This is a genomic window from Aliirhizobium smilacinae (assembly GCF_006335145.1).
Classification (GTDB): Bacteria; Pseudomonadota; Alphaproteobacteria; order Rhizobiales; family Rhizobiaceae; genus Neorhizobium; species Neorhizobium smilacinae.
In genome coordinates, this window is the sequence record NZ_VDMN01000001.1 from 680,754 (window position 1) to 738,424 (window position 57,671).

General features: G+C 54.0%; 50 protein-coding genes and 1 pseudogene (2 of these 51 cut by a window edge). 22 read left to right on the top strand and 29 right to left on the bottom strand.

Annotated features, from left to right (window positions below; genetic code table 11):
• The 10 genes from fcl to FHP24_RS03400 form a co-directional block, all read right to left on the bottom strand.
• Positions 1-25 carry the 5' end (the start) of a GDP-L-fucose synthase gene (fcl, locus tag FHP24_RS03355; protein WP_281287388.1) on the bottom strand. Its footprint begins 929 nt before the window's first position, so the window shows 25 of its 954 coding nt (coding positions 1-25); the start codon lies at positions 23-25; its stop codon lies off the left edge, out of view.
• Between the two features lie 2 nt (positions 26-27).
• On the bottom strand, positions 28-1,170 hold the full coding sequence (gmd, locus tag FHP24_RS03360) for a GDP-mannose 4,6-dehydratase (protein ID WP_139672835.1): 1,143 nt from the start codon (positions 1,168-1,170) through the stop codon (positions 28-30).
• 288 nt (positions 1,171-1,458) lie between these two features.
• Positions 1,459-3,792 (bottom strand): Wzz/FepE/Etk N-terminal domain-containing protein, encoded by a 2,334-nt coding sequence (locus FHP24_RS03365; RefSeq protein ID WP_139672838.1) that lies wholly within the window; start codon positions 3,790-3,792, stop codon positions 1,459-1,461.
• A 130-nt stretch (positions 3,793-3,922) separates the two neighbouring features.
• Positions 3,923-5,923: a hypothetical protein gene (locus FHP24_RS03370; protein ID WP_139672841.1), complete on the bottom strand. Its 2,001-nt coding sequence runs from the start codon at positions 5,921-5,923 to the stop codon at positions 3,923-3,925.
• Between the two features lie 240 nt (positions 5,924-6,163).
• A complete protein-coding gene (locus FHP24_RS03375; protein ID WP_139672843.1) occupies positions 6,164-7,060 on the bottom strand; it encodes a hypothetical protein in 897 nt (298 codons plus the stop codon).
• Positions 7,061-7,639: 579 nt separating this feature from the next.
• Positions 7,640-8,245 (bottom strand): transglutaminase-like cysteine peptidase, encoded by a 606-nt coding sequence (locus FHP24_RS03380; RefSeq protein WP_246091584.1) that lies wholly within the window; start codon positions 8,243-8,245, stop codon positions 7,640-7,642.
• A gap of 217 nt (positions 8,246-8,462) precedes the next feature.
• Positions 8,463-9,659 (bottom strand): polysaccharide biosynthesis/export family protein, encoded by a 1,197-nt coding sequence (locus FHP24_RS03385; RefSeq protein WP_139672846.1) that lies wholly within the window; start codon positions 9,657-9,659, stop codon positions 8,463-8,465.
• A gap of 265 nt (positions 9,660-9,924) precedes the next feature.
• A complete protein-coding gene (locus tag FHP24_RS03390) occupies positions 9,925-10,863 on the bottom strand; it encodes a HEPN domain-containing protein (RefSeq protein ID WP_139672849.1) in 939 nt (312 codons plus the stop codon).
• Positions 10,864-10,961: 98 nt separating this feature from the next.
• Positions 10,962-13,046: a hypothetical protein gene (locus tag FHP24_RS03395; protein WP_139672852.1), complete on the bottom strand. Its 2,085-nt coding sequence runs from the start codon at positions 13,044-13,046 to the stop codon at positions 10,962-10,964.
• The gene (locus tag FHP24_RS03400) at positions 13,039-13,416 is read right to left on the bottom strand and encodes a hypothetical protein (RefSeq protein WP_139672855.1); all 378 of its coding nucleotides are present in this window, start codon (positions 13,414-13,416) and stop codon (positions 13,039-13,041) included. The genes FHP24_RS03395 and FHP24_RS03400 overlap by 8 nt, the downstream gene beginning before the upstream one ends.
• Positions 13,417-13,993: 577 nt before the next feature.
• Here FHP24_RS03400 and FHP24_RS03405 point away from each other — a divergent pair.
• The 4 genes from FHP24_RS03405 (at position 13,994) to FHP24_RS03420 (ending at position 19,147) form a co-directional block, all read left to right on the top strand.
• Positions 13,994-14,689 (top strand): sugar transferase, encoded by a 696-nt coding sequence (locus FHP24_RS03405; RefSeq protein ID WP_139672858.1) that lies wholly within the window; start codon positions 13,994-13,996, stop codon positions 14,687-14,689.
• A 200-nt stretch (positions 14,690-14,889) separates the two neighbouring features.
• The gene (locus FHP24_RS03410; RefSeq protein WP_139672861.1) at positions 14,890-16,308 is read left to right on the top strand and encodes a phosphomannomutase; all 1,419 of its coding nucleotides are present in this window, start codon (positions 14,890-14,892) and stop codon (positions 16,306-16,308) included.
• 32 nt (positions 16,309-16,340) lie between these two features.
• Entirely contained in the window at positions 16,341-17,768 is a 1,428-nt protein-coding gene (locus tag FHP24_RS03415; RefSeq protein WP_139672865.1) for a mannose-1-phosphate guanylyltransferase/mannose-6-phosphate isomerase, read from the top strand.
• A gap of 68 nt (positions 17,769-17,836) precedes the next feature.
• On the top strand, positions 17,837-19,147 hold the full coding sequence (locus FHP24_RS03420) for a UDP-glucose dehydrogenase family protein (protein WP_139672868.1): 1,311 nt from the start codon (positions 17,837-17,839) through the stop codon (positions 19,145-19,147).
• 85 nt (positions 19,148-19,232) lie between these two features.
• Here FHP24_RS03420 and FHP24_RS03425 read toward each other — a convergent pair whose 3' ends face one another.
• On the bottom strand, positions 19,233-19,655 hold the full coding sequence (locus FHP24_RS03425; protein ID WP_139672871.1) for a hypothetical protein: 423 nt from the start codon (positions 19,653-19,655) through the stop codon (positions 19,233-19,235).
• Between the two features lie 697 nt (positions 19,656-20,352).
• On the opposite strand from FHP24_RS03425, the gene FHP24_RS29380 reads away from it, so the two are divergent.
• The 3 genes from FHP24_RS29380 (at position 20,353) to FHP24_RS03440 (ending at position 23,063) form a co-directional block, all read left to right on the top strand.
• Positions 20,353-20,724, top strand: coding sequence for a KTSC domain-containing protein (locus FHP24_RS29380; RefSeq protein ID WP_246091585.1), 372 nt, complete (start codon positions 20,353-20,355; stop codon positions 20,722-20,724).
• An 841-nt stretch (positions 20,725-21,565) separates the two neighbouring features.
• Positions 21,566-21,928 carry a hypothetical protein gene (locus FHP24_RS03435; protein WP_139672874.1) on the top strand — a complete coding sequence of 121 codons (363 nt, stop codon included), beginning with the start codon at positions 21,566-21,568 and terminating at the stop codon, positions 21,926-21,928.
• A 376-nt stretch (positions 21,929-22,304) separates the two neighbouring features.
• Positions 22,305-23,063 (top strand): metallophosphoesterase family protein, encoded by a 759-nt coding sequence (locus tag FHP24_RS03440; protein WP_342782282.1) that lies wholly within the window; start codon positions 22,305-22,307, stop codon positions 23,061-23,063.
• 483 nt (positions 23,064-23,546) lie between these two features.
• On the opposite strand, the gene FHP24_RS03445 is transcribed toward FHP24_RS03440, so the two are convergent.
• The 12 genes from FHP24_RS03445 to aepX form a co-directional block, all read right to left on the bottom strand.
• Positions 23,547-24,644 carry an Ldh family oxidoreductase gene (locus FHP24_RS03445; protein ID WP_139672881.1) on the bottom strand — a complete coding sequence of 366 codons (1,098 nt, stop codon included), beginning with the start codon at positions 24,642-24,644 and terminating at the stop codon, positions 23,547-23,549.
• Positions 24,641-25,522, bottom strand: coding sequence for a DeoR/GlpR family DNA-binding transcription regulator (locus FHP24_RS03450; RefSeq protein ID WP_139672884.1), 882 nt, complete (start codon positions 25,520-25,522; stop codon positions 24,641-24,643). The genes FHP24_RS03445 and FHP24_RS03450 overlap by 4 nt, the downstream gene beginning before the upstream one ends.
• Before the next feature lie 80 nt (positions 25,523-25,602).
• On the bottom strand, positions 25,603-27,081 hold the full coding sequence (locus FHP24_RS03455) for an alkaline phosphatase family protein (RefSeq protein WP_139672887.1): 1,479 nt from the start codon (positions 27,079-27,081) through the stop codon (positions 25,603-25,605).
• A 53-nt stretch (positions 27,082-27,134) separates the two neighbouring features.
• The gene (locus tag FHP24_RS03460; RefSeq protein WP_246091586.1) at positions 27,135-27,992 is read right to left on the bottom strand and encodes an ABC transporter permease; all 858 of its coding nucleotides are present in this window, start codon (positions 27,990-27,992) and stop codon (positions 27,135-27,137) included.
• Positions 27,992-28,918 (bottom strand): ABC transporter permease, encoded by a 927-nt coding sequence (locus FHP24_RS03465; RefSeq protein WP_139672890.1) that lies wholly within the window; start codon positions 28,916-28,918, stop codon positions 27,992-27,994. The genes FHP24_RS03460 and FHP24_RS03465 overlap by 1 nt, the downstream gene beginning before the upstream one ends.
• Positions 28,919-28,953: 35 nt before the next feature.
• Positions 28,954-30,756: a dipeptide ABC transporter ATP-binding protein gene (locus FHP24_RS03470; RefSeq protein ID WP_180355872.1), complete on the bottom strand. Its 1,803-nt coding sequence runs from the start codon at positions 30,754-30,756 to the stop codon at positions 28,954-28,956.
• Between the two features lie 116 nt (positions 30,757-30,872).
• Positions 30,873-32,471, bottom strand: coding sequence for an ABC transporter substrate-binding protein (locus FHP24_RS03475; protein ID WP_139672896.1), 1,599 nt, complete (start codon positions 32,469-32,471; stop codon positions 30,873-30,875).
• Positions 32,472-32,786: 315 nt separating this feature from the next.
• On the bottom strand, positions 32,787-33,392 hold the full coding sequence (locus tag FHP24_RS03480; RefSeq protein WP_139672899.1) for a GNAT family N-acetyltransferase: 606 nt from the start codon (positions 33,390-33,392) through the stop codon (positions 32,787-32,789).
• Between the two features lie 846 nt (positions 33,393-34,238).
• A complete protein-coding gene (locus FHP24_RS03485; protein WP_139672902.1) occupies positions 34,239-34,847 on the bottom strand; it encodes a CDP-alcohol phosphatidyltransferase family protein in 609 nt (202 codons plus the stop codon).
• Positions 34,848-34,870: 23 nt separating this feature from the next.
• On the bottom strand, positions 34,871-35,650 hold the full coding sequence (locus tag FHP24_RS03490) for a phosphocholine cytidylyltransferase family protein (protein ID WP_139672905.1): 780 nt from the start codon (positions 35,648-35,650) through the stop codon (positions 34,871-34,873).
• Between the two features lie 17 nt (positions 35,651-35,667).
• Positions 35,668-36,885 (bottom strand): aminotransferase class I/II-fold pyridoxal phosphate-dependent enzyme, encoded by a 1,218-nt coding sequence (locus tag FHP24_RS03495; RefSeq protein ID WP_139672908.1) that lies wholly within the window; start codon positions 36,883-36,885, stop codon positions 35,668-35,670.
• 51 nt (positions 36,886-36,936) lie between these two features.
• Positions 36,937-37,860, bottom strand: a complete 924-nt coding sequence (gene aepX, locus FHP24_RS03500; RefSeq protein ID WP_139672911.1) for a phosphoenolpyruvate mutase — start codon at positions 37,858-37,860, stop codon at positions 36,937-36,939.
• A gap of 265 nt (positions 37,861-38,125) precedes the next feature.
• Between aepX and FHP24_RS28625 the strand changes: the two genes are divergently transcribed.
• From FHP24_RS28625 to FHP24_RS03510, 3 genes and pseudogenes are all read left to right on the top strand, one after another.
• A complete protein-coding gene (locus tag FHP24_RS28625) occupies positions 38,126-38,302 on the top strand; it encodes a hypothetical protein (protein ID WP_180355873.1) in 177 nt (58 codons plus the stop codon).
• A gap of 140 nt (positions 38,303-38,442) precedes the next feature.
• On the top strand, positions 38,443-39,225 hold the full coding sequence (locus tag FHP24_RS03505; protein ID WP_139672914.1) for a metallophosphoesterase family protein: 783 nt from the start codon (positions 38,443-38,445) through the stop codon (positions 39,223-39,225).
• A gap of 152 nt (positions 39,226-39,377) precedes the next feature.
• Positions 39,378-39,659 (top strand): annotated as a pseudogene (locus FHP24_RS03510) (transposase domain-containing protein); the annotation flags it as partial.
• Here the strand turns inward: FHP24_RS03510 and FHP24_RS03515 are convergent.
• Positions 39,626-40,111 carry an SF0329 family protein gene (locus FHP24_RS03515; protein WP_139672917.1) on the bottom strand — a complete coding sequence of 162 codons (486 nt, stop codon included), beginning with the start codon at positions 40,109-40,111 and terminating at the stop codon, positions 39,626-39,628. The pseudogene FHP24_RS03510 and the gene FHP24_RS03515 sit on opposite strands and share 34 nt — an antisense overlap.
• 242 nt (positions 40,112-40,353) lie before the next feature.
• Between FHP24_RS03515 and FHP24_RS03520 the strand changes: the two genes are divergently transcribed.
• The 7 genes from FHP24_RS03520 (at position 40,354) to FHP24_RS03550 (ending at position 46,255) form a co-directional block, all read left to right on the top strand.
• Positions 40,354-40,827 carry a helix-turn-helix domain-containing protein gene (locus tag FHP24_RS03520; RefSeq protein ID WP_246091587.1) on the top strand — a complete coding sequence of 158 codons (474 nt, stop codon included), beginning with the start codon at positions 40,354-40,356 and terminating at the stop codon, positions 40,825-40,827.
• 99 nt (positions 40,828-40,926) lie between these two features.
• A complete protein-coding gene (locus FHP24_RS03525; protein WP_139672923.1) occupies positions 40,927-42,759 on the top strand; it encodes a hypothetical protein in 1,833 nt (610 codons plus the stop codon).
• Between the two features lie 29 nt (positions 42,760-42,788).
• Positions 42,789-43,007: a hypothetical protein gene (locus tag FHP24_RS03530; protein ID WP_139672926.1), complete on the top strand. Its 219-nt coding sequence runs from the start codon at positions 42,789-42,791 to the stop codon at positions 43,005-43,007.
• Between the two features lie 17 nt (positions 43,008-43,024).
• Complete coding sequence (locus tag FHP24_RS03535; RefSeq protein WP_139672929.1) at positions 43,025-44,221, top strand: YcaO-like family protein; 1,197 nt, start codon at positions 43,025-43,027, stop codon at positions 44,219-44,221.
• A complete protein-coding gene (locus FHP24_RS03540) occupies positions 44,218-44,925 on the top strand; it encodes a TfuA-like protein (protein ID WP_139672932.1) in 708 nt (235 codons plus the stop codon). The genes FHP24_RS03535 and FHP24_RS03540 overlap by 4 nt, the downstream gene beginning before the upstream one ends.
• 100 nt (positions 44,926-45,025) lie before the next feature.
• A complete protein-coding gene (locus FHP24_RS03545; RefSeq protein ID WP_139672935.1) occupies positions 45,026-45,268 on the top strand; it encodes a hypothetical protein in 243 nt (80 codons plus the stop codon).
• A 243-nt stretch (positions 45,269-45,511) separates the two neighbouring features.
• On the top strand, positions 45,512-46,255 hold the full coding sequence (locus FHP24_RS03550) for a GntR family transcriptional regulator (RefSeq protein WP_139672938.1): 744 nt from the start codon (positions 45,512-45,514) through the stop codon (positions 46,253-46,255).
• Between the two features lie 65 nt (positions 46,256-46,320).
• On the opposite strand, the gene katG is transcribed toward FHP24_RS03550, so the two are convergent.
• Both katG and alr read right to left on the bottom strand, forming a co-directional pair.
• The gene (gene katG, locus FHP24_RS03555) at positions 46,321-48,510 is read right to left on the bottom strand and encodes a catalase/peroxidase HPI (RefSeq protein ID WP_139672941.1); all 2,190 of its coding nucleotides are present in this window, start codon (positions 48,508-48,510) and stop codon (positions 46,321-46,323) included.
• A 915-nt stretch (positions 48,511-49,425) separates the two neighbouring features.
• A complete protein-coding gene (gene alr, locus FHP24_RS03560; RefSeq protein WP_180355874.1) occupies positions 49,426-50,520 on the bottom strand; it encodes an alanine racemase in 1,095 nt (364 codons plus the stop codon).
• A 537-nt stretch (positions 50,521-51,057) separates the two neighbouring features.
• Between alr and FHP24_RS03565 the strand changes: the two genes are divergently transcribed.
• Complete coding sequence (locus FHP24_RS03565; protein ID WP_180355875.1) at positions 51,058-51,927, top strand: IclR family transcriptional regulator; 870 nt, start codon at positions 51,058-51,060, stop codon at positions 51,925-51,927.
• Between the two features lie 2 nt (positions 51,928-51,929).
• Here the strand turns inward: FHP24_RS03565 and FHP24_RS03570 are convergent, their stop codons facing one another.
• Positions 51,930-52,808, bottom strand: coding sequence for a TIGR01459 family HAD-type hydrolase (locus FHP24_RS03570; RefSeq protein WP_180355876.1), 879 nt, complete (start codon positions 52,806-52,808; stop codon positions 51,930-51,932).
• A gap of 148 nt (positions 52,809-52,956) precedes the next feature.
• On the opposite strand from FHP24_RS03570, the gene FHP24_RS03575 reads away from it, so the two are divergent.
• The 3 genes from FHP24_RS03575 to FHP24_RS03585 all read left to right on the top strand — a co-directional run bounded on the left by FHP24_RS03575 (position 52,957) and on the right by FHP24_RS03585 (position 54,946).
• Positions 52,957-54,120, top strand: a complete 1,164-nt coding sequence (locus FHP24_RS03575) for a hypothetical protein (RefSeq protein WP_139672953.1) — start codon at positions 52,957-52,959, stop codon at positions 54,118-54,120.
• A 170-nt stretch (positions 54,121-54,290) separates the two neighbouring features.
• A complete protein-coding gene (locus FHP24_RS03580; protein WP_139672956.1) occupies positions 54,291-54,569 on the top strand; it encodes a hypothetical protein in 279 nt (92 codons plus the stop codon).
• Positions 54,570-54,715: 146 nt separating this feature from the next.
• Positions 54,716-54,946, top strand: coding sequence for a hypothetical protein (locus FHP24_RS03585; RefSeq protein ID WP_139672959.1), 231 nt, complete (start codon positions 54,716-54,718; stop codon positions 54,944-54,946).
• A gap of 115 nt (positions 54,947-55,061) precedes the next feature.
• On the opposite strand, the gene FHP24_RS03590 is transcribed toward FHP24_RS03585, so the two are convergent.
• Together FHP24_RS03590 and FHP24_RS03595 are read right to left on the bottom strand one after the other, a co-directional pair.
• On the bottom strand, positions 55,062-55,883 hold the full coding sequence (locus FHP24_RS03590; protein WP_139672962.1) for an IclR family transcriptional regulator: 822 nt from the start codon (positions 55,881-55,883) through the stop codon (positions 55,062-55,064).
• A 31-nt stretch (positions 55,884-55,914) separates the two neighbouring features.
• Positions 55,915-57,288 carry an MmgE/PrpD family protein gene (locus tag FHP24_RS03595; protein WP_139672965.1) on the bottom strand — a complete coding sequence of 458 codons (1,374 nt, stop codon included), beginning with the start codon at positions 57,286-57,288 and terminating at the stop codon, positions 55,915-55,917.
• Between the two features lie 121 nt (positions 57,289-57,409).
• Here FHP24_RS03595 and FHP24_RS03600 point away from each other — a divergent pair, with 121 nt between their 5' ends.
• Positions 57,410-57,671 carry the 5' portion of a (2Fe-2S)-binding protein gene (locus FHP24_RS03600; RefSeq protein WP_246091588.1) on the top strand. Its footprint extends 80 nt past the window's final position, so the window shows 262 of its 342 coding nt (coding positions 1-262); the start codon lies at positions 57,410-57,412; its stop codon lies beyond the right edge, outside the window.

The following is a 57,671-nucleotide window of genomic DNA, read 5'->3' on the forward strand; positions in this document are numbered from 1 at the left end:
TTTTGCCCTTCAGCTCGTACGCCACTCTTAGCCCTCCACACTCACCGGAAGGTCAAGACCATGCTCCTTCAAGAGTGCGTGCCTTCGCGCTGACTTGTGGTCTTCGACGACCATTTCCGCACACATTTCGCGCGCCGTGATTTCTGGCACCCACCCCAGCTTTTCCTTGGCCTTGTCGGAAGAGCCGAGCAATGTTTCGACTTCCGCGGGGCGGAAATATCGGGGATCAATTTTCATGATGACGTCGCCGACCTTAATGGCCGGCGCCATGTCACCGTTGTTTGCGACAACCGTGGCGATCTCATTGATACCCTCGCCCGAAAACTCCAAGGTCAGGCCCAACTCACTGGCTGTCCAGTGAATGAACTCGCGCACAGAGTATTGAAGTCCAGTCGAGATAACGAAATCGTCCGGCTCTTCCTGTTGGAGCATCATCCATTGCATGCGTACGTAGTCTTTCGCGTGCCCCCAGTCGCGCAGTGAATCGATATTGCCCATGAAAAGGCAGCTCTCCAGCCCCATTGCAATGTTGGAGAGGCCACGGGTGATTTTCCGAGTGACGAAGGTCTCACCACGACGGGGAGATTCATGATTGAACAATATGCCGTTGCACGCGTACATGCCGTAGGCTTCGCGGTAGTTTACCGTGATCCAATAGGCGTAAAGCTTGGCGACAGCGTAGGGTGACCGCGGGTAAAAAGGTGTCGTCTCGCGCTGTGGGGTTTCCTGAACGAGGCCGTAGAGTTCGGACGTGGACGCCTGATAAAATCTAGATTTTTTTTCAAGCCCCAAGAACCGGATGGCTTCCAGCAGTCGCAGAGTTCCAATCGCATCAACGTCGGCTGTGTATTCGGGTGCTTCGAAGCTAACCGCCACATGCGACTGAGCCCCAAGATTGTAAACTTCGTCAGGCTCTATATCCCTGATGAGGCGGGTGAGGTTCGACGTATCCGAAAGATCACCATAGTGCAGTTTGAACCGCGCATCTGTCATGTGAGGATCTTCATAAATATGATCGACACGCGACGTATTGAAAAGCGAGGCACGACGCTTGATCCCGTGCACCTCATAGCCCTTCTCGAGCAGGAATTCAGCAAGATATGAACCGTCTTGCCCGGTCACACCGGTTATGAGAGCAACTTTTCCGTTGAGGGCCGGCAGATCGGGCATCTTAATCTCCTGTAACTAGTAGAAAACAATACGGCATTACGACAGACAAACAAATTAGCGCATCGAAAGCGGATATTCGTTCCCGCATAGCCTACCCACTACACTTAAACAACATATCGCAATTCTTTTAGTTAACTCACATGCCTGCAACCATAAGAATATTGGTCCGAACCAATATGCAATTATACTCTATTTCCTCGCAACTACGCATGAGACGCCACAGCCTCACTGCTTCATATCACGGAAGATTATTTAATCAGACAACCCTGTTGCGAGACGTAAAACTCGCTATTTGCTTGGGAAGTACTTCTCTGCGTATTTGCCGTAATGAGCACTTCCCAGAGCCGAACCGTATCGTTCAAGGCGCTTCATATCGACCTTATTGAGGGCAAGGCCCAACGTCTTTTCCGAGAAGCGAGGGTTGTTGTCGAAAAACTCTTGGAGACTCTTACGAGGGGTCCGCCCCCAATGGGCAACAAATACATAACCATCCACCACACCGCTGGCGGCGAATGCGTCGGTAAGCGCGGCAACCGGAGGAAAATCGATGATCACGACATCGAAACGTTGCCGCAGTTTGGCAATGAATTGATGGGTTCGAGGATTGCTGAACAGATCGTTGCCCTGTTGCGCTCGCGTAGCACCAGGCAGAAAAGCGAGCCCACTTCCTTCTTCCAGTACCAATACCTCGTTCAGTTCAGCACGATCGTTAATAACGTCGATGAGGCCGCGCTTGGGGGAACCCACCAAACTTCTGGTAAGGCTTGGATTGCGCAAATCCCCATCTATGAGAATTGTTCTTGTGCCCTGAAAAGCCAGAGAAGACGCCAAGTTTTTGGCGATCGTGGACTTTCCTTCATCAGGAAACATCGACGCCAAGCCGACGACCATACCCTTATTACCAACCAGACCCAGATCAATCTTGATTTTCAGCGCACGAATCGCTTCCGAGAATTGCGATAGCGGCCGATCGACGACTTCGCGCAGCACGCCAGCATCGCTATTGATAGTAGCAGACAATTCCGGCTTGCCGAACTTTATATCCTTGCCTCGGCGTATCGAAGCCACGTTGAGTTCCCGAGATCTAGGCTGATCCAAGATGGGGATATTGGCAAGAAACTCCAGACCCAATTCATCTCTGACCTGCGCAGGTGTTCGCACGCCCCTATCACGCCATTCGCGCAATCCACCAATCCCCGCGCCAAACGCTGCTCCAATGAATATAAAGCCTATAAGGAACGCAGTCTTTTGTGGACCGCTGGGCACTATCGGCAAAGAGGGATCACTGATAATTCTGGAATCGGTGACAGGAAAGGACTGCTGTTGCTGCATTTCCTGCGATTTCTGAAGAAATGTAGAATAAAGGAGCTTTAGCGATTCAGACTCCTGCTCGAGCCCTCGCAATTTGACCATGGCGCTGTCGTTGGAGACCGATCGTGCGCGCAAGTCCGTAATGGTTTGCTGAATGCTATTGACGCGGCTTTGAGCAATAGAGACGTCGCTTTGATAACCAGGAAGTTGGTTTTTCAATTCCTCGAATATCAAACGCTCGTATTCGGCCATGTCTTTAGTGGCTTTTATAGCTACGCTGTGGTTGTCGCCGTATCGGGCCTTCATGTCGCTATATAATTTCGCGGCATCCAGATACTTGCCACGAAGCTGAGCGATATTGGGGTTTCCGGCAGACTCGGTGATGCTTGCGGTCGTGTCTTGCTTGTCGACGATTTCTTTCAGACGCTGGTATCGAGCACTAGCATTATCGAGAGATAACCGGGCAGTCGCAAGTTGCGTTGTGGCATCGGTCAGCGACTGCTCGTCGATCAGCCGGCCGGAAGCGGCAACGAGGTTGTTGTCGGCTCGATATTTCTGGACGGCCTGATCGGCGGCAAGCGACCGGGATCTCAGCTCGCGGATACGATCCTCCATCCACCCGGTTGCTCGACGTGTCGAGTCAAATTTCGAGTCAAGCTGATCCTCAAGATATGCGTTCACGTATTGGCCAGTTATTGCCTGCGCCAGAATTGGATCTCTGTCAGAGTATTCAAGAGCAAACACGTAAGCTCGCCCGACGCGGCTGACCTTGAGGCTGCCCTGGAGCTTATTGCTGGCGACGAGTAGCCTTAGAGCTTCGGGAGCCTGTTCAATACTGGTAGGAGCCGGGGCGCCGCTGATTACCCGAACGACCGAACTGATGCCGCCTCTAAAGCTCTGTGCAATTCCGCCCAGTAAAGACGGAGGTGGCGAAAGAAACGCAAAATTGTTTTGCAGTCCGAGACGTTGGGCGACGGAAGCTGCAAGCTTGTCGGACTGCATAATCTGAAGTTGGCTGTCGACCGCGCCCGTTTCGAACGCGAGCGTGCCTTCAAGGGCAGTCGTTGCAGCCATTCCGACGTTCTTTGCGTCGATCAATATGCTGGCCGATGACGAATAGATCGGCGTAGCCTGCATGACATAGCCTAGACCTAATATGGCACCGATTCCGGCAGCGCCGATGAGAACCCACATCTGACGCCGGAGAGCGCCAATAATATCGAAATCCGGGAGAGAGCGACGAAAACCGCCGGTACCCGACTCTGCCTCACCATTCGCCGTTTCGAAATGAGATTGGCTTAAAATGTTCATCGAGTACCCCGTGGTGAATAGAGTCGACGTGAGAAGCAGTCTAGTGCTGTCACGCCTCCTTAAAGCCTAGCATAATTCATGCCACTAAGGCGGTTAAATCCCGGCAAATAAACGAAGCGATCTTGTATTATCACCGACGATTGTTTGCGCTTACCTCAATATTGAGGAGTGACGGCAGTTTTGCAGGCTCGCGGATGCCAGCTGCTACGTCCTGCAGTGACACCGCTGATGATGGTGATGCGCCGAAGGTTAGCACTTGAGGGCTATTTAAAAATGAGATCCCGGCAAAAACAAACCTGTTCCTGATGTCTGCAGGAGCAATGCCAGCGAACATATTGGGCAGACTGCTCGAAAGAAGCTTTTTGATCTCATCAACACTTTTCCCATTCGCCGAGGCAAGTTTGCCAACGAAGCGATCGAACAGAGAATCGTTTTGGAACGTCATCCGCAGATTCCTTATTCCGGCTTTCTCCAATTCTTGCGGGAGAACCAGAGTAGGAGAACCTAGGCCTGCGCGAGTGATCCCGGCAAATGCCCCAGAGACAGACAAGGTTCCCATATCAGTACCGACAAGGCTCAGATCGTCGATCAAGACTGAAGACGAAGAGTCATCCCAAACGCCGGCAAAGTTGAGTGATAAATCAATCTCGCTATAACCGAGATCGGTCAGGGTTTGCCGGATCGAAGGGTTGGCTACTTGGTCCGCCAAGAATTTCAGATGATCAAGCTTCAGCTTCACATTTGTCGGCGTTGCGCCGATAAAATAGGCCATCGACAGATCAAGGTTGTCCAAACTCGCCGACATTTGTTGAAGTTTGATTGAAAGCCGATCCGCTTTGATAGCGCCGATGGCCGGCACAATCACCGTATTGGCAGTTTCGCCTGTTCTTGAGGTTTTTTCTCCACCGACTTGAACAGGCACAAGATTGATGTTGCCGACATCTAGGTTGGAAAGCTTCACCTCCCCGGTCGTATCTGCCACTGTCAGCCCGTTGGCGACAACTCGCGATATGCTGTTTCCGGTGAACCTTTCGATCGCAGCTTTGTCCAGACTCAGGGTGAACGTTCCACTTTGATTCTTGCCCTGGACTGTCAATCCGTCAGCCGCCATTGCTTCGATTGCGAAGGAATCACGAACGGCTTGAGCCACTTTTTCAGCATCTTGCGGATTTGCGACAAGAAAGCCCGGATCAAAAGCAGATCGGTCAAAAATATCGGTTAGATTCTGATTAAATTGCTTAACCTTAAGAGGGCCGACTTTGCCTGTTGCGAGACCGAAAACGATCGCGCCATTGTCTACTTTGAGCCCATGTACCGTCAAGCTCTCGATCATATTTGTCCAAGCACGGGCAGACCCGCTATCGAGATAGGCACTTGTCTCAAACAAACGGAAATAGGGATCGAAATCGATATTTGTGAATTCGATGTCTTCGGCCGAGACGCTGCCGACGGATTGTGATGAGGCATCAACCGGCGCAATTTCGGTTTTCAACGCCGACATCTTCACTGACCGCGCCTTGGCGCCAGAGAGATCTTCAAGGCTAAACTTGTTTACGAGCGCTTTGCCGCCGATGTCGACGGTATTGGCGGAAACGCTTCCGATCTTTGCGCTGGCCAGCAATCGCATCAATCGGATCTGCGTCGTGAACGGCTTGGTCGGGTCTGGAACAAAGGATGCAAGGCTCGGGATTTGCCCGTTGGCCGCCTCAAACCGCGCGACTTTCAACCCCGACTGCGGTGCAGCCGGCGAGATCATTGTGAGGCCATCCGCGGTCAATGACTGAAACGCCAAACCTTGGCTGTTGGATTGGAACGACTTTATCGTGAGGCTTTCGATGCCAAATTGAAAACTTCCGGACGCGTTGCCCGTGTTATCGGCTTGCTGCCAGGACACTGCCAACCCTTCGACAGACAGTGTGTCGGTCGCGGCATCATAGCGTGTCTTTAGCGGAGCAAGCTTGGCGCCACTTTTTTCAAACGATGAAAGCCAATTGCGGAAACCGGCCTCTGCCACACTTTGCAGGGGAGCGGAGGTGGTCTTTTGCTGCGCATCGGCCGGTGACGAAAAGACCGGTGCGAATACAAAAGCTGACATTACGCTCGCAATTGCAAGCTTACGGTTGAATGACATGCAAAGAACCCCGGTTAGCACGACTACTGCTGCACTATTTTTGCTAACTTATTGTGTATCGCAGCAGCTTTTCTCTGCGGCTACACATATCAGATTCAAATATGCCAAATCTTGGATACGATCATGCTACTGCGTGGCTAGGTTCATGCGTCGATCTTCGACAGAACGAACATGTCAAATATAAATTCCACATCGCTGCGACCAATCTCAGACCACGTCTGAGATTGGATCAATCGGCTGCTACTTTAAAGAGAAGCCACGATTGCGGCGGCGCAACCAGTAGAAGGCCCCGCCCATCAGAAGCGCACCGACACCAGCGCCGGCTTCAGGTCCTGGGACAGGATTGATGACTGTGTTGGTGATGTTAAACGTGCGTGCGCCATCACCTGCAAAGGAATAACCTCCTCCACCTGAACCGGAACCCGAAGGACCGGACTGACCGACTGAGGAATCGCCACTGCTTGGGCCACCAAGCGGTCCGGCCGCGCCGCCTGCGATGTTGCCGCCACCAGCTGCTGCACCAGCCGCTGCCGCAGGCGCTGCAGTTTGAACGAAGTTGTCCGTGAAAGCTTTTGCGAGTTCTGCCGGCGCGCTTGGCGATGTAGCCTGGGTTTGAATTCCGGAAGCAGCACCCGTATTACCCTCCGAGCGGCGGGTATTGGCAGCAAGAGCCAGACCTTCGCCCATTATCTGCGAGAAGGTCGGGGCCTCTGCCGTTCGCGCAATAGACACGATCGCGGCTGCGTTGGCGGGGTTTGAAAGCGCATAGGCAGACGCCTGCTGCGCGGCTGTTACCGGGTTTTGTGCTGACTGAGCCAATCCGCGAACGGCTTCAGTTGCAATTGTCGATAGCGTGTTCGCATCTGTGGCGAATGCTGCAACGGCAGCAAACTCCGTTGGGGTCGTCTGAACAATCTGAGCGACCAGACCGGAGACGCTTGTCGGATCCGCCTCGCCTGCCCGCGCCAAATAGCTTGCAACGCTTTCGCTGTCATTTCTGGACAGTGGAGAGCTCGGTGCCGTTTGTACCTGCGTTGCATTCGGCTCAGCGGTCTGAGCGTTAACTGCTGCGGACGCAAGAAGGACGCCAGCAACGGCAATCCCCGCGACACTCAGTACTCTTACATTGCAATACATCTGGGCAAACTCCCCTCGTTCCGTCGGCGTTTCATTACATGCCTATAGAATGTATTCAAGTGCCGGTAGTTGCATCTGTTAGCATAACCCTTTGTACACAAGCACATTGGAATATTATATTGACGGAAAGCCAGCACAAATTTGTCAATTTCCCAAGCTTTAACAAAGCATTAACAATTTTAAGCAGTGCGCGCAATGCGGCTTGACGTGTTAACCTTATCTCAATGGTGCCGGACAACGAGGTCGGAAAACCGATCACGAATTCGATGATCTTCGGTGAAAAAGGCGATTAGCAATCGATTCTAACGTGGAAAGCCGCTGAGAGCTCAAGTCGACGGCACTTTTGTCTAGCATGGAAGGCCGGAACATTCGGTCATCGAATTCCGCGTACATGAGCTCTCGTGGAACGGCAGCGTTGCGCGTCCATTCACCTGAAACAAGACAAGTCAACGAGTTGGACGGAATTCTTCGACATTACGCAAAGGCCGCCATTCACGCATTTAAGCTATGCGCCTGCCTTAAGCTCAATAAGTGCATACCGCACGATCTAGTGCAGTCGAAGTCGATCTCGAGTGGGGGTTAAAATGTCAACCATTTTCGCGGATCATCCTGAGATTGAATTTTGATCCATTGCAAGCGCGCCGCATACCAAGGCTTCATCACGTTGGTACGGTTATCAAGGACAAAATCACCCTCGACCGTGCTAACTACAAGGACCGCATGCCCAACTCCCTCTTCGGTGCGCGCCGTGGCAACGCGTAGAGCACTTGAGGGCCATCCGACGTCAAGCAGGCGTTGGCGTTTGGTCAGCGCATAGTCATCGCAATCGCCAGCACTTACCCCAGCCCGCCACAGGTCCTTATCCGACGGATCATCCGTATATCGGATGTCCCGGTTAACCTGTGCGTTTATGCTCTGAAGTAATAAACGCCTCTCCTTCGTCATCGAGATTGGCGCCTGCCCTCCCCGAACATCACATTGATCCGATTGATTGGCGCAAAACTTGGCAAACGCAAACGGAGGTATGGTTTCGCGAACAGTCGTCAGGTGACTTGCAGCACGTTTTGGCTGGATAGAGCGATTGATTTCGGCTCGCGGTAGCGCGAGCGCATCAACCGATCCGAAGAAGAGAGCTGTCGCCATCATGACCCCGGCAATCGACGTCCGTTGGATGTTTTTATTCATGCCGCGCCCCTTCATGGAGATCCTTGATGTTGAGGATCGTAACAGCGGCTGTTTTCGGGGGCTTTAAATAGATAATTCAGATTTTACTGAAGAACCATTTTGATACTGGCACTGATTCAATTTGGGGTAACAGCCAGATCAATACACAATTTCAAACGACGAAGGCCCCATTCGGGGCCTTCGATACCGTATCTGCGACTGAAAGGGGACTTCTGCTCTAGAACGAGCGAATGGCATCCTTCGTCGATAGCGCGTTACCCGTAAGATTGGCCGTACCTGCCGGCGTGGTATTGAGCAAATCGAAGAACTTGCTGAGTTCGGCCGCGTCGGAGTTCGTGACGTAGAGCACGTCCTTGTCCTGCATCGGGAACTTTGTCGCGGCAAAGAACATCGATGGATCGCGAAGGTTTGCACGGAAAATGACAGGGACATCGTTCGTCGGGAACTTTGACGTATCGACACCGAGATTGCGGAGGAAGTCTTTTGTGACGACACGATAGAGGAATATCTGACCGGGATCTGCGCGGGAATCGAGCAGTCCACCGGATTTTGCCAGCGCTTCTGAAAGCGTGAGGTTCGACTCCTCGAAATCAAAACGGCCATTAAGACCTGACGCACCAAACGCGGTGTAGGTACGGCGTTCACGGTCGATCAGAAGAGTATCGCCCGGGATCACATAAATATTCTCGGACGGTTTATCGACGAGCATATTGTATCTTACGCGCGCGGATCGGCCGCGACGCTGCAGGGTAATATAGCTTTCCTCACCCGATGCGCTCAGGCCACCCGCCTTGGAAATAACATCAAGGATACGATCGCCGGCCTCGGTGATCTGAATCTTGGAGGGCGTGTTAACATCACCAAGAACAGCGACCTGGGCGGATACGCCAGATACGATCGAGATAACAACCTGCGGCTCGATGGCACGGTTGGCGAGCCTGTCTTCGATATCAACTCTGACTTGCTCGGTTGTTTTACCGGCGGCCGGCACCTTGCCTGCATATGGAACCGAGATGAACCCTTGACGATCGATGGTCTGTGCCGGGAGGGTAATATAGTTTCCTGGGCGGCTACCAGCATCGCCAGGGATGAACAAACCACCGGCCTGCGATTCGAAAATTGCGACCTGAACGACGTCACCGGCACCAAGTGGCAGTGTCGGGATCGGTCCGCGGCCGCCGCCGAAGCCTTCAGATAGCCCTTCGGCGCCAACATTTGGAACGTACTTTAGGACCGTGGAACTAATGTCCACTAGCGCGTAGTCGACGCCGGACTTCGCCTTATCCTTTGCAGGAGCGACTTTAACGCTCGCTTCGGAATCAATGCTTCTCGCTGATGGACCAGATGCAGACATTGCGGTGCAACCCGTCAAGGCTGTCGCCGCCAGCAGGATGGATAAATTCAACGAACGCATACTACCCCTCAAAAGCCCCCGCCCCTCTTTCGGGGACAATCTCTTCTAACCGCAATATCGAAATGAAACCTGCAATTTTTTCCTAACCCGCATGTTTATGAGACAATGTTGCAGTTGAAACACATAAACAACGTCTGCCGTCGCATGCAACACCGAATAAATAAACGGGCAAAACCAATGCTTTTGACGCAACATTAACCATAACAGAGCGTTTTCAACTCAAGACAGCATTCGAACTGTCAAAGCGCCTATTTGGACTACTAGCTTACTTAAGCAATTCTGCATTCGGCGGCCGCAGATGCTCCTCACAGACGTCTCTTACCAAAGCCTCTAAAAGTCTTACCCTCTCAAAGAGCCAGCGCAATTCATCGACGGTGATACTGTAACTCGGCGAATATCGAGCTTCCACGTAGGCGCGGTCCAGTTGCTCGAACGAGCGCCTCGCCAGTTTTGTATCTCGGGGCCAAGCTTCGATAAGCCGCGGTTCGACTCTCTCCGCCGCAGAGCGCAGCACTCGAAGCCTATGCGACTTCGGGCTGTACAAAGTGCAAACAAGCAATGTGCAATGGTAGAAACGTTCGGCTGCTTGATGTAGGCTAAAAGCCGCCAGATTGTGGTTCGAGCGCTCAGTATAAAACTCTGCACCTCGTTCGAATTCTAATGCATTCGGAAACCATTGATCGAAATAAGCACGCGCTTCAATGCGCACATCACTGGCCGTCAGTGGCTTGGGACCGACCAGCGGGTGTCCACTTTCCTCGAATAGGGTAATCCCATCACGGAGAAGATCCACGAAAAATGGCTTACCGCGCGCAAGCTGGTCATTGGTATCGTGCAATGTATGAACGATAACGTTGACAGGCGTCTGGATCGCTTTGGTGATCATCAGCTCACGGAGGAAGTGTTCTGAAACGCTCTGCCACAAATCGTTTTCTTCGCTGACAGAATGAATATTAACGACAACCAAGATGTCGTAGTCAGAACGATACCCGCTCTTTCGGTCCTCAACCCAGTCGCCTCGGGCATAGGAACCAAATAGGATTACCTTGAGGATGCGACCCGCGCGCTTTTTTTCAGACGTCTTAAACTGCTGCGCAGCATCAAACTCATCGAAGATTATCTTCACGGCACGCGCGAGTTCACGGCGCTTTTTCGGCGGTAAGTGGTCGAGAACCTCATCAAAGTGCTCAGCGGTCGATGCCACAGTGAGTTTTCCTGTTTTCAATAGCTTCAGAAGAGAGGCCCGGGATAAGCCGTCGTCGCATTGCAATCCGCCTCTCTTCACGAGTCACGCAACGCGATCTACCTATCATAAAACCTGTCGTCTTCACGGCGCCCGCTTCTGCGGTCTTCTTCTAATTTTCTGTCTTGCTGTTGCGAAATCCGTTCATCAACCCTTTCACGCCCTTGCTTTGCTAAAAGCGAGTGCTCCATCTTCTCGATTGTTGGATCTGGGGCTGGGTGCCGCGGTCGTTGTGACAAATCGATATGCTCGTATTGCTGGCTCGCCCGCCCATGGCCCGGTATCGTCTCACCTTCGGGTCTCACCTCAGATCCCGCCCTATCGTCCAAATCCGGCTGTGCAGTTCGCGTATCGGAGGCAGCTTGCTGAGGCTCGGTGCGACGAGCTTGCACCACGCCAACAATGTTGCGCATTGCCGAGGCCAATCCGGCCTTAAGTCGCGGAAGTTTATAATCTTTTTCTGACATTTCGCCTCCACCCCCTTCGATCGATTGGCTTGCTCCAGCGGGATTTTCGTCTCGTCGGCCTTCGTTACTACGAACTACGTGACGTTCCTCAGAACCTGACGCCGTCGTTGACATGTCGCCCCTGTCGCGGCTTTGACCAACTTGCAATGTTTGGACTACCAGGGTCCCCACTGTCGACGTTGCGGCCAATGACGCGTGTTGCGCTTGATTGGTTGCGATCTCGCGGGCGACCGCGTCAAATCGGCTTAACATATGTTCAGCGAAGGCCTGTCCTTTCGCCGTCGAAGCTTGGCTCGCGATATCCGCCCAGATCCGTCTCGTTGACTGGGCCTGGCTTCTCGCCCATGCGGAACTACTCATGTACGGCTTTTGCGAGCGCTTTTCGTCATAACGCCGCTGGGCTGCGGCACTTGTTCCGACATGGTTGGTCCTACCGACAAAGGAAACGGGACGTACGTCCTTATAACCATAGGCTGGTGCCTGTAGCGTCTCTTGGCGATGTGTTACTTCAATTGCCATCCCTTGATCCCGCGCGCATTTCGAAAATGAAGCCCGCCATTGATCGAGATCGGTCACCCAAACTCTGAGGCGATCCCCATAGTTAGAGCGCGTTGCGATCAGCGCGTGCGCATGGAGATGCGGGCGCTTTCCGCCATCGGCCTCGGATTTCGGGTCATGAATGGGATCATGGATGGCAAAGAGATATCGGTGGCCACCGAACTCATTGAAAAGAAACTGCCGCACGGCTGCCTCAAATGGACCTTTTGAGGCTTCGCTCGGCGCCGAAATCAAAAGGTGCATGTGGTCGCGTGGGCCGCGGCTTTCGAGTTTTGAGCGCCAGTCCCGCTGAGCAAGCTGATTGGCCTGTTTCGCGCTTCCGAGCATTATTCCCTGCTCATTGTAGACCTGACCGGGATACGTCTCGACGAGCCTGCGCAACTCGCTTCCGGCAAATCTCACGCCGTGGCCATGGCGGCCATATTGAAAAAGCACTTGGCGGGACATCCCGTCCAACGTCTCGCGTAGACGCATCTCCATTTTCGTTTCGGCCTGTTTGTCGATCTCAAGGCGACCTTTTGCCGGCAGATTAAGAACAAGAACGCCTTCTACACGCGTCTGCGCGTCACTCTGACGAATACCGACGGCGAATGAGCGACCCTCAAATGCGCGATCAAGGGCGATGATGCTTGCCTCGATTGCCACGGGATCGGATTTCTGGGCGATAAAACTGGCCTGGAAGAGCACGAGGTCGCGGCTTTTTTCACCGCCCGAAAAAAGCGGCGTCCATTCTTTTGCCGTGTCAGCCGCAACCTGGCGACCGAAAAGGTCCATCCCGATCTCGTTTTCCAGGCGGATCCGCCCGTTACGTGATATGTAGGATGCAACGCGCGATGTCGCATCGCCACCGCCAAAGGCAAGTAATTTGGTGACAGCCGGCTGTGCGCCGCCGGCGAGACGTTCGAAGCGCTGGCGCATCTCGATGTTCACCTCGGCCTTGCCACCGGTGCCGCCTCGTCCATAGACAGAACGCTTTGCCACAGGCTCCGAAAATGGCCCCCTTCGTGACTTCTTCCACCAGTCATCGTCGGCACCGGACGCCGCGCCTTTCAATCTCGATAAGACACTGGCGCGAGCAAGCAACCAATCGTCGATATTTGCTTTGGACGAATCAGCCATGCTCTCTGCTCCGCCGATAATTTCGCGGCGGATCCGTACGCTGCAGGAGCTCCATACAGAGGCCGGCAATAGTACGTTCCATCGCTAAAATGCTGTTTTTTATGTCGTTGAGATCCGATCGATCACCACGGTTAAGCGCGATCAGCATCGAGGTCAGGTTGAGGCCCTCACATTTGAGCTCGGCTCTCAAATGCTTGATGATCAGGCGATCGTCTTCGGTGAAAAATGGACGGATTTCGGCGCATTCACATACTGCGGACCTGACAAACCCCGAAATCGTCATGTTGTGACGCTTGGAGGCAACGATAATGGCGGCCATTTCGTCTTCTGTGGTGAAGGCCGACACATGCTTTTCACGGCGTAGCTCCATCCGGGCCGTACTCCAACAAGCCATTAAACAGCTTCTCGTTCATCTAAGACAAAAGCATTTGGTGATTACCTATCACATTGGAGACCATGAACCAAGGCTTCAGGATGGACAAGTCGATGATATATTTAAGCTATTTCTTGCAGATATCTGCGATCGACCGACATTTCGATCAAGTAGTTTGACCAGGTGATAAAGTGCGCCGGCGACAGCTAGCCTCGCCGATATGAAATTCACCGACGGATCGCACTGCCTTGACCGTTTCCGTTCAGTGATGTTGAGGACGCGAACCCGCTTTTCAACCCGGGTTTCATCACTTGCGCGGATCGAGTGTGCACTGCAACCAAAAATAGCAATACTTGAAAATACTCTAACATTAAATCCAACGAACACTCAGAAAACTAAGCCCAGGCAGATAATGCAGCTTTGCCCAGCACACTTACTGAGTGCAAACTAAATTTAGACATGTGATCACAATACAATATTTAACCAATTATTAAATTCGCCGCTGACAAAGATATGATTGTGCGTTATTAGGAAGCCCATAGTCTATCTCAATAATAGGCCAAAAATGGTTTCCATGACTATCTCACGGGCGGAAGATAGCGATCCCCCACCAAAGGTTGATTCGATCGACCAGCGTGATGTTTACGGTTTTAACTCTGCGCAACCTTGGCAACTAGCTGCCAAGAGAGCATTCGATATTGTCTCGGCAAGCCTTGCTCTGCTTGCTTTGGCACCACTTCTTTTGCTGGTTGCGATCTTGATTAAGATCGAAAGCAGAGGCCCGGTGCTGTTTTATCAAAAGCGTTGGGGTAAGGACTGCCGCCAGATAAAGATCTTCAAGTTCCGCTCAATGTATGTGGAGCTTGGTGACGTAAGCGGCGTGGCGCAGACCGTCGTCAACGATCCTCGGGTAACGCGGATCGGTCGCTTGATCCGTCGCCTCAACGTCGACGAGTTGCCGCAACTGCTTAACGTTTTGAGAGGCGACATGTCGCTGGTTGGACCTCGCTGCCACGCGATTGGCATGCTTGCGGCCGGCATGCCATATGAAGAATTGGTCCCTGAATATCACCGGCGCCATGTCATGCGGCCTGGCATGACCGGCCTTGCTCAAATGCGCGGCCTTCGTGGACCTACAGATCGTGCTGCCAAGGCAAAAGCCCGCGTGGCTTGCGATCTGCATTATGTTGCAAATTTTTCGCTGATGCTCGACCTCAAGATTATTTTGGGAACTATTTATTTCGAGCTTCGCGGTGGCAGGGGTTTTTAGAGGGTAAATACGCGGCTGGTTTCCGCCCCTCTTCCTTTGTCTACGATAAGATGCGCGTGCCGCAGTCTGCGAGCCGCCTGAGCACATAATACGCGTCTTCAGACGATGCTCGCCTCAAGATTAACGTTAGATCGAGAAATGACTTTTGTTGTAAGGCCGATCGTTTACACAAGACGACACGGTCATTTGGAAGGTATCCCATGAAGTTCGGCACGAGTGGTCTTAGAGGCCTCGTTACAGATCTCGAAGGTCGCGCATCCGCACTTTATTCACACGCTTTCGCCAAACATCTGATTTCATCCGGGCTTGCAAAAAAGGGCGACAAGGTTCTTGTCGGTCGCGACTTGCGTCCTTCTAGCCCGTCAATCGCGGCAACCTGCATCGGCGCCCTGCGTGATGCTGGACTTGACCCCGTCGACTGTGGCGATGTCTCAACGCCTGTGCTTGCACTTTACGGGCTTCACATTGGCGCGCCGTCCCTGATGATCACCGGATCTCATATTCCGGCAGATAGAAACGGCATCAAATTTTACCGCGCCGACGGCGAGATTGATAAGGGCGACGAAGTCAATATCTCAGCAATCGCCGACGAATTGAATAAGGGCGAGGTCTTCGACACGCCAGGCGAAGCTGCGTCTTCGAAAGACGCCGCGCTTGATCTTTTCAATAAACGCATAAAATCGGTCCTTGCGACCAATGCTTTGTCGGCGCTTAGAATTGGTGTCTATCAGCATTCGACTGTTGCGCGTTCAATCTTGGTCGATATTCTCCGTCACTACAGTGCTGACGTCGTCGAGCTTGGTTTTTCAGACATCTTCATTCCGGTGGATACGGAGGCGGTTTCCGCGGAGACAATCGGATTATTGAAGGGCTGGGCTGGCGAATACAGGCTCGATGCAATTGTCTCGGCTGACGGAGACGGGGATCGACCGCTCGTTGCCGATGAGGCCGGCACCCCCTTGCGTGGCGACCTGCTCGGTCTTGTGACCGCTCGTGCGCTTTCGGCGAGTGTGGTCGTCACACCCGTCACATCCAATTCGGGTATTGAAGCAAATGGTCCGTTCGATGTCGTTCGGACCAAGGTCGGCTCTCCTTTCGTGATTGCCGGCATGCAGCAAGCTTTGGATCAGGGACGCTCGGCAGTTATGGGTTTTGAGGCAAATGGTGGGCTGTTGACAGCGTCAGCTTTCGAACTGTCGGGTGGCACACTTTCACCACTGCCGACCCGTGACAGCTTCCTGCCAATCCTCACCGTGCTGGCACTTGCGGCGGAGCAGAAAAAACCATTGTCGTCGATCGCTGCCGATTTCAGACTTCCGATCGCAGCTGCAGATCGTCTGGAGAATTTCCCCATCGAAACCAGCAGCGCTTTGATGGAATATTTGCGTCAGTCAGAGGCCAATCTGACTGGCTTCCTTTCCACAGTCGGCACGGTACGCTCAGTCACAGATGTTGACGGTTTGAGAGCGACGCTGACCGATGGATCGGTTGTTCATTTGCGGCCCTCGGGCAATGCTCCGGAGATGCGGTGTTATGTCGAGGCTGACACACAAGACGCGGCAGAACAGCTACTCCGCGCTAGCCTTCAACTCGTGCGGCAATTTGCCGATCAAAGATAATAGTCTGCGCATCGCGTATTATGGAGAGCGTAATGAGTGAAAAGATCATTCCTGTGATTATGGCAGGTGGCAAGGGTACGCGCCTGTGGCCCCTTTCCAGGGCAAGCGCTCCCAAGCAGTTCATTCAGTTTGTCGGTGACCGAACCCTGTTTCAGGCTACCCTTGAGCGCGTCAGCGATAGCACGGCCTACGAAGCGCCGATTGTCATCACCAACGAAGACTTTCGTTTCCTCGTGGCGGAACAGGCCCGCGAATTTGGCATCGAACTGTCGGGTGTGCTGCTTGAACCCTCGGCCCGCAACACTGCACCCGCCGTTGCCGCGGCAGCCGCCTACGCGCTTAAGAAATTCGGCGACGGCGCGACCATCCAGGTTCTTGCCTCCGATCACGAGATCATTGCTGACGAGCACTATACCAAGGCTATTCAGGTTGCTTATAAAACGGCACGAGCCGGTAAGCTGGTAACTTTTGGTATCGCTCCAACGGAACCCGCAACGGGTTACGGCTATATCGAAGTGGGTGCATCGCTGCCCGCTGGCGCCAACAGCGTGAAGCGCTTTGTCGAAAAGCCTGATGCCGCGAACGCAAAGAAAATGCTGGACGCGGGCGGTTTTGTCTGGAATTCGGGAATTTTCATGTTTGGTGCGCAGCAGGTTCTGGAAGAGATCCGCGAACTTGCACCAGCCGTTGCAACCGCTGCGGTCGAAGCCATTGAAAAAGCCAAGGGCGATCTAGACTTCATTCGCCTCGACGCCGAGGCCTTTGACAAGGCGCCAAATATTTCCATCGACTACGCGGTGATGGAAAAAACAAAAAATGCGGCGGTTGTGCCTGCTTCATTCACGTGGTCCGACATGGGCAGCTGGGACGCCGTTTGGAAGCTTGGATCGCAGGACGCATCCGGCAACGTCGTTCTGGGGGAAACAACCCTTATCGATACACGAAATTCTCTCGTTTTTTCTCGCCATAGTCATCTTGCGGTGCAAGGGCTTGAAGGTGTTGCCGTTATTGCGAGCGAAGACGCGGTTTACGTCGGCCGCCTTGAGGATAGCCAAAATGTTGGCGCCCTCGTCAAACATCTGGCGTCTGCCAAATCGACGGCTGCCCTCACCCAGACCCATCCGACATCCTATCGTCCTTGGGGCGGTTACACGTCGATCTTGAATGGTGACCGTTTTCAGGTGAAGCGCCTCTTCGTAACCCCGGGCAAAAAGCTTTCACTGCAAAAGCACCATCACCGCTCGGAGCACTGGATTTGCGTGAAGGGAACCGCTGAGGTGACTGTGGGCGACGAGATCAAAATCGTACGCGAGAACGAGTCCGTCTATATCCCGCAGGGCGAGGTTCACCGCCTTGCCAATCCGGGCAAGATCATGCTCGAGATGATCGAGGTACAAACGGGCTCTTATCTCGGTGAGGACGACATCATTCGTATTGTGGACGAGTTCGGCCGGGGCTAAAGCACCCAGCGAGGCGCCATTATCTGGGTCTGGATATGGCGCTATGATTTGAGAAGGAAATTCTTTCAATGCGTATTGTGATGGTCGGATCGGGTTACGTTGGCCTGGTTTCTGGAGCCTGCTTTGCAGACTTTGGGCACACTGTTGTCTGTGTGGACAAGGCTGCCGAAAAGATTGAAGCGCTCAATAAGGGTGTCATCCCGATTTTCGAGCCCGGCCTAGACCAGTTGGTCGAGAGCAATGTCAAAGCAAATCGCTTGTCGTTTACGACCGAGCTTGCTGGACCTGTAGCAGACGCAGATGTTGTCTTCATCGCGGTCGGAACCCCTTCCCGTCGCGGTGACGGACATGCCGACCTTGGTTATGTTTACGCAGCCGCCCGCGAAATTGCAGATGCGATCAAGGGCTTCACCGTCATCGTGACGAAATCGACGGTTCCGGTCGGTACGGGTGATGAGGTTGAGCGGATCATTCGCGAAGCCAATCCGGATGCTGATTTTGCAGTTGTCTCCAACCCGGAGTTTCTGCGTGAGGGTGCGGCGATCGAGGACTTCAAGCGACCTGACCGCATTGTCGTCGGCTTGGTCGATGACCGGGCCCGCAGCGTGATGACGGAAGTCTACCGGCCGCTTTACCTCAACCAGTCGCCTATCCTGTTTACGGGCCGGCGAACGTCGGAGCTGATTAAGTACGCCGCCAATGGCTTCCTTGCCATGAAGATCACTTTCATCAACGAAATCGCTGACTTGTGCGAACGGGTTGGCGCAGATGTTCAGGACGTTTCACGCGGCATTGGCCTTGATGGTCGTATTGGATCGAAATTCCTTCATGCCGGCCCCGGTTATGGCGGGTCCTGCTTTCCCAAGGACACGTTGGCGCTTGCAAAGACCGCGCAGGACAATGAAAGCCCTATGCGCCTAATCGAGACGACGATTGCCGTCAACGACAGCCGCAAGCGTGCCATGGGGCGCAAAGTGATTGCCGCGGTTGGTGGCGATGTGCGCGGTAAAAAGATCGCAGTGTTTGGGCTGACATTTAAGCCGAATACCGACGACATGCGTGACAGCCCGGCTATTTCGGTCATCCAGACGTTGAAGGACGCAGGCGCAATCGTCGCGGGCTACGATCCGGAGGGTATGGAAAACGCCAAGCAGCTTCTCGATATCGAGTTCACAAGCGGGCCTTATGAGGCTGCCGACGGCGCCGATGCGGCCGTGCTTGTCACAGAATGGAACGAATTTCGTGCACTTGACCTAGAGCGACTGAAGTCGGTCATGCGCACGCCGATCCTTGTTGACCTGCGCAATGTCTATCGCAAATCAGAACTTGAGGTGCATGGATTTAGCTATACGAGTATCGGAAAATCGTCCGACATATGAGCGGTGCGAGACGCGTTTTGTACTCGCCTCCACTGTCACTAGCAAAAAGGGGCCTCTTGCGAGGCCCCTTTTCAATTGAACTGCTTTAAGCGGCCATGGACTGCTCATTGCGACGGCGCTTTGCCCAGTAGGCAACACCGAGCATGGCGAGGGCGCCAAGCCCTGCACCAGCCTCAGGTCCAGGGACGGCGACGGCGGTTGGAAGATTAAATGTGGCAATCTTCGAGCTGTTGAACCAAGTGAACGACTGGCTGAAGCCCACGCCATTGTCCACAATCTGGTAGATCTGGCCAGAAAGCGAATTCTTGGTACCACCGAGATCAAAATCCCAGGAGTCTCCGTAGGTCGCATCGAACACGGTCGACCAGGCACTGTACCAGGAATTATAGAGGCTCGTGGCTGCTGCCGACGTGGCAGCAGTTGTATCGGCATTCGTAAATGCCGGAGCGGCAAGAGCAGGCGTGGAAAACGCCAACGCTGCCACTACGGCGAGATGCTTAAGTTTCATGATCGTCTCCTTCCGGAATTATGCTTACGGCATCGTAAAATATCTATTAGAAGTCAAACTCTGTCTAGAGGTCGAGCCGAAATGAAACACGGAAAGGATCAGAATTTCCATGCTGGGCGGCAGAAATTCTGATGCAACGGTCACATAAATTAGTACAACCAACCTAGATTACTTTTTTATTAAAGTAAATATGACAGGAAGGCAGAATATTAACTAGCAGAATTAGCGTTCCGGCGAGCGGGGAACGCTAATCGTTGCATATTTGATACAACTGCAAAACTTCAACCGACCTCTACGCTACTCAATCCTATTTGCTCCCGCCCCCGCAATAAAACGACTCAAATTGACACGGTGTCTGGCGATGCGCGCACCCGGCACATCGCATCCGGTCGGGCAACTCACGCCAAGGCACTCCTGAACGCAAGTCACAAGAGATACCGTCAACGCGGGCCCTACCACTCGGTTTGTCTGGCGAACGTTACCAGATTATCTATCATCCAAAGTCATTCACTCTTACGTTCACCACAACGGCAGTCAGCAATATAGTGGTTAGGACGGAACATCTTTCCGTACCATAACGAGAAAACAGTTTCTAAATCAGCAGGTTAGATCAACTCTTTTGGCTCTCACCAGACACGCCCTTCGCGGTTTTCCCAGCGCTCAGCGGACTGGCTTAGAACTCGAAAGGGCACTGTCATTGTCCCAAATTTTGGCAACCGTTTTCCTCGAGGCCAGTCGGGCTCGACAAAAATATGCAGGGATGCTCGATACGATTGGATTAAGGGATGATTTACCAAGCCTTTTGACCAAAGCTTGGATATTTGGCGTTACGCTTCGAGATCAAACAAGGAGCGATCTCGTGCAAAATCTGCCTGTCACCTCGAAGATGATCGAATGTGTTTACTTCAGTCAGGAAGACGGCCAGCTTTATATCCAGTTCCATAATGGTGAGAGCAGACGGTTTACCGGCGTCCCCGAGGCGGAGGCCGTGGCATTGACCACAGCACAATCGCCTGGCACCCATTATCTCGAACGTATCCGCACGCAGTTTCGCCGCCTGGCGGCATGACGCGAGGCTGCTAGATTGCGGTTTTTCCTAGAGAACCTGTCATTCCATTGGCCAGGAAGGTCCCAGGCGTCGTGAGCGTGGTCACCAGGACCGTGCAATCCCGACTTTCCATCCATGTGCCTTCGACGCAATAGCCACTTAAAGCCCTTCGGCAGAAGGGAAAGCGGTGCCACGTCTGATGCCAGTCCACATTTTCGCGAGCTGCGAAGGTGTCGAGATCAACACTTGCTTTCCAACAGGCTAGCGGCTGAAACAGAGCGTGCTGCTATTGGCTTGGATTGTCATTGGGTGTCGGCGGCGAAGCCTGTCGTTGGCATAGATCCGCCAAATCCATCGAAAGAGATATTTTTGCCATTTCCGCTAATGAGGAAATACAAAATCTCTCTGTTCGTCGCTCAGCCTTTCATCACGAATGCAGTCCATCCGAACACTGTCGCGACAAGAGTATGCTCCGGTCTCCAATTAAATTCATGAATACAAATCGGAATTTTTTCCCGCCTTATACGCATGCTCCAAATTGATACACCTTATCTTATTAATCGACCTTCTTTACTTTATTATATCCTCCGAAACCTCAAACTATAGACAAGATCTATTTTTCATGCGCATTTACACTTTATTAATGATTTAAGGAGGGTAAGCTATGATCATTAGGAAATATCTTGTCGCAGCAGCTCTGTGCTTGGGAGTTTCATCTCACGCATTTGCCGATGAAAAAGTAACGAACGGGACATTTAACGGCTCATTGAGTGCGTGGAGTTTCTCCAGCCCGGTCAGCCGTGCACTTTCGCAGGCAGCAAACCGCGGCGTCATTGACACGGTTCTGCCTGGGAGCAACACCTTGACGCAGCTTCTGTCGTTGTCTGCTGGAAGCTACAAGCTCGCCTTCACCGGCCTGTTTATCGGCAGCAATACAACGATCAACTACTCGATCGCAGGATTGGCCGGCACGCTAACCGGCTCACAGATTGCTGGTGGCCATAGCTTCGACTTCAACGTCACCGGCCCGACCACCAACTACCTGCTTTCGTTCACCGGCTTTGCCCGTGGCCCCCTTGGCGTTGCTGCCGTTGACAATGTCTCGGTCAACCAGGTTACAGCCGTTCCCGGTCCAGAAGCTGGTGCGGGCCTTGGGGCTCTTGCGATGGCTGGTGTCGCTGTGTGGGCGCGTCGTCGTCGCACCGTGCTGCAGCAGAACGCCTAACCGATAATTATACGGGGTTTTCTGGTTGATCGAAGATCAATGAGGTAAGAAAACCCCGTATTTTCCGTTGGGGTGCCACGGCTGGCCGCATCTGTCAGGCGGCTAGATGCGATCACAAGGCGTCACAGCAGTATATAGCGAAACCATATTGAAGGCCGGTCGAGCATTTTTCGCCGGTCGAATGCATCTTTAATACTGCCCCTGACTGCGCTAAGCTTAACAGTCCATTATTGGATAGCTGCGCACTTTGCTGTCTCGACATTGATTTTTGGGACAACCGCCTCGGTTTGATATTGCCGGTAGGGACAGGGACTGATTTGACAGGTCCGCTTGTATGAGAAAGTTTTTGCGCCGCCTGCTTCGCGGACGACGCACTGTGTCTGACAGAGACCCTCCCGCCCCTGCCCGCCGCCGCATCAACCTTGGCGAGCGCCCGCCAAACTACTCTATCTACGCTATTGGTGACGTGCATGGCTGCATTGACCAGCTTCGTGATGCTGAATCCAAGATTGCCCGAGATATCGCGGAAACGGGCATGCCGGGGCTCACCATTCTGCTTGGCGATTACGTCAATCGTGGCCCGCACTCAGCACAAGTCATCGAGCATCTGGTAAAGCCAAGCGCTTTTGGACTGAAACGCATCTCGCTTTGTGGCAATCACGATGATCTGTTCAGCAAATTCATCCGCAATCCAGATGCCCATCTCGACTGGCTGGACATGGGCGGACACAGGACGCTGCTTTCCTATGGGATAGACTTGCACCAGATCGGCGTGAAACGCCGGGGGAAAAACAGCGACTTAAAAGACATGTTGGCGCGGCGCATACCGGCGGATCATCAACAGTTTCTGGCCGACCTGCCAATCAGCATGAGGATTGGTCAGCTGTTCTTTGTCCACGCCGGCATCCGACCAGGCGTTTCTCTCGACGCTCAGAAGGATCGCGATTTACTTTGGATCAGGGAGCCGTTTCTGTCAGAAGGCGCCGGCATTGCGTCGGTTTTCGTCATCCACGGCCATACGCCAAATCCCACGCCTTCGACGGGCCCCCAGCGCATAGGCATAGACACGGGTGTATTTTATTCAGGAAAACTTGCCGTATTGAAGATCGATAGAGGCCGCACCCGCTTCCTGTAAATTGCGAAAGCCATCTTGTTTCGACGTCAGCTACACATAGATCACGTTGATATGCTTGCCACATTCGTTCAGCAAGGCGATCACCTCCGCTCAGCTCCAAGCACCCCTGTAAGGGCCCCCGACAATGCTTTCCGTGCACGGCAGCCTCGCACGCCACACTGTCGTTCCTGGTCCCTAGACCGGCACCAGCCCCGGCCTAAGACGAAAGCTTCGCATTTCCGCGTCGGGACTTCTTCCCCAGGCTTTCGGGAACCGCGTCATCGTCAAGCGCCTGGATCTCCTCAAGCACTGCGTCATAAGCAAGCTCAAGCAGATAGCAGCGAAATTCGGCACAACGCGTCAGAGACAATAGTTCTTCGAGACATGGTCTACGTTTTCCGGCAAACGGCGCATTTCAGGATTACCGAATGTCCGCACTCATCATTCAAGAAAATACGGCCAAGCGTCTCAATGTTGCCCTGATGGGTTGGCTTCGACCGAGATTTAGTGCGTCGGCTCCGTAACAAGGCGCGATACGCCTATCAAGTCCGCGATCTTGTCCAATTCCTGTACCGTGGCCGCACGCAGGGGAATGCCATTTTGTAGGCGATCTCGCCTTGAGGCATCCGAGCGTTCGCCAGGAATGAGAACGTCACGCCCCTCTCCCGAGCCTTTCATGATGTCGACGAAATTGTCGAATCGCGACCGATACTGCGACAAAGGCATTAGCTTCTCGACATCTATGGCACAGAAAAAATGGCCAACATCCACCGGCTCACTTCCGCTATTCGCGACGCTCTTTATTTGGGAGGCGAAAGCGGCTCCGGAAACGACGCCGGAAAGAACGTCAACAAACATCGCAAGTCCTGAGCCTTTCGCACCCGCGAAAGGTAGCAACGCCCCGTTTAAGGCTCGGGCGGCGTCAGTTGTTGCATTTCCGGCGAAATCGGTCGCCCACCCTTCAGGGATTGGATCGCCGCTTTCAGCTGCGGCTACTATTTTACCGCGGGCAACGACGCTGGTGGACATATCAAGGACAAATGCCGGATAGCGAGCCCCTCCTGGGGCTGCCGCTGCAAAGGGGTTTGTTCCCAGCACCGGATGAAGGCCTCCCCAGGCGATCATCGAAGGAGACGCGTTCGACGTGCAGATCGCAGCGAAATTACGCTCGGCGGCCCTTCGCACATAGTGGGATGCCGTACCAAAATGACTGCTTCGACGCACAAACACTGCACCAATGCCAAATTGTTCAGCCAGACTTATCGCGGTATCGATAGCAGTCGTGCCTGCAATCAGACCGATAGCGTCGTCTGCATCAATTGTAACGACAGCATTGGCATTTTGCGTGATTTCCATATCTGGCTTCGGGTTCAAGATGCCTCTGCGATAACAGTCGACATACATAGGCAACCGTAAAACCCCATGTGATGACACTCCGCGCAGGTCCGCATCTGCCAACCATTCGCCGCAACAGCGCGCATCGCTGGCAGTGAGCCCACAGGCCGACAGAATCTCCTCAATAAAGGAGACTAGGATGGGCGCTTCGATCACAGTATCGAGGCAGCTCCTGTCGTGTTCGTGGGGTGGCGGATCTGTGCTCAAGGCTCGATCCTACGTTTTGATCGCGTGCGCCCAAGGCGTTGTTGCACGCCGTTTTCATTTTTCATCGGGGGAAGCAGCAACGCAACCTTTGCCGCGCTCAAGGCGTCAACGAACCGCTTTTCTGGCACCCTATTCGTCGCGACAGCCGTTGCGGCAGTAAGAGGATTTATGATGTAGCTATCTGACCGACCGAACTTTTTTTCGTCAGCGACATAGACGAGTTGGTGGGATCGCTCCGCAAGGACCTCGCCGAAAGTGGCCTGGGTTGTCGATGGCCCCATGAAGCCGTGGACGGCATCGATGGCGCTTACTCCACAAATGGACAAATCGAACACGCGCTTTTCCAGTGCACGGAATACCTCCGGCCCGGATATACTGCGCGTAGCGGGCACAACCGTTCCGCCGACCAACTGCACTGAGCAGGCAGGAACTCCCGCAAGACGTGTCGCCACATCAATCATATTGGTCGTGATTCGTAACTTGATACGGCACAGTGATAACTCATCGGCAAGAATAAGCATGGTCGAACTGGACCCGATGAAGACGCTCATATCATCTTCAAACAGTGCGACCGCAGCCTGTGCTGCCAAAATCTTCGTTTCGCGATCCACATCGAGCCGCTCGATCACGGGCCTGCGTGCGGTAAGGTCGATCGCCCGCGTTGGCACGGCGCCGCCGTGAACCCTTCGGACATGTCCGGCCTCTTCCACCGATCGTATGTCGCGTCTTATGGTTTCGGCCGACACCTGGAACTCGTCCGCCAGTTCAGAGACGGCGATCGCTTGCCCTTGGGTGGCAAGGTCAACAATCCGCTGTTGCCTTTCCGCACTCAGGGCGGAGCCAAGGCGACCATGGTGTTTGTTTACTTGTTCACTCAACGCGTCTTCCGATCAAGTCTGGCTGGTGGTGACATGAAAGCCCCTGGGGCCTGGCTAACCTAATGCCTATTCGTCGAAGCCTAAATGCGGCACCCGTCGTGAATATAGAAGCTTCTCCCGCTTTCACTGCGCCCTAAGGTTTGGGCGTAGGATCTTGCTTCAACGTAATAGTTGCGCTGTTGGTATAAAGGCGACGTGCCGTGCTCCATCAAGGATCTCCCGTCCATATTTTCGTCCAGTGGAACCCCAATCAGATCGAGGATGGTAGGGGCGATATCAATGATCCCGCATGCGACATGACTGGTTTGGCCCGCTTTAAATAGCGGACCGGAGACCATCAATGTGGAATTCATCTCACTTCGATTGAGCCCGCCATGCATTCCGCCACCCACAGGTGCTTGTCCGCCTTTGACCACTTGCGTCGTTCCCCGTGCACCAAAAAGATCACAATCATTCGTATCCTTTAGGGTGTACATAAGGTCGGGCTGGCGCTGGTGACTGATACCCAAAAGATCAAAGGAGAAGGTTCCCGGCAATTCGCCGCGAACGCCGTCTTTATTGCGTGAGAAAAGGCATCCCGTGAATTCCTGAGACTGTAACCATGACGCGATCTCACTGATGCGATTGTGATCGTTATCCAACGTGGTTATTTCGCCGACATTCCATCCCGTTACGGCAATTACACAGTCTTCGAAAAGCGCTCGGCGCGATGAAAATGGTTTATGTCCGCGGCTCTGCAAAGCCTCATACAAATCAACCTCATCGGTAATCGTTACGTGGCCGTGGTCTGAAGCCACGATGACGGTGTAATTTTCGGTGCCTGCTTGGCTATCAAGAAAATCAATGATTTGACCAAAATTACCGTCGAGATGGTGCAATATCGAGGTCGTATCGTCACTTTTGAGCGACTTGTAGTGAAACGATGTGTCTGGCTCGTTGAACCAGATGACTGCGACATCGGGCTTTTGCAGCGGTAGTACGTATTCTACGAGAACGCGGCGCGCATAGTCGGTTTGCTGATATTGCGGTATTTCTTTCAGAGGCAAGGGACCGAAGCGCTTTACCATTTCATCAACGGCATGCGGTGTTTGTGTTGCATCACGCCCGTGAATCGAAAAAGTCCATTGTCCGTTTTTAGCTGCTCGAGGATTGAGGCAAAACGCTGCGCCTGGTGAGCCAGTATGAACGATGGAAACTGACTTGCAGAAATTGCTAGCTTGGTCGCCAAACGTCGTTGCCGTGACTAGGCCGCCAGCAACTGAAGTTTCGACCTTTTGAATATGCGCGTATATGCCGGTGTCAAATATCTGGTCTGAAGCAAATGCGGGCAAAAAGAATGCATTTCCCATCACGCCGTGTTTGGCGGGATGGCATCCGGTGGCGATTGAAGCCGTTGCCACACGAGTCATTGACGGAAAGACGCTACTCGCACTTTTGAACCAAGTGGCACGTTTTGCGAAGCCGCAAAGGTTGGGCATTGTTTCCTGATTAATAAGATCAGGGCGCAGGCCATCAAATACGATCAAGAGAACTCGATTTTTTGAAAGTGGCAATGACATATTTCGCTCCAGCGTCCAGGTTTGAGGTCGAACCGACTGAGATTGAAACCGGATTACGCTTCACTGCGTCTTAAAAACTCGCTGAGGGCGGTTACAGCAAGAATTGAGATGAAGATTACGCCGCCAGGCGCCGCAGCCATCCACCAGGCGTCGGAAAGATATTCGCGACCAAAGTTCAACATGGCCCCCAAGCTCGCATTTGGCGGCTGAACGCCTAAACCAAGGAAGCTCAGTGTCGATTCCAGAAGAATTACCTCGGAAAAGTTGACGGCGAGATTGACCATTAAGACTGCCTGCGTATTCGGCAGAATGTGACGCAGATATATCCTTAATGGGTGTGCACCGTATAGCTGAGCTGCGTTGACATAGTCCCGCTCAGACACGGAGATTGCGATCGCCCTTGCAACCCGTGCGTACCGTTCCCATCCAAACAAACACAGCAATACTGCTATTGTGACGGTAGATGCTCCAAACGCGGCAATAATCGCAAGCGCGACGATGAAAAACGGCACTGCGGCTTGAAAATCGACGAGTGCGACAATCACCTCCTCCACGACACCTCGGAAGTAGGCGGCAAGGAAGCCAACCGTCGTCCCGATAGCGGCTCCAACGAGCGTGGCGATTATTGCGATGAGAAAGCTTGTTTGCCCAGCGTGGAGGAGCCGAGACAAGGTGTCCCGTCCAAGATTATCCGTGCCCAGGATATGCGACCAGTTTCCGCCAAATCCAATTGGTGGCTGTAATCTGGCAGCAAGGTCGATCGCGTTTGGCGCATAAGGAGCAACGATTGAGGATCCGATACTTGCGAGCATAACGGCCAACAACCACCCGCACGGTAACGAGACCACAAAAAATCTCATCGAGGGGACAGCGCAGCACAGGGTCTTGATCGATCGGAGCCTGGTCGCCATTAGCGTTCTCCTCCTGCTCTAATCCGTGGATCCAAATAGAAATATGCAAGGTCGACGCAGGTATTGATTGTGACCATCGAGACAGTCAGCAGCAAAATAAGAGCTTGGACGACAGGGAGATCCCGGTTCGCTACGGACGAGACCAACAGCTGGCCGATCCCGGGCCACGCGAAAATGGTTTCAATGACAACAGCGCCACTAACGAGGCCACCAAAGATTAGTCCAGCAATCGTGACCACAGGAATGGCAGCGTTAGGAAAGGCGTGTTGAACAAGAACGTCGAGGCGTGAGAGACCCCGCGATTCTGCCGCCAAGATGAATGGTTCCTGATGAATGTCGAGCAGCGCCGAGCGTGTAAAGCGCGCAAGGATCCCCGCGTATCCCGTGCCTATTGCCAATGCTGGTAAAAAAACATGGCCCAATGTCTCGCTGCCGGCACCCGGCGCGATTTGAAGCTTCATCACAAAAATCAGTGTCAGTAGGATGCCGAGACAAAAATTTGGCAGGCTAAAGCTGGCGGTCGCTAAGCTCAGGATAGTCCGGTCAATCCAACGGCGTTCAAAATGAGCTGCAAGCGCACCTGCAGGAATACCCACTGCAGCGCCAAATACAAAACTGGTGCCCATCAGCAGACCAGTTTTAGGAAGTCTTTCCAAAACGATCTCAGAAACTGCGCGACCATCTCGAAACGAAGTACCAAAGTCGACGAATGTCACCTTTTTGAGAAAGGTGAGGTATTGGAACCAAATCGATCGATCCAGTCCAACCAGTTGATTGAAGTGATGAAGCGCATCCAATGGCGCGTCTTCCCCAAGCGCGCTCAGCGCTGGATTTCCCGACAGCCGCAAAATGATGAATACGAAGGTGACCGCAATCCAGATGGTGAGGAAAGCACGGAAGAGTTTAACCATCACAAAGGGGGTCATTGCAACGAACCTTTGTTTCTCTTTAGGTTAGCGAGTTAAAGGGACATTAGACTCGCCGACGCAGCCGCTGAGGCTGCTTCGTTTGATCGAGCCAATTTGATTAGGTGTTTGGTATATTCGTGTTTTGGCGACACGAAGAGACGATCTGCGTGGTCGTATTCGACCATCGTCCCGGCTTTCATGACCGCGACGTTGTCCGCAATCGCTCGAACGGCCGCAAGATTGTGGCTAATGAATACGATGCCAACACCAGTCTCGTCGCGCAGTTGTAATAGAATATTAATAACGTTTGCCTGAACCGAGACATCCAGAGCCGAGGTCGGTTCGTCGCAAACGAGGAAGGCGGGGCGTAATGCGATAGCCCTTGCAATTGCCACCCGCTGCAACTGTCCTCCGCTCAGCTTAGAAGGTTTACAAACCATCTGTTCTTTGGTGATGCCGAGTTGAAGAAGCGCCTCTTGGGCTTTTGCTAAGCGTTCTGCTTTTGACAGCGCGCCTCTCGATATCAGTGGTTCGATCACATGCTCTAATGCGGTCAGCCGGGGATCCAGACTGCTAGACGGGTTCTGATAAATGAGCTGCGCATGTCGCCAAAGTGGCAGGCGCGGAAAGTTCGGTGCATTTTCGGGGCAACCGACAACGCTGATTGTTCCGGTTGACGGTTTCATTGCGCCGACGATCAGGCGTCCAAGAGTTGTTTTCCCAGATCCGCTCTCTCCGACAATCCCAAGTATACTGCCGGGCTTTATGGTCAAAGATAACTTGCATAGCGCATGTTTTTCGTCTGCTGGGGTCATCCAGGTGCGCGCCAGCTTGTATGTTTTCGTGACCTCAGACAGAACGAGAGTGGGTCCGCTCAAGCGTGATATCGATGAAGACGTTTTCGGTTGACCGAAATTTGTCGGCCCGAACGGTTCTTTCACCGGGTTATGGCATAAAACGACGCGAGAATTTTTGGTCTCGCTTGCTGGCGCCGAAATCTCGCAAAGGTCAGTCTTGACGTGACACCTGGAGAGAAAGCCGCAAAGGCTGCTTCTGTTTTCCGGTGCAGGCACCTCCCCGGGGATAGGTAGAAGCGAAGCGCGCCGCGTGATTGATGGTCGCGTGTGCATCAAGCGCGATGTGTAGGGGTGTTTGGGCGCGCGTAAAACAGACGCCACCGAGCCGAACTCGACCAACCTTCCGGCATAAAGGACTGCAATCTGATCGCACACCCTCGCCAGAACGTCGAGATCATGGCTTACTAGGACGACCGCCATCTGCCTCAGTCGTGCAAGTTTTTGAAGCAGGACCAGGATTTGCTCCTGCACAGAGACATCGAGGCCGGTTGTTGGCTCATCTGCAATAAGAATTTCAGGCTCGCCGACCAACGCGAGTGCTATCATCACTCGTTGGTTTTGCCCTCCTGAAAGCTGATGGGGGTAAGATGAGAGATAAGACTCAGGATTGGGCAGGCCGACCTCTCCCAACAGCTCAATGGCTTTCGCGACGGCCTCTCTCTTCGTAAAATCGTGATGTTTGCGCAACGTTCCGACAAGCTGCCGGCCGATTGACATGATTGGATCTAGCTTCTCGGTCGGCTGCTGAAAGATAAAACCGACATCGGAACCTCGCATTCTGCGCTGGAGGTCAAGCGACTGCGGATCGCGCCCCGCGACGTTGATCCCCTTGAAAGTTGCCGTGCCTTGGCTCCAAGCACGCGAACCATTCAATGCCACGAGGCTTTTGAACAGGAAGGATTTTCCGCTCCCGCTTTCCCCCGCTATCCCAACAATCGAGCCGGTCTCGATATCGAGATCGATGGGTCCCACAATCGGCCGATCGGCGCCATTAATCACGGTCCCTGCCGTGTAGGATCTCAATGATAAGAGTGGTGTCGGAGCGGTATGATCCCTGCCACTCCTTACTATCACGCGGCTTTGGGTGATACAGGTTGATGAGACTTGCATCATGTTCAATTCGTTCCGAAAGATAGCTTTGACGGACGGAAATCCATATCGAAAGACGGCGGAGCAGACCAATTTATCGATCGGGTTTTGCCGTAGAAGTTGGCGTTTTGATAGAGGATCACGCCGGGAGCCTCCTCATCCCACCAGTCCAGCACACGGCTGAATGCAGCCTTGCGCTCGCTCACATCGAACGACGTCTTGATGGTCGCCACATCGGCGAAAAATCCCGCAGTTTTGACGTTGGTTAATATTCCCCTTTTTTCTTCATTAGAGCCTGGGCCCCAGTTTCGTAAAATTCCGCCCAGTGGATCAGGGTATTGCATGCTGTTGGAATAGGCGCGCAGTGCGCCCCACATTTCGTCCGAGTTTTCCTTCACCTCAATTTTCAAATTTATCCCCGCATCGAGGCACATTGCCGCGGCAGCTTCGGCCGTGGAAATCTCATTGGGATAATAGTTGGCGCGAATTCGAAGGGGCAGCGGTTCGCCTTTGTAGCCTGCCTCGCGCGCAAGAATTGCGGCTCGCTCTGGGTCATAAGACGGTCCAGGGTGATCTTCGATGAAAAGATCCTTGAATGCGCCGTACTGATTTCCGTTTGGAACAACTGTTCGCCCGGACCAGAGTCCATCAACGATCTGCTTGCGGTCTATGCATAGATTGATGGCTTGGCGAATGCGTTTATCCTTATATAATTCATTCTTTGTATCAAAGACATAGAGGAGGATATTGTTGACAGGTCCTCCGGTGACTTCGAGTGCGCCATGACGTTCTACCTGTGCCAGCTGATCCGGAGGCAGGTTGGTTACGATATCGTAGTCTCCACTCACCAGCCCCGCGAGACGGCTCGCCACTTCTGGCACGACTTGCCATCTGATCTGCGCAACCGGTGGAGGCCCACCCCAATAGGCATTGTTTGCTCTCAAAATAATCGCATCGCCCGAGCGGAACTCCGCGACTGAATAAGGGCCAGTTCCGACTGGCGCGCGCGACCAGGCATCAAGGCTTTTCGATCGACGGAAAGCACTTCGACTAATGATCGAGCCTGTACTGTGGGCTAGCCTATATTCGAGGACGTGGTCAGGCTGATCCGTAGTCACTCGAACCTCGAAATCATTGGTTTTTGTGAAGGTCACTCCCTGCCAGTAGACCTTCATTGCGCCTGGCCATGTATCGGTCAAAATACGCGCAGGATCGAAGGTGAACACGACGTCGTCGGCGGTAAAATCTGAGCCGTCTTGGAACTTCACGCCCTGGCGCAGGTGGAGGACCAGAGTGTTCGGACTGACCCGCGTCCAGGACTCTGCAAGGCCCGGCTGCAACTGATAGTTTTGGGACGGGTCTGCGACGATCAGCGTGTCGAAAATATTGGCAATGATTGGATTGCCAACGTTGGAAACTTCCCGTTGCGGATCCAGCGTTCCCGGCTCACCGGTTACAGCTATCCGCAGAATACGGTCCGCTTGCGACGCCTGCACGTCTATTCCAGCAAAACCTACAATAGTAACGGTAGCCAACGCGACGCAAGCCAAGCTGCGAGGTGAGGCAGTGGGCCTTTGACGAGCGCCTCGCTCACCCACAAAATTACGAAAAAACCAACTCATCATGTGGAGACATCCTCACGTTGATTTACCGCCGAACTTTCACCATAGGTGGATGACGTACATGTGACAATTTGAGGCTTTATGAGGGTTTTCGAGGTTTTCACTCGGACCATGCCTGGAGCAGGCTTCAATCTTGTCGGCGTCAATCTCGCCTTGGGACGCCTCCCTGACGCGTCCAACGGGATCATAGTGCGTGAGGCAAACGCAGGAGACTTGAACACTTCCGGCGGAAATGAGTGCAAAGCTAATGAGCCGTTTTCATTGAGGAAACGCGATTGAGCGCACACATCGCAGCGCGACACGGTCGTCTAGATGTATCTAGGAAACTGACTGACGCAGCCGCTCCAAGAGCTTGCTTGCTACCTCCGGCCATTCTGCGGAGAGTATACTGCCAACCGCCAAGTCCACTGCTTGTTCGCCGCGCCCTTGCCAATTTTGTCTTAAAATCCCCTCGTGGACCATGCCTATGGTTTTCATAAAATTACGGTTTCTTGAATTCCCACAGTGGATGCGAACCTCGCACCGGTTGATCGAGAGATCTTCAAACAAGTATCGCAGGACGAGATAGGTAAGCTCACTATTGGCGCCAGTGCCCCAGAATTGAGGATTTAACCACGTTGTGCCCAGCCCAACACGGCAATGAGGGATGGAAATATTCTTGAACCCTGTCGAACCGATAGACTTGTTCGTTTTGTCTAAAATTACGGCGAATGCGACGAGGTTTCGCTGATGCTGAAGTTCAAGCGTGCTGGCAAACCATGAGTTAAATCCTTGGCTAGTCGAGCCATCGGCTGCCAGGTATTGCCATATGCGCTCATCCGCGGCAGCGCGTGCCAGATCTTCAAAATGATCTTCGCGCAATTGCTCTAGACGCAAAAAATGCCCCTTCAAAAGGGTTAAGCCACTCGCGAAGGGATTTAACATGGAAATCCTCGTGTGTTGCAACCGTCGAGGTGTCTGGCCAGCGGTCGCTTTGCGTTATCGTCCTGGAGCCGAGCAGCGATTAGAGGAACCAGTATGTCTGCAGGAACTTCCTCGCGCTGCAAGATGCTAACGACTTTTGAGCGGAAGATTTCGGACGAAAATTTTACGAGAAAACCGCCTGTGACTGGCGGGATGTCGAACTCGCTAGCATCACATGAACCGACACACGCCTCCAGGCCGTCCGCACGGGCCTTGCGAAGGAGGCGCCGGTGAGATGGATCATAATCTGCGAGGATTTCGACATCTCTGGGTGAAGACATCAATCGTGCAAGGATACGCTCAGAAACCGGAAAGCCTGCGGATATAAAAAGCACACCCGAAGTAGCGTCGTCGCATTGTGTATTGATAGCGTGCTCGTATCTCCGACGAGCGGTAATTTTCGTCTCTAGCAAATAGGTGAGTTCTATCCCCGAAAAACGGCGACCGCAGTAAGCTGCGATCAGCTCCCTGCTTTTGCTGACGATCACCGTAACTGATCTTAGATCGAGCTTCGCCAGCAAGTGCAGAAGGTTAAGGGTGTTGTCGATGACAGCGATTGGAATTCCGTCAGCGCTATCTGGACGACTAATCCACATCTCAGAAGCGACGAGATAGATTGTCGGCTTGCATGCGGTTAGCCCCTGTCTTTTATCCCTGTCCATTGCTATCGGCCCAAACAGCGGTGGATGACAGCCAAGACCGGTGACTGAAGCTGACCTGGTGGTTCAACGCGTTCATAACGAAGTCGCGGCATGTCCAATACAGACCAGCGTTCTTGACGCAAATGCATAATCGAACGACTGAACATCAGGCGCCTCCCCTTTGCATCAGGACCGCCGATGCAACGACAGCAAAAATAGTGATCCCCAAATACATGGCTCGGTTTGGAGACGGTACTCGGACTGAGGCAACATGGGCCGCGCTTAGCAGTGCGAACACGATGTTGGTTATCCAAAGGAACGCTTGGTCCGATAACAAAGGCTGAGCAAGAACCAGCACCGCCATAAATGGCATGTCATACGATAGCGGGACGCCATAAAACCGGCCATCATCCGATTTGCCGAAGTTTGCGAAATAGCTCAAACGCACGACACCAGCGAGGAGTAATGCTGAGGCGACGAAAAATGCAATGATAGAAGCGCCGTTGATTTGAATGAGAATGATTGCGGGTAAAACCGCGCCATAGATGACATCGCCAAAGCCATCGAGGCTTTTTCCCATTTTTGCCATGTTGGGCTTGCGATTATTCGTTCTACTCGCAACCACACCATCAAGATGGTCAGCGAGAACAGCCCATAGTCCGGCGCAAACGGCCAGTTCGATGTTGCCAGCCAATACAAGATAAAGAGCTAATGACGAACAAAGCAGACCCACTGCCGTGATGGCGTTGGCCGGGTCAACGAGATAGCGAAGCACAACACTTTCTCCCTTCCGTTGCTTCAGCAAGCAACCTCACGCGTGCGGGCGAAGATCGCCTCCGCTAGATTGAGATCTGCCTCATTGTCGATTTCACACCATTTCAGATCGTCACATCTGGCTGCTGCGATTTGCAAACCGCTCAGCCTGATGAGGTTTGAAAGCAATTCCTCGGTGTAGGACTTCACCGCTCCCGCATTGATCATTTCGCTCAGGTGGGGAACGATCAGGTGCCGAAGATCCCGGCCGCCAAGGCGCAACAGGTTCATCGTCTTAAACAGCGGAGGCGATCCGTCGGACAGGTTTTCCGCGGTTTGCTTCATGCGGACTTCAGCGATGTAACCGGTTTCAGTCAGGACGACCGCGGACCCCTCCATGGTCGAGGTAAACGGGGCGACGGCTGCGACATTGGGTGCCTCACCGCGATTGATGTAGCAAAGCACGTCCTTTTCGAAAAACACGTCCCCTTCGAGAAGATATGTGTCCCCACGCATAAGGGCTTCACGCGCGAGCCACAGGGAATAGGCACTGCCGGTTCGGTCGAAGACTTCGGATTCGATGTAATCAATATCGACGGAGCCGAAACGAGATCCGCAGGACAATTGGATGATCTCCTTGCGGTAGCCGACAACGATCGTTGCCTGTCGTACCCCCACTGCCTCCAAATTTCTCAAGGCGTTATGAAGGACTGGCGTGCCGTTGACTTCGATCATCGGCTTCGGCCGCAGGTCCGTGAGCGGGCGCAGGCGAGAGCCAATACCCGCGGCAAGGATCACCGCTTTATCGGGAGCAAATGCTGACATGGCGAAATCTCTCTGTTTCAGATCATCGGATCGCGTTGGGATGCCCAGTTCCAGGTGTTGAGGACATGGACGAGCCGTGTAAGCCCACGCTCGAGCATGTCTGGCGGAATGCCGTAGGAAAGCCTCAGGCCCACAGGATCGCCAAAGGCCGAACCTGGAACACCGGCGACGCCCGCTCTAACAAGCAGTGCTGCAGCTACGTCATCGACGGACACTGGTGGATCGTTCAGGGCATCCGGCGAGAGCAAGTCGGACAGATCGAGGTAGAAGTAAAAACCGCCCTGTGCTTGAGGCAAAGAGAGATGCTGAAGTCCACCGAGCACCGATAGTCCCAGTTGCCTTGCAGCGGCGACCTGCGCATGGAGCCGTGTTTCAAACGAACCGTCGCCTTCTCGAAGATGATGCAGCACGGCGTATTGCGCCACGACATTGGGATTGGAGGTGGTGTGTGACTGCAGGGCCTTCACGGCAGAGATGAGGTCCTGAGGTGCTGCAAGATATCCGATACGCCACCCGGTCAGGGCGAGGCTCTTCGAGAACGCATTGACAATAACTGTCCTGCCGCGAACTTCTGGAACGAGAGAGACGATCGGATGATGGCAACGATCGCCATGGATGAACGAACCGTAGCATTCGTCAAAGATGATCCAGAAATCGTGTTTTATCGCGAGCTGGGCAATGGCTTTGAGGGTTTGCGCGTCATAAACAGCGCCGGTTGGGTTATTGGGCGTATTGATGATGATGGCACGCGTGAGCGGCGTTATGGCCCGCTCGATATCTTCAATTTTCGGCACATAGCCGTTTGCCCGTGTGTCGACCAATACCGGTGTTCCGCCGGCAATGCGAACCTGGGCTGGAAATGTCGTCCAGTAAGGTGCGGGAATGATGACCTGGTCGCCCGGGTTGATGAGCGTCATAGCCACGTTAAAAAGCGCCTGCTTGGCACCACTGGTGACCGCTATTTCATCTATGCGCCAGAGCTGACCGGTCTCGACGGCAACCTTGCGCGCCAGCGCTTCGCGCAAATCGGGGGTGCCGAGCGTATCGGTATAGCGGTTGAGCCCTTGCCCGATTGCTTCGATTGCACCGCGTTGAATGGTCGGCGCAAGATCACTCCAGATTTCTCCGGCCGTCAGATCAACAATCTCCATCCCGGCATCTGCAGCAGCCTTTGCTGCCGCACGGGCGGCAGCTGTCCCCGATGATTTGAACAGATTTGTCCGTTGCGCAAACATGTGCGCCCTCCCCGATTGTCGTTTCGATGATGCGGGATCGTTAAAGCAACGCTATTTGCGCGGCCCTGGAAGATATCGCTCTTCAGCACGGGCCAGTTCGTCGTAACCGATCAGGCTAAAGAGCTCGTCGAGACCTGCGACCTGTTCCTCGATCGCGGCAATGCTTTCATCCGAATGGATACGGCTGCAGATATTGCGCATGCCGGCGATCGCCGCACGCATGTTGTGATTTGCCCAGATCACCGTCGATATTCCAGCGTTTCGATAATTCGATACCGGCGTGCGGAAGTATTTGGTCGGGACGATAATGACAGGCAGCCTGTTTGCCCAGGCCTGAGCAAAGGCGAGGATCTCGTCTGCGACGGCCTTGCGGGAATGGATCAGGATAGCGTCAGCGCCGGCCTCGGCATAAGCGTGGGCGCGGATCAAAGCTTCATCAAGGCTGTGACCGGCAATCAGTGCCTCAATGCGCGCGACAAGCACAAAGTCAGACGAGGCTGTATCCTTGACTGCCTTCAGGCGACCGGAAAATTCGTTGATATCCGCCAATGGATGCCGATCTCCGACAAACGAATTCATCTTCGGAAATCCCTTGTCTTCGATGACGACACCTGACGCTCCGCGCTGCTCCAGTTTCCTGGCAAGCAAACGGGCGTTGTTAAAATTGCCAAAGCCGCTGTCGCCATCCACAAGGACAGGGACGTCTGTCGCATCGACGATATGCTCGACGACATCAACAACCTGCGTCCAGCTTGCCTCATTGGCATCGCGATATCCAAGTGAAGACGAGATCGAAAGGCCGGAGGCCCACAGACCTTTGAAGCCTGCCTGTGTTGCTATGGCTGCGGACAGACCATCATGAGCCTCCATCAGGAACGCGAGGTCGTTGGACAGGATCAAGTCGCGCAGAGATGCTTTTGATGCAGCTCCTGGCGAGGATGAAATACTCTCGAAACGAGTAAAAGCCTGGTTCATGTCATGCCTCCTTCATCAACTTCCACGATAATATTGCGGTATAAAACGTCAAGCGAATTTCGGCAGAACACGCTCATAAATCATTGTTTTTGCGATATATTTATGATATATTACAGTTTCTCTCGACGAAAATAACGGCGAAGCATCTGAAAAGAATTGCAAATCCAATACAACCTTGAGTGATATTTTATTGACCCAATCTGCCAGCCTCGACGGCCGCAGTTGGCCGTCTCATGGATGCACAGCCGTGCAGGTCATTGGGAACATGGCGCTGACCCCCTACGAGTGGCAGCGTGGGGATCTAGAAGCAGGTTTGCTCTTGCTGAACGATCAGCGTGATTTCCAGGCGGCGTGGATGTTTTGGACATTTTTCCGTCAGGCCTGGACCGTACCGTGGTGGTTCAAAGGCGCACAGCAACCTGTCTTTGACACTGTTGACTGAAAAATCGCGCAACGCTTCTTTCACAACGAGTTTGGCTCGCGCGACAAAAGTGTTAATGGCCGTATGGTCTTAACCCTCCCTTAGTGAACCGCTTCCCATTGTCTCCCAATCAAAACAAAATGCCGAAATGGGCGAAATCAATGGTGAATTTACTGGGTTGGGTGAAGCGACATCAGGAGAGCGCCGTGTCAAACCCGCCCCGTCGCCGCATTGATCTTGGCAGTGAACAACCAAGCTATCCGATCTACGCCATTGGCGATGTGCACGGATGCCTCAATGAATTAGGCGAAGCGGAGTTGCGGATTGCACGGGATACACGCCGCACCGAGAGACCGGGGCTTGTCGTCTTGCTGGGTGACTATGTCGACCGCGGGCCAAGTTCTGCCCAGGTGATCGAACATTTGATCAAGCCGAGTACGATTGGCTTGCGGCGTTTGGCACTGTGCGGCAATCACGACGACGTCTTTGCAAAATTCGTCGCCGCGCCTGAACAATATATGGAATGGCTTGAATTGGGAGGGAGACAGACGCTCGCCTCCTACGGCCTTGACCCTCATAAGCTTGATTTCTCTCGCAAAGGTCGCGACGGCCTGAAGCAGGCGTTGGCCAAGGCAATTCCTGCACGACATCTTACATATCTGTCGAACCTTCCGATCTGTCTGAAAGTCGCAGATATGCTGTTTGTCCATGCGGGCCTGCGTCCAAAAATCCCTCTCGACAAACAGGTCGATGAAGATCTGATGTGGATCCGAGAGCCGTTCCTTTCGATGGGATGGGGTGGTCCAGGCATTGTCGTTCATGGCCATACGCCGCAACCGACGCCAGATGTCGGTATGGGCCGGATCGGGATCGATACAGGTGCGTTCTACAGCGGCAAGCTGACCGTCCTGAAAATCGACGGCAAAGACAAAGCTTTCATCTGACAAATTTCGAACGTTTTGATTTGGCTCGGCAACCGAGTGCCACCGGTTCAACCACGATTTCCCGTAGCGCCCCATCGTGATGTCGCAGGAGCTGCCCTGTGACGCGCCAAACGCCGCACCTATCCTCCTTGACGATCGACCTTTGCGTCGCTGAAGACGGCACCATTGAGATCGACAACAATGCGGCTGAAAGGCCGATCCGGCCGATTGCGCTCGGCCGCAAGAACTGGCTATTTGCCGGATCAGACAAGGGCGGCGAACGCGCCGCTGCAATCCTGTCGTTGATCGAAACCGCAAAGCTCAACGGCCTCGATCCAGAAGCCTATCTGCGGGAGGTCCTCACCCGCATTGCCGATCACCCCATCAACCGGATCGACGAACTCCTGCCATGGAACACCCTTCAACACGCTAACAAGGCTTGCACTGATGGCTGACGCAGTTGGAAGACGTAGCGCACGAATTCGTGTTCATTCGGATCATCGAGCTTGGTTAGTCGTCGTTTGCCACAACGAGCATCCAGAACGCCAAGCGCCCGGATCAACGGTATGGAATTCGCGAGCATTGCTTCAATGGATTGATTGAGGGATTCGAACATCGCCCTATGCAAATCAACATGATCTGCAACTCCACGATCTCGAAGCTCCCGCTCGATTTCTCGCTCATCTTCGCTGGATAGCTCACCGCCATGCTCGTCGCACAAAGCGACGCGCTCCTTCCAATATTGATAATATGTGCTTCCGTAGATTTTCTTACCGTCTAAGGTGACGAAAAATTCCCCTTCGTGATCGTGCGCGTAGCGATATCGCGTTGTTTGAACCTGCACCCTACCGATAACTTCGGGGGCAAAGCGAGCTTCGATAAGCTGCTTTAACTTTGTCCACTTCATCAGAAACGCTCCCGCCTCGAAATCAGCCCATTACTCACGGGGAGCCTTATACTATGCCTCCGCTCAAATTGCACAATGGCAGCCAAATGTCTGAAACAGCTTTCGACCGGACGCTTACGGATAAAGAGCCGAGCAGCAGGCAAATTTCATCAGGGTGAAAAGCGAAAAATTAAAAACTTATGGTTGAACACCGCAAGGCAATCGGGCATCATCGCCGAACTTCCAACGGGGATGGTTGAGACGTGTCAGGCGCCAATAAACCAAATGAAATCGACGTTCAGGTCGGCGCTCGGATGAAGCTGCGCCGCAAATTGCTGGGGCTTAGCCAGAGTGCGCTGGCTTCGGCGCTTGGTGTAACCTTCCAGCAAGTTCAAAAGTATGAAAAAGGGACCAATCGGATGGGCGCCAGCCGCCTGCTTGTGCTCGCCAACATCCTTCAGGTGACACCAGCCTTTCTGTTTGCGCAGGAAGAAGACGGCAGATCGATTGGGGCACCGCAAAACCTGATCGAAACCGACAAAATAACATCTTTTTTGGCGACCAGGGAGGGATTGGAGATCAATCGCGCATTTGTCTCCATTGCCAGCCCCAAAACCCGCCGCTCAATCGTGGCACTTGTTGTTGCATTATCGCACGAGAAATCCGCAGGCGATCAGCCCGACGATCTTCAAGATATAGAAGGTATTGCAACCGCGCCGAACGTGCAGTTTCTCTGACCGTCATGGTGGCTCATGTCGTTTTATCTACGAACTATGGGAGAGTTTTGCCTTACGGACGGGTCTGGAAAGCGTCTCGCCTTTCCTGAGAAAGGCCTTTTGATCCTCGCTTTTCTGTTCACTCAAACCGAGGGTGAATTCTCTCGCCGCCGGCTGGCTCTCCTTTTATGGGGAGATGCCTCTGCAGAAACAGCGTTAGTCAACCTTCGCCAGACGATCGCGCGTATTGCATCGCGACAGGCCGAGATGGGGCTTTCGCTCCTGGTTTCCGATAAAAGCACGATTTCTCTGGATCGCCGCAATATCAGCTGTGATTTTACCACCATTTGCGACAGGTCGCCTGGCCACGCTCCCTTCATCGACCTCAAATCCATCCTCGACATATATACAGGTGTCTTTCTTGAGACTGTCGAGATCAACAGTGTGCCGCTCCTGGCCTGGCGGGACAAGCATCGCGATATGAGCCTCGAGAGGCTGGCAGCGGCGATCAGATGCTGCGTTGAACTTGCCCAAACAGATGAAGAAAAAGGTATCATTAAAGATGCCTCAGCCCGCCTGTTTCAACATGCTCCTGGCAACTCGACAGCGCAATTGCTCAATATCGCCCAGGATGCGGGCAAGTCGCTTGAGGCCTGGCGAAGCTTGTTTGCGCTGACGCAGGCCGGAAGCGCCGATGTCGGAGTGCAGGCTGTTCGTGCAGCCAAGCATATTTTCGACGCGCAAGCCTTGTCAGGCGACGCCACGGACCAGCAGACAGCGATCGATCTAGCCCAAGGTCCACTCCCACGGCTGGCGCTTCTCCCGCCCTCTTCAACGGTTCTGCGCGGCACAGGTCCGATGATTGCCCAGGCGCTTATCGAGGATGTCACAGTTGCACTCGCCGCATCGCGCAGGCTCCAGGTCGTTGCGCCCTACACGGCTGCAAAGATCGGCCTCTCACGCGACAAAGCAGTGTTATTTGAGAAACATCGCATTTCTTACGTGATGGACACACGGCTGACGTTTGATGGCGACACGTCTTTTTTGTTTGTGCAGCTGGTTCACTTCGCCAATGACGAGGTCATTTGGGCAGAGCGCGTCCCACTACAGAGTGAGGCCCTGGCGCTGCAACGGGGAGATCTGGCGGCACGGCTGTCGGTCACGGTCTGCGATCAGATCGGCAGGGCGGAGAAGACAAGAGAATATTTCGAGAGATCACCTCAAGCCTATTATCACTATCTCCTCGGGCAACGATATCTCAGTCACCTGACTTTGCCCGATTTGCGCCGGGCACGGCGAGAGTTTCGATTGGCACTTGCACAGGCGAGTGATTTTGCACCGGCCCTCAGCGGAATTGCCCGCACCTACACAAAGGAATGGCTTTTGACCGCGCGTGGCGATCGGGAGCTATTGAAATTTGCCGAAGACAACGCTCGCAATGCGATCATACTCGGTCAGGACTTGCCGTCCGGATACCGGGAGCTTGGTGTGACGAAATTGTTGCGCGGAGCGATTGATGAAAGCGTCGAGGCGCTTGGCCTGGCAGAGGCGATGAGCCCTCATTATGCCGACGTGATTGCCGATTTCGCCGACACTTTGGTGCATGCTTCCAGTCCGGAACTGGCACTGGAAAAGATCCAGTTCGCAATCGAACTCAATCCGATCAGCCCGGATTCCTATCTTTGGACCGCGGCTGGCGCCTCTTATTGCATGAAGCAATACGAAGATGCTCTTGGTTACATCAATGCGATGCATGACAACGACCTTGCGACCCGACTTGCCGCGGCATCCTGGGCGATGCTCGGTGACGGCAAGAAGGCAAAAAAGCTCGTTGCCAAAGCCCATGAAACTCATCCGGATTTCGATCTAGAACGGTGGCTCGCAGTCGTTCCCATGCGGGAACACTGGCAAAAAGAGCACTATCGGGAAGGACTGAAGAAAGCAGGCTTCTAAAACTCTTAACGCCAGCAAAGGAGAAACCGATGGCGCAAGTAGTGGTGATAGGAATGCAGGGTGACGACAATCTCTGGATCGCTGATTTCGAGCAAGGGACCTTGTCCCCGATGACCGCGGCAACGGCCAGTGCGTTCAAGGACATCAACGCGCAAAGGGCGTCGGGATCTGGCATGATCCGCGGCATCGATTTTGCCGTGCCTATGTCGGCGACTGCATCCGTTTCGGCTGGTCATCTCGACGGCTGAAGACTTTAGGATGTCACATGATGACCATCAGCGTGCCAGCGTCGTATCACGACCGCAGTCTGGCACCCATCGAAACGTGGGAGCGGATAGAACCGCTCCTGCCCTCTCTGGGAATTACCAGACTGTCGCGCCTAACCGGTCTCGATCGCATCGGGATCCCGGTCTGGAACGCGGTCACCCCAAATGCCAAGTCGATTGTGATCAGCCAGGGCAAAGGCATCGAGGACATAGATGCCAAGATCTCTGCGGCAATGGAGGCGATCGAAAGGGCTGTTGCGGGGTCTCCCCACATCCCGGTGCTTACTTCCACGCGTGCAGCACTTTTGCGTCACGGCGGGGTTTGCCATTGCCTCAACGAACTCGTCGCGCCTGGAGCACGCGATGTTTCGGACGAGGAGGTTATCGACTGGGTCAAGGCGGATGATTTGCTGAAGGGCCAGCCCTGCCACCTCCCCTTTTTGGCCTTGCTGCTTGACCGTACGCAAGACAGTCCGCGTTTCTGGCAAAGCTCGGACGGACTGGCTTCGGGCAACACCCGCGACGAGGCGATCCTGCACGGCCTTCTGGAGCGGATTGAACGAGATGCCTACACGCTTTGGCAAATGACGCCGCTCAACAAACGGGTTGCGATCACGCCGACAAGTCTTGGAGATCGTGTGATAGACAGCCTGTTGAACAAGATCACAGGCGCCGGTTTTGTTCTTCGCCTGTTCGATATGACGACCGATCTCGGCATCCCCTGTTTCACAGCGCTGCTTGCGCCTGAAAACTTCCGCACGCGAAAAGACCTGAGGTTTTCGCAGGTCAACATGGGCAGTGGCGCTCATCCAAACGCGGTGCGCGCCGCGATCAGAGCGATTACCGAGGCTGCACAATCGCGAATGACATTTGTCAGCGGCGCACGTGACGACATTCCCGACGCGGCTTTCACACGGCCCTGTCCAATGGAGACACGCGCCTGCCTCGATCTTGCAGCGAGAGATCATGACAGAATTGCCGAATACACAACCGGTTCGGTGAGCACCCTTTTAGAATGGGTATTGAAGAAACTGCGAGCGGCCAAAATTTCGATCGTGGCCGTGGCAGACTTGGGCGACGCCGCCCTGCCCTTTTCTGTCGTGAAGGTGATTGTGCCGGAGCTCGAAAATCCGGAAGGAAGTCGCAAACGTCGCTTTGGACAAAGGGCGCTCGTGCAAGCGATGGCACTCGCGTGAAGGTCTTATTTGCTGGCCCCAGCCTGCCGGATGCGCGGGACTACCTGTTGGAAGACATCCAGCTGCGGCCACCAGCAGCAAAAGGCGATGTCTATCGGGCAATCGTCGACGGTGCGACTGTCATTGGACTGATCGACGGCTATTTCGAGCAGACCGCCGCGGTCTGGCACAAGGAAATCCTTTTTGCGCTGTCGCGCGGTGTGACCGTTATGGGTGCCGCCAGCATGGGCGCCTTGCGTGCCGTTGAATGCGCCAGATACGGAATGATCGGAATAGGCAAGATCTTCGAGCGGTTTCGCCTTGAACACTCGATGGATGATGCGGATGTAGCGCAAGTTCATGGGCCGCCCGAGACCGGATACATCGCCCTGTCCGAACCGCTCGTGAACATTGTCTTTACGCTTCATGCCTGGCTAGAGCAAAACCTGGTGTCAGCGGAGGACGCTGATGAACTGCGCCGGGCCGCGCAAGCGTGCTATTTCAAAGACAGAACGTGGCGGCGTGTGATCCTGGCTACAAGGCTTTTTGAAAGTAGGCAGGGATATTTGCTTGCGTTGGCTCGGGATGCAAAGGTCAACCAGAAGCGGCTGGATGCATTGGAGTTGATCCACGTCCTCCTCAAGACCAATCCTTCTCCATGCTCAAGGGTCGAATGGACGTTTCAGTCGACTGCTCAATGGAAGATGGCGACATCAAAAGGTTGATTGAACTGATTGCCCGGCAGCGAAAAGATGCGTCACGGCAGTGTCACGCTGGAACGTGATGAAGCATGGTAAAATGGCGCCTTGCAACAGGGGGAGTGCAATGCGGCGACCACTTAAAAATTCAACCGAGCCGAAGGCTGACACGAGTATGGAGGAGCTCACGTCACTTGCGCGCCTCGTCCTATTTGCGGGCCAGACAGCAAGAGATCTTGGCGTCGACTTTCCTGCTTACCTTCTCGACCTTGCCCATGGCGCCGTGGTTCAAGAAATTCAGGACAAGTTTGGCCCCATCCCTCCCAGTTGGTGGGAGGAAAACACGCTCAATGGGAAATCGATCAACTAACGTCACACTCTCGCGGCGGGCGTGGATGTCCTTATCGGACAGGACCATGGGATGTCGTTTTCGTGTGGGGGCACACTGACAGGTTTATCATCCGTCAGTTCGCGTCACCTGCGAGGGTTAAGGTGTGATCACATCGCACTCATCAGCCCGACAAAAAACAGATAGATAGTCACTTTTTTAGTTTCTCTGCTCGAATTAGTTGCATTTTTGTCTTGTTATCGGTTTAAGCAATTACAGATTGCATTGCCGAACGAGCGCCACAACTTGTCCAGCCTGCGGAGACGTTGCCCTATGTTGCTAATTTCAGACAAGACGCAGAATGCCTATATGCGTATCAAACAGGCGCTGCTCCGGCATGAGACGGCGCCAAATACGTTCATCAATATCCGCACTGTCGCGACCCGTATGCGGGTTAGCCCAACCCCGGTCCGCGAAGCGCTCATCCGCTTAGCGGATGAGGACGTCATCCAGTTTGCCGCTGGCCGGGGATATTACTCGAAACCTATCAAGGCTGACGAGGTGAAGGCCGAATACGAGATGGCATTTATGATCGCCAAATACTCGATCGAGAAAAACAAGATCGAATTCGATCGTATTCCGCCTGTCCTAGTCCCTGAGATCCGCGGTCAATCTGATCTATCGGATAAAGAGAACGAGGCGGATGGCGTCGCAAATTACCTTGAAACACTTTATGAGCGCTTGGCGATGATTTCAGGCAATCCGAAATTGGTGAAAGTGACGCATCAGTTCGGCGAGCGTACCCATCATATCCGACGGTTCGGACTGATGGTGGAACCTGAATTCATAGAGTTCTATTCGCATATGTCGGGACTGGAAAAACTCCTCCTGGAAGGCGATCAGGCTTCCGCTCTTAAAAGCCTCGTCCAGCAACATCATGCCAAGAGCGATATTCTCCAGCATGTGCTGGAAAAATTCGAGTTTCGCGCCGAAACCAGCAAAGCGGTTCTCGAAGATCTGCTCGGCTGAGACGCAATGCCAAGCTTAACGGCTGATCACCCGGGCGATTTTTCGCCCCGGCGATCAGATCGCAGTTATGCCAGATCAAAACGATCCGCGTTCATCACCTTGACCCAGGCGGTGACAAAATCCCTGACGAATTTTTCCTTCGCGTCCGTCTGGGCATAAACCTCGGCAATTGCGCGAAGCTGGGAATGCGAGCCGAAAATCAGATCGACACGTGTCCCAGACCACTTAAGTTGGCCGGACGTCCGGTCACGTCCCTCATAGATGCCCTGCTCGCCCGCCTTTGGCGCCCAGACCGTTCCCATATCAAGGAGAGCGACGAAGAAGTCATTGCTCAGCGTCTCAGGATTTTCGGTGAAGACACCGTGCTCGGGTGCACCGGCCTTCAGCACGCGCAGCCCACCGAGAAGCACCGTCATTTCCGGAGCTGTCAGGGTGAGAAGCTGTGCGCGATCGACGAGAGCTTCTTCCTCCTTCAGGAATTGCACACGCTTGTTGTTGACGTAATTGCGGAACGCGTCAGCCCGCGGCTCAAGTGCCGCAAAGGAGGCGGTATCCGTCTGTTCTTGAGAAGCATCGGTGCGACCCGGTGTGACCGGTACGACAATGTTATGACCTGCGGCTTTCGCCGCCTTTTCGACGCCGACAGCACCGGCAAGCACGATCAGGTCTGCCAGTGAAACCCTCTTGCCGCCGCTATTGGCTGCATTGAAGCCCTGCTGAATGCCCTCGAGCACGCTCAGCACCCTGCCGAGCTGTTCCGGCTGGTTGGCTTCCCAGTTCTTTTGCGGCTCCAGACGGATGCGCGCGCCATTGGCACCGCCGCGCTTATCGGAGCCGCGGAAGCTCGAGGCGGACGCCCAGGCGGTCGACACCAGTTCCTGAACGGACAGACCAGTCGCCAGAACCTTTTCCTTGAGCGAGGCGATGTCCGCGTCATCGATCAACGGGTGATCGATTGCCGGAACGACGTCCTGCCAGATCAGGTCTTCTGCCGGCACTTCCGGGCCGAGGTAACGAACCTTCGGCCCCATGTCGCGATGGGTCAACTTGAACCAGGCACGCGCAAAAGCGTCTGCGAACTCGGCTGGATTTTCGAGGAACCTGCGGGAGATGGTTTCGTAGATTGGGTCGAAACGCAATGCGAGGTCTGATGTTAGCATGGTTGGACGATGCTTCCTTGAGCCGTCGAACGCATCCGGCACGGAGGCCTCCGCATCCTTTGCGACCCACTGATGCGCGCCGGCCGGGCTCTTGGTCAGCTCCCATTCGAAACCGAAGAGGTTTTCGAAGAAGTAATTGCTCCACTGGGTCGGCGTCTGTGACCAGGTGACTTCCAGGCCGCTCCCGATTGCATCGCGCCCAACGCCGCTGTTGAACTTGCTAGACCAACCAAGGCCCTGCGCTTCCAGCTCGCCACCTTCCGGATCGATACCGACAAACGATGGGTCACCGGCTCCGTGGGTCTTGCCAAAGGTGTGACCGCCAGCAATCAGAGCGACGGTTTCCTCATCATTCATCGCCATGCGAGCGAACGTATCACGGATGTCGCGGGCCGATGCGAGTGGATCAGGATTGCCGTTGGGGCCTTCCGGGTTGACATAGATGAGACCCATCTGCACGGCGCCGAGCGGTTCGGACAGCTCGCGCTCACCGCTATAGCGCTCATCGCCAAGCCAGGTGCCTTCCGGTCCCCAGTAAAGCTCTTCTGGTTCCCACACGTCGGCGCGACCGCCGGCAAAGCCAAAGGTCTTAAATCCCATCGATTCAAGCGCGACATTTCCGGTAAGGATCATGAGATCGGCCCAAGAGATCTTGTTGCCGTATTTCTGTTTGATCGGCCACAAAAGGCGGCGAGCCTTGTCGAGATTAACGTTATCTGGCCAGCTATTCAGCGGTGCAAAACGCTGCTGCCCCATACCGGCGCCACCACGACCGTCCGTGATCCGGTAGGTTCCGGCGCTATGCCAGGCCATGCGGATAAAGAGGCCGCCATAGTGACCAAAGTCGGCAGGCCACCAATCCTGGCTGTCGGTCATGAGTGCATGAAGGTCCTGCTTCAGGGCATCAAGATCTAGTTTCTTGAACTCGTCGGCATAGTCGAATGCCTTTCCCATCGGATCGGAAAGGGAAGAGTGAGTGTGGAGAATTTGCACATTGAGGTGGCTCGGCCACCAGTCGCGATTTGACCGTCCGCGCGGGGTGCTCCCGTGGGCGACAGGACACTTACCCGAGTTCTCGCTTGATTTCGCATCCATGACGTTCTCCTTCCGCTCGTTATTGTGGACAGAGCTCAGTCGGCAAAACACGCCGACCGACATATCCGAAATTGAATGTGGAGCCTAAGCTGGTGCAGCTACTCGCACAGGCAACTCAAATATCGGGGATTTGCGATAGTTTTAAGTTCGATTTACAAATGATTTTGATATGATTTTCTTATCGCCAGCTTCGATCCTGCCGGTCCGCTAGGCCATTCCTCGCACGATACCAGAACCAACCCAGTTTGGGATGTTCTGGAAATACAGCGGTTTTATAACGATCACCTTGAGATGATTAAACTTTTAGCGGTGGGTCTAAGTCTCGCCTAACAGGTACATGATATTATCCTAATAAATTGAGGAGATATCAATGGCACTGCTACAAGTTGAGCGATCGCCGCGACAGCAAGTCCCGCGCCGAATATTGGTCACCATGATTTCGTCAGTCGCTGTGGTGGTTTACTTGGTCGTGCTGATGCTTCTCGTCGGGCTGCTCTTTCCCCTATCGCTTTTGCTACCGTCGCCGGATGAAGACCAGGATGACCGATACCTGGATTGGTGATTTTTGCAGCAAAATCTGCCTGCGATTATGTTTTCAGGCGAAGATATTAGCGGAACGGGCTGGTCCTAGCGCGACAAGGGATCAACTTTTCCGGGGAAGCCGGCGGCAAATAACCTTCTATAGAATGATATGATCCAGGTATCGACGGCCATTGCCCGAAAGAAAAAGCCACCAGAACTCCAGCAGATGCTTGCCAGCAACACGAAAATTATCCCGCGATCATGGGCCGATGCTTTGAGCCACATAATGTTGTCCTGTTGGTGAAGGCATAAGTGTCACAAACCGGGGAGATGACGCATTTTAATTGGACACCCGGACCAGCGTATTGGAGCAAGCCTCAGTCGTTGGGATTATTATCCGGTCGAGCGCAGAGCCGTTGCTATATGATTGCGCGGGCAACCTGCCCCTAATCGGGTGAGGATCTCCTGGCCATTGGCGCCTGCGGCCGAGGCAAGTTCGTCAACGCCAAACTCGTCAAAAAGAAACTCGACGATCCTCCCCCGGCCTTTTGCCGCGTCGGGAACATCAGTCAGATCAATTGTGGTGTATTCCATTGCGATGCGGCCCACCACGGGAACAATGAACGATCCCAGCCTCACGCTGATCCTGTTGGCACAGGCCCAGGGAAGTCCATGTTTGTAACCAATTGGCAAAACGCCGAGCGTGCTCGAGCGACGCGTCCGAAACGTCCCACCGTAGCCTACGGATTGTTGGACCGGGACGTGGTGGACATCGATCACTGGCGCCTTCAGTTTGACCACCGGCGTTAACGGATTTGGATAAATCCGTGCATTGTTCAGGCCGTAAAGGGCTGACCCAATCCGCGCGATGTCCATATGATACGATGGATCAAGCCAAAGACCTGCAGACGCAGTCAAGCTGAGGGGGACACGGGGGAACGCGCGGGAGGCTGTCAGAAGCTTCTCGCGCTGCAGGGCATTTGTGCCATCTTGAGGGTTATCGCTGCATGCCAGATGAGTGAACAGGCAGACTGGCCAAGCGTGCCGAAAGCCTCCATCGCGTTCAATCGAAGTCACGCTTTCGACGTCCAAGCCGAATCGTGAAAAACCCGTCTCGATGTTGAGGTAGTAAGGCATCGAGCCCGCCGCGCTTGCAATGCTTTTGAGATCGTCTCTGTCGTTGACGACTGCCACGAGTTTCTGGCGCTGGAACTCCCCGCTTGCCCTTTTAATATCCGCGTCAAACACCACAATCGACGCGAGTATTCCAGACTGTCTCAGCTTCAGCGCCTCATCCAGGCTCGCAACAAAAAACAGCTCGCATCCGGACTTGTACAAGGCATGGGCGACTGACGTCAGACCAAGACCATAGGCGTCGCTTTTCACCACAGCGCCGGTACGCACGCCGGCTCCCGCCATATTTTTCACGAAGTTAAAATTGTCGACCAGGTGGTCCAGATACACTTCCAATACCGGTCCATGGGACATGATAGGCTTCCCCTTGCCATTCCAGCACACCCAATTCGAATTCATCGATCACGACGAAATTTCAAAGTGATGTCCATCCCGACCCCGACGTTGCGCCTGACGTGATCAGAGGTCAACAAATATCGGAAATATATGTTTGATATCATAATGTTACTCTATTTTCGAAATGAACGCAAAATTGCTGAGAACTCCGCCTCCAGGTTTTCGGGTTGATGGCACGGGCGAGCATTTGCATGGCCAAGTGGCGTTTGAAATTTGACCAAAGTGCCAGAGGGCGACGGATCACAGCGAACTATCCGTTTCTCTGGATTTTCAAGGGCCGCGCTGAGCGCAGGCTTGATACGGCACGGACCTCACGGCTCAGTCTGCAGCGCTATCGTCGCTTCGACGTTCGGCCAGCATTCTCGATCAGACAGGCGGCGCACCATAAATGACTTAATGTCATATTGCGATCGGCGATTTGCGACTATAAGGTGCATCGAGAGGACTTCACGTCAGTTTATTATCACCAAAGTTGCACCAGAAGAGTGTCATGGAATGAATAGTATTCCGCGGGAGGTAGCCGGCGCCCAGCTTTTGGATAGAGCGGTCGCTATTTTGCAAGCCGTGCGGGATGCCGGCCCAGACGGTGCCTCGCTCGCCACCCTGATCGAGGCACTCGAGCTGAAACAATCAACAGCGCATCGAATTCTTTCGTCCCTGGAAGCACATGGGCTTGTTGACCGCGATAGCAGGAACAAGCGTTACAGGATCGGGGCGACGATCGTCGCCCTTGCTGCAGACGCTGTTGACGTCACCGATTTACAAGAAGCCTCGCGCCCCGCTTTGGCGCGTCTGTCGGCAGTTACAGGTGAAACCTCGTTTATCGCGATCGCTCTCGGCCTCAACGCCGTTTGCGTCGAGCGCCAGACCGGAAAAGAAAGTGTATTACCGCAATGGCCCCTGCGTGGCGGCATTCGACCACTGGGAATGGACGCGACAGGCCAAGCATTGCTCGCCTTTCTGCCGACTGAGCAGGCTGAAGCCGCACTCAAAGCCAATTCGCATCTTTTTGGTATCGCCGGTTTCCCAGGGGAAGACGTTATCCGCCGGCAAATGGCTGATGGGCAAAAGGATTTATTCGTTCTTGATCGCATTGCTACGGCCGAGGGCGAAACTGAAATTGCGACACCAATCCTTAACCGAAAGGGGTTCGCGGTCGGTGCACTCGCTATTGTCGTCCCAAGTGAGCGCCTCACCAAGGATGGTCTCGAGATCATTACATCGGTGATGATCGATGAAGCGAGGCAAATTACCGACCGATTGAACCGGTTTCGCCGGCTCAATGCCGTACACAATCAGCCAAAGCGAGATTTTCTGGCGACCTGTCCCGATAGCCCATCGCATTCTTCAATCGATGGCGATTGAAGTCACCATTGGAAACGGTCCATGACGAACGTGGGGACGGCAGCATGCCTGGCCGCCAGTTGCGCAACCGCAGCCATATCTGGCCGACCGTTTCCGTCAGGCCCAATATCAGCCCGATGGATACCGCTTGTGATAAGTATCGAATCAACGTCTTGGCTTGCGGCACCTTTGATATCGGTGCGAAAAGCGTCACCGATTGCGATGACCCGCCGTGCATCTAAGTCCATAGCCTTGAACGCGAGTTCGTAGACATCCGGATACGGCTTACCAAAGTAATGAACCAGTCCCCCCATGCCTTGGTAACAAGCAGCGACGGCACCCGCGCAGAGCACTTCCCTGTCACCGATGTGAACAGTCAGGTCTGGGTTGACGCAAACCATAGCCAGGTCGCGGGACCTCGCTTCGGCGAGCAAGGGCACGAGGTCGTCGATGCTTTCGGCACGATCCGTCCCTGTACAAAGGATGAAGTCGCTGCCGCTCAACGTCTTGGATAACACCAGGTTCGTCTGCGCCACGAGCGGCTGCAGAAAGTCGGGGCCGATGTGGAAAAAATGCCTCCCCAATATCTCGGAGAGAGGCGGTCCGGACAGGGCCAATATTGCAGTATCACCGGAGGTCACCAGACTGCGGTATAAATCCCGGTCCACCCCCATTTCGGCAAGGGACTGGATGACAACGTCACTGCGACGGGGAGCATTGGATAAAAGACACACGGTTTTTCCAAGGTCACGCAGATGACGCAAGGCAGTGATTGCCTTGGAAGAGGCAGTCACTCCGTCATGTACAACACCCCAGAGGTCAACAATGGCCCCGTCATAGTCGGCGATTACCTCCCGCAGACCGCCTAACAGGATAAGGCTAGAAAAGGCATTTTTCCTCATGATTGTCTCCAAAACTCGATATCGCGGTGGCTGACGAATTAAGGATAACCGGTCTTCTGATATATGTACCATATATAGTTGCCCTCTATAATTAATCTCCCTATGGTTGCATTTATGAATAAGCCGGTCCTTGACGGAGGTAGCGGGCATGTCAAAACACAGCCATTTGAAGAAAATTCTGATTTTGGGATCCGGTATCCTTGGGGGAGCCGTACTCGACTTTCTAGCCCAGTCCGGACAGCCCTATGACATCACTGTCGGCGGGAGAAATGCCGAAAAAACGTGGCTTCGCATCAATCTAGCGAAGTTTGCGGCAACCAATCTCGGTCACATGCCAAAACTGTCGTTTGTGGAGATTGATGTGATGAACATCGAGGAAACAGCGTCGGCAATCGAGACACTGGCGCCGGATCTAATCTTCAACGCCACAACGCTTCATTCCTGGTGGGTCATCACACAGCTGCCGGCTGGTGCCTACCAAAGAATAGATGCAGCCCGCGGAGGGGTGTGGACACCTATGCATCTCGTCCTGACCCGTAGGCTGATGAAAGCGGTTAAACTGTCTGGAGTGACTGCACATGTCGTCAATGCCTCGTATCCGGATGTCGTCAATGCGGCACTTGCCGCTGAAGGACTGGCCCCTTCAATCGGTATCGGAAATATCGCCAACACTGTCCCGGTTCTGCGATATGCCGCGGCGCATATTCTTGAACAGGATCCGTCAGCCGTGCAGATCCGGGTGTTCGGACAGCATTACTTCAGTTACCGGATGCCGAGCTCCGGCACCGCAAAAGATATTCCATATCATCTTGCGATCTATCTTTACGGAGAACTGCAGCCGACCGATACCGAGCGCGACGAAGCAATCTTTTCGACCTTGACCGGGCCATTCAAGCGCGTGAGAGGTTTGGCAGGCCAATCCGTGACTGCCACGTCGGCCACGCGTGTTATTCGCGCCCTCATCGACGACGGGACAGAGATAGTCCATGCTCCGGGACCATTGGGGCTTGTCGGCGGCTATCCTGTTCAGGTCACGCAGGGCAGTTTGTCCATAGCCCTGCCGGAAGGAATGACGCTTGCGGGCGCCGTTGACATAAACCGCCGCTGTCAGGTGCTCGACGGGATCGCAGATGTCGGAGCGGATGGTTCTGTGCGTTATACGCCTGAATCGGCTGGCATCCTGAAAGAGGAACTGGGATATGATTGCGAGCTGATGCATCTGGATGAATGTGAAGACAGAGCCGCCGAGCTCGCAGCGAAATTTGGCGAGTATTATAGACGGCTGGGAGACGACCGCATCCGCGCCGCCTAGCCCGCCCGCAGTGACCAGACGACTGTCTTCATGGGCGCGGATTTATCGTGCGATTTGATCCTGCGGAGACATTTTGCATTCCGGATTCGTTCATTATTCCAGCCTCCCCTCGACTTTATTTTTCCCCGCCCCAGTATTATGGTCATGATCTGAGTAAGGGTGATGTACAGATGACAAAAACTGTTTTTATCGCATTGGCGACCGTTTCAGTGTTTTACGCGCAGGCAAACGCTGCAGATGTCGTCAGATATCCTGAACGCCCCACCGCGGAACGGTCCCATTTCAGTTCACAGCAGGCTCGACTGGTTTCTGGTGATGATTGTGAATTGCTCAAGATTGACTACCAGTCGCCCTACCCTCGCAATACGCAGTTCGTGAGAATTTGCACGCGTGAGCCTTTGGACCTGCGCCCGGTTTCAAGCCTGCCGACTTTAAGTGGGCGATCGTAGAACAGGACTGGCGCCATCGCGCCAGCCATGTTGAGTTATTCGGTCGATAAAATACTTGTTGCGATTTAGACCGAAAATTTACTTAAAGTTTTCTAATTCAGTTGTACCGATTTGATACCCTGATCACGTACCAAAGGGCGATCATCTTGGCTCTGTATTTTATAGCATTTGCATATTCCGCGATCGCAAGCTTTGCCGTTATTGCAACTTTCGTCGAAGGACGGCAGTTAAAAACAAGCTCGATCATCCACCGGGCTGAAGGCATGCTGCTCGCGTTGTGCTGGCCATTGCTTATCATGCTGGTGATGTTGGACGCTGTTCGCGCTCGTAATGTGCCCAAGAACACCGAAGTTCAGCTTCATTTGCGCACGCGCTAGAACTTGCAAGCACCTGCGCCACGATGATTTCCCGTTCGATCTCATCTTGGTGGGGCGTTTACCTCGAAACTGAACTTACGTTGTGATCTCTTCGACTGGCTACTGATCGAAGCTTCTAGTGGCCCATGCCTCTTGTCGCAAAAGCGCCTTCGAGCGGATTAAGCGAGTCTTCCAGACTTTTGGCTTCGCGACGCAGCATCGCAACCAGGCCAGGCAACCGTTCCTGAGACAATCTTGCGCTGGTCATATTGAGCGCAATAGCTGCGATTGCGTCACGGCCGCGCGGCAAAATCGGGACGGCGACCGCGGAAATGCCTTCAACAAGCGACCCTTCATCGACAGCGTAACCACGTTCACGGATGCTGTGCATTGAATCTGTGATGGTTTTGCGGGTTAGGTTCGGATACCGCTGGAATAGCGGATAATTGGTATCGAGGATTACTTCCGCTTCGGTAGTAGGCAAGAACGCAAGGATTGCCTGGCTGGCAGGCCCGACCCCCATGGGTATTTGCCCGCCGACATGACCCGTTAGCGTATCGATGATGTAGCCACCGTCCTGACGGTCGACGCAAACGGCATTGAAGCCTGCTCGTGCCATAAGAAATGTCGTATCACCGGTTTCGGCCGACAGGCGCAGGACAGCCGGGCGTGCAAGCTGCCTCAAACCGGTACCATCGGCGGCAGCTGCACCCATCGCGAACAGAGCCAAGCCCAGTCGATAGCGCTTTGTCGATTGTTCACGGTCAATCAACGCGTGACGTTCCAACGCGGTGGTGATCCGATGCGCCGTAGACTGTTTGAAGTGTAATGCTTCGGTTATCTCTGTGATCGTCGCTCCTTGCTGCCCAGCAGCGCCGAGAAACCGAAGTACGGCGACTGCCCGATCAAGAAGCTGGGTCCCTGTAACGGTTTCGGATGCATCCGCCGGTGTCTTCATATGTCGCCTCGTTTCCTATTTCTTGCTGTCATTATCCGGTTGCCAATTCGGAGAAAAGTCTCGAAGCCTCGCCGGTGTCATTTTCCGATGGGGACAAAAGCTCAAGAGTAGAAGCCATCGAGCTTGTATATTCAAGCTTCGACAAACTCTGTTCCAGACGGGCGGCATGCTTTGTTCCAAGCGTCGGCACCGCCAGCTTCATAAACTTATCGCTTACATCCTTTGCCTTAAGAGGATTACTTGGCTCGCCACGCGGCGCGAGCAGTTCCATACGAGCCACGCCACCTTTATGGCGCAGGGTGATCCGGCAGGGAGTGGCAGCCGGAAAACACGAGTCGAGTTCGGGATCACAGGCTAGAGTTACCTTGGCCGCAAGTGCAAGGACTTCTCGATCTTTCAGATAACGGACATCCGGTAGCAACAGGGCATCTGCCCCCCGAACGGCCGCCAATGCAACGCTGAAAGGAATGCTGTACTGGGCCGCCTCCAGTTTATCTGGCGCGGTCGCGTTGATCAGCGTCAAGGCTCGACCGAAAGTCGCGATCTCGATCGCTTGGATGTTTTCCGTTGTGATACCGTGTTGTTCCTGCAGCGAAAGGACTGCGTCGACCGGGCCATGGGCCCAGCGGCAAGAACTGTATATCTTGAGATAGCTTGCCTCGATCGCCCATTCCTTTCCCAAGCCCCCGATTAACTTCGCCTGGTCGTATCGATCCGGATCGTCGAGAAGGTCGATCGGTCCCGTGAACCCCTCCTGGGCAAGGTGAACGGCTGTGATCGCGCCAGCGGTTGCCCATGCAATCCCCTCTTTCGCCATGTGACCGACCTTTGTCCAGCCGGTGGCGAATTGACCGCACGCGGTATGCCCGGCGATTGCCATGGCATGTGCGATGACCTGCGGCTCCAGCCCGCCAAGCCTGCCCAGCGCGGCAGCGACACCGTAACCGCACCATTGACCGGTGTCAGTGGTCCGCAAGGTACGGAAGTCCCGCGACGCTGAAACACGGGTCCCAATTTCATAGCCGAACACTATTGCGTCGAGGATCTGTTGGGTCGTTACATCGACCGTCTGCGCAACTGCCAGTACGGCAGGCACGATCGCGGCTCCGGGATGCCCAGCCGCGAGACGGTGTCCGTCATCAAGATCCAGCATCGATGCGTAGACAGAGTTGACGAATGCGGCCCCGGCTGCGGTCGTCTCATCGGTTGCAAACCAAACCCTGACGGCCCCATTGCTCCAGATGTTTCTTGCCGCTCTTCTTGCCGCGATACCACCCGACGTGCGCGAGCCTGCGGCTGCGACCCCGATGAGATCGTAAACCGCACGGGCCGCGGCGCGCCTGGCATTGGGCGCTGGGTGGTCTGAATTGGAGACGAATTCCGCCAGTTCGAAAATCTTGGTCATGCGCTGCTCGCTTGGAAATTGACAAAAAAGGCTGGGCGCAGTCCTACAGCAATCTTCAAATGATGGCAATTATTCCATATTGACACCCATAATATGGGTACGCTAAAACCCCAATCAGGAAATGCGCGATGTTAAATTCGAACCGGGAACAGAAATCATGACTTCCGCCGGGCAGTTCCACCGCATTCCAGTCTCTGAACGACGCGAAATTACCTGCCGTGTGGACGGCAAGCCGATCTCCGTTTTTGAAGGGGATACCGTGCTAACGGCCGTCCTCACGTTTCGCCGCGATCTGCGAGAATTCGAGTTTTCCTCTGATCTGCGCTCTGGCTTCTGCCTCATGGGCGCCTGCCAGGACTGCTGGGTGCGCAAATCAAATGGCG

What these genes read in the sequence shown, in the direction of transcription:
- FHP24_RS03420 (WP_139672868.1), top strand. Translation starts at nt 17,837, where the DNA reads ATGCGTATTGTGATGGTCGGATCGGGTTACGTTGGCCTGGTTTCTGGA.
- FHP24_RS03570 (WP_180355876.1), bottom strand. Translation starts at nt 52,808, where the DNA reads ATGAGGAAAAATGCCTTTTCTAGCCTTATCCTGTTAGGCGGTCTGCGG.
- FHP24_RS03575 (WP_139672953.1), top strand. Translation starts at nt 52,957, where the DNA reads ATGTCAAAACACAGCCATTTGAAGAAAATTCTGATTTTGGGATCCGGT.
- FHP24_RS03375 (WP_139672843.1), bottom strand. Translation starts at nt 7,060, where the DNA reads ATGTATTGCAATGTAAGAGTACTGAGTGTCGCGGGGATTGCCGTTGCT.
- katG (WP_139672941.1), bottom strand. Translation starts at nt 48,510, where the DNA reads ATGGATGCGAAATCAAGCGAGAACTCGGGTAAGTGTCCTGTCGCCCAC.
- FHP24_RS03545 (WP_139672935.1), top strand. Translation starts at nt 45,026, where the DNA reads ATGCGGCGACCACTTAAAAATTCAACCGAGCCGAAGGCTGACACGAGT.
- FHP24_RS03385 (WP_139672846.1), bottom strand. Translation starts at nt 9,659, where the DNA reads ATGCGTTCGTTGAATTTATCCATCCTGCTGGCGGCGACAGCCTTGACG.
- FHP24_RS03590 (WP_139672962.1), bottom strand. Translation starts at nt 55,883, where the DNA reads ATGAAGACACCGGCGGATGCATCCGAAACCGTTACAGGGACCCAGCTT.
- FHP24_RS03460 (WP_246091586.1), bottom strand. Translation starts at nt 27,992, where the DNA reads ATGGCGACCAGGCTCCGATCGATCAAGACCCTGTGCTGCGCTGTCCCC.
- FHP24_RS28625 (WP_180355873.1), top strand. Translation starts at nt 38,126, where the DNA reads ATGGCGCTGACCCCCTACGAGTGGCAGCGTGGGGATCTAGAAGCAGGT.
- FHP24_RS03465 (WP_139672890.1), bottom strand. Translation starts at nt 28,918, where the DNA reads ATGACCCCCTTTGTGATGGTTAAACTCTTCCGTGCTTTCCTCACCATC.
- FHP24_RS03370 (WP_139672841.1), bottom strand. Translation starts at nt 5,923, where the DNA reads ATGTCATTCAACCGTAAGCTTGCAATTGCGAGCGTAATGTCAGCTTTT.
- FHP24_RS03415 (WP_139672865.1), top strand. Translation starts at nt 16,341, where the DNA reads ATGAGTGAAAAGATCATTCCTGTGATTATGGCAGGTGGCAAGGGTACG.
- FHP24_RS03475 (WP_139672896.1), bottom strand. Translation starts at nt 32,471, where the DNA reads ATGATGAGTTGGTTTTTTCGTAATTTTGTGGGTGAGCGAGGCGCTCGT.
- FHP24_RS03425 (WP_139672871.1), bottom strand. Translation starts at nt 19,655, where the DNA reads ATGAAACTTAAGCATCTCGCCGTAGTGGCAGCGTTGGCGTTTTCCACG.
- alr (WP_180355874.1), bottom strand. Translation starts at nt 50,520, where the DNA reads ATGTCCCATGGACCGGTATTGGAAGTGTATCTGGACCACCTGGTCGAC.
- FHP24_RS03410 (WP_139672861.1), top strand. Translation starts at nt 14,890, where the DNA reads ATGAAGTTCGGCACGAGTGGTCTTAGAGGCCTCGTTACAGATCTCGAA.
- FHP24_RS03490 (WP_139672905.1), bottom strand. Translation starts at nt 35,650, where the DNA reads ATGTCAGCATTTGCTCCCGATAAAGCGGTGATCCTTGCCGCGGGTATT.
- FHP24_RS03455 (WP_139672887.1), bottom strand. Translation starts at nt 27,081, where the DNA reads ATGTCATTGCCACTTTCAAAAAATCGAGTTCTCTTGATCGTATTTGAT.
- FHP24_RS03535 (WP_139672929.1), top strand. Translation starts at nt 43,025, where the DNA reads ATGATGACCATCAGCGTGCCAGCGTCGTATCACGACCGCAGTCTGGCA.
- FHP24_RS03495 (WP_139672908.1), bottom strand. Translation starts at nt 36,885, where the DNA reads ATGTTTGCGCAACGGACAAATCTGTTCAAATCATCGGGGACAGCTGCC.
- FHP24_RS03595 (WP_139672965.1), bottom strand. Translation starts at nt 57,288, where the DNA reads ATGACCAAGATTTTCGAACTGGCGGAATTCGTCTCCAATTCAGACCAC.
- aepX (WP_139672911.1), bottom strand. Translation starts at nt 37,860, where the DNA reads ATGAACCAGGCTTTTACTCGTTTCGAGAGTATTTCATCCTCGCCAGGA.
- FHP24_RS03480 (WP_139672899.1), bottom strand. Translation starts at nt 33,392, where the DNA reads ATGTTAAATCCCTTCGCGAGTGGCTTAACCCTTTTGAAGGGGCATTTT.
- FHP24_RS03580 (WP_139672956.1), top strand. Translation starts at nt 54,291, where the DNA reads ATGACAAAAACTGTTTTTATCGCATTGGCGACCGTTTCAGTGTTTTAC.
- FHP24_RS03365 (WP_139672838.1), bottom strand. Translation starts at nt 3,792, where the DNA reads ATGAACATTTTAAGCCAATCTCATTTCGAAACGGCGAATGGTGAGGCA.
- FHP24_RS03405 (WP_139672858.1), top strand. Translation starts at nt 13,994, where the DNA reads ATGACTATCTCACGGGCGGAAGATAGCGATCCCCCACCAAAGGTTGAT.
- gmd (WP_139672835.1), bottom strand. Translation starts at nt 1,170, where the DNA reads ATGCCCGATCTGCCGGCCCTCAACGGAAAAGTTGCTCTCATAACCGGT.
- FHP24_RS03505 (WP_139672914.1), top strand. Translation starts at nt 38,443, where the DNA reads ATGGTGAATTTACTGGGTTGGGTGAAGCGACATCAGGAGAGCGCCGTG.
- FHP24_RS03395 (WP_139672852.1), bottom strand. Translation starts at nt 13,046, where the DNA reads ATGGCTGATTCGTCCAAAGCAAATATCGACGATTGGTTGCTTGCTCGC.
- FHP24_RS03565 (WP_180355875.1), top strand. Translation starts at nt 51,058, where the DNA reads ATGAATAGTATTCCGCGGGAGGTAGCCGGCGCCCAGCTTTTGGATAGA.
- FHP24_RS03400 (WP_139672855.1), bottom strand. Translation starts at nt 13,416, where the DNA reads ATGGAGCTACGCCGTGAAAAGCATGTGTCGGCCTTCACCACAGAAGAC.
- FHP24_RS03515 (WP_139672917.1), bottom strand. Translation starts at nt 40,111, where the DNA reads ATGAAGTGGACAAAGTTAAAGCAGCTTATCGAAGCTCGCTTTGCCCCC.
- FHP24_RS03380 (WP_246091584.1), bottom strand. Translation starts at nt 8,245, where the DNA reads ATGAATAAAAACATCCAACGGACGTCGATTGCCGGGGTCATGATGGCG.
- FHP24_RS03530 (WP_139672926.1), top strand. Translation starts at nt 42,789, where the DNA reads ATGGCGCAAGTAGTGGTGATAGGAATGCAGGGTGACGACAATCTCTGG.